A 57,671-nucleotide genomic window follows, 5' to 3' on the forward strand; every position below is an offset into this window, starting at 1 on the left:
GCGCGACGGATCGGCGGCGTATTGCTCCAGGCAGGAAATGCCTGCTTCGCGCCAGCCACCGCTGCGTCTACATCGCTCGCATCACCGAGATGCAACGTTCGCGCGATAGCACCGGTAGCAGGGTTGTACACCGGCTGGGTACGCGTGCTCTCGCTTGGCACGACGCGACCATTAATGAAGTGCCCGACAGCCGCCTTGTCAGTAAAGCTTTGCATGATGTACCCTTGAGAATTTGATGAAGGAAACCTAAGTTTAGAAACCTTCCTCCATCATGTAAAGACGTAATCACTGAAATGATTGTTTTACTTTGTGAACAATAGAGAGCATGGAATCTAAAAACATCGAATCATTATGGACACATCTCCATTGGCTCACGATACTCGCCCAGCAAGGCAGCTATACCGGTGCCGCGACGCGGTTGGGTGTCAGCAAGGCGGCTGTGAGCCAACGCATTGCTGAACTGGAGCGTGCAGCGGGCGTCTCGCTAGTGCAGCGGACCACACGCAGTATGCGGCTGACAGAGGCCGGGCAACGGCTTGTAGATGAAACCCAGGCACAGTACGAACATATCGCCCGAAGCTTCTCCAGTGCAAAAGACTCGGCTGGCGTTGCGCGTGGAATTGTGCGGGTAACAGCGCCAGTCGCCTTTGCACGACAGCAACTTACTCCGCACATTTCACCATTTTTGCGCGCCCACCCAGAAGTGCGACTACAGCTAGAACTATCTGACCATCTGAGTTCGCTTTCAACGGAAGGTTTTGATCTTGCAATCCGTCACAGCGCGACCGCGCCAGACACCCATGTTGCGTGGAAATTATGCGATACAGCGACGGTTATCGTGGCAACCCGTGCATACTTGAAACGCGCAGGTACCCCACTCTCTCCGGAAGAATTGACCGGGCACAACTGCCTGTTTTATCCACGGGCGCAGGAAGTGCCTGCATGGGCGTTCGAACGCATTGACACTTGCAAGTCCAGCGTAAACCGCGTAACCGTTCCGATTAGCGGGTCATTCGCTGCAAACAATAGTGAATCCTTACGGGACGCGGTGCTTGACGATTTGGGGATTGCCCTACTTCCGGACTTCACAGCCCAGCAAGGCCTGCGTTCAGGAAAGCTGGTAAAAATTATGCCCGATTGGTTGCCCGTCGGCGCGTTCGCCAACCACCTCTATGTGCTGCGACCCTACTCTTCGCATGTCCCGCGCGCGGTATCAGAATTTGTCGCCCATCTGCGGAAAGTGTTCCAGAGCGGATTCGACAGCTAAATTATTTTGGAATTGCCCAGCCTTAATATTCGGTGCGCAAAAGGCGTGCACCGAAAATAAAGTTGCCCAACACATTGGCAGCCATGAAGGGCATACAGGCAACTTTCAAAGTAGGGAGCAGATGCGGTTCCACCTTTCGTTACTAGTAGGCCGTAATGTGTCGTAGGCTGCCACCAAAGACATTCAAAGAATGTTAAGAAATGCTAATCCAAGAACAGCACCTACCGATAGAAAGCTTCAACCGTGCCTTTTACTTTAGTCATTAAGGGGTTGCCATTACGATCTAGCGCCTTGCCGGCCGCGACTTTAATCCATCCCTCGCTGATGCAATATTCCTCAACATCAAAGCGTTCTTTATCGTTAAGTTTAATACCAACATGGTGTTCAAAGATGGCAGCATTATGGTAAGGGCTACGAGGATCGACTGAGAGCCGATCAGGAAGTGGGGGGAGGTTTTGGGTATCGTTCATGCCTGCAATTATCAACTATAAGATTCATAAAAACAATTTTTTTGCATCTAAAACTCGTGCCTCGATGATCATTCGCCTGTTATTTTCTATATTGCTCAAATGATAATAAATTTTCATGACGCTTTATCAACAGGTTGCTGCCAGTTTTGCCCGTTATCGTGCAATAATTGTCACAGTTTTAACTTTTTCGCCGTTGTTAACCGTATATCTTAAAGCCGGTCGAAAACGTAGGCGCCCTTGAGCTACTGACTAAATCGATGAAATTGGGGTAACAAGACCAAGACGCCACAACCACCCTGGCCCTTGCATCTGACTTTTTCTTTTACGCATCTTGGAGATCGGTGACAGCCGGGTGGAATAGAAAGCTTCTTAACGCATTCGTATAGCCAAATGCCAGACAAGCGAAGAACCTTTGGTATATCGGGCGGGCTTTAATTCCACGCTTCATTTATGTGTCGACAAAGGAATGTTGAAGATGGGGATTAACTGGCGCTGGATAAAAGTGCTGTGGCCATTAATGGTGGCGACGGCATTAATGCTTGGATGCGGATATCTCAGTACGAACATCATGTCATCAGTACGCGCTTATATAGGTGGGGAGGGGCTGTATTCAAAAAACCAGAAAGAGGCGGTGTTATTTTTGAATCAATATGCCGTATCACATAACGAGAGCGACTATCGAAAATTTCTTGGGGCCATCGCAGTGCCATTGGGTAATCAAGATGCCAGGTTAGCGTTGGAACAGCCGAATGGGAACCTAGATGCGGCACGTTCAGGATTTCTTGCAGGGGGCAACCATCCGGACGACATTGACGGCATGATTTCTCTTTTTCGCATTTTTCGAAAGGTCCCTTACGTCAGCGAGATAATCGCGATTTGGGCGGAAGGTGATCGCTACATCAATGCACTCAATCTTGAGGCCAAACGGCTTCATGTCAGCATCACGTCCGGTAATGATGACGAAGAATTCTTGCGCTCCAGTCTCGCGCGCATTATGCACATCAACACCCTTCTGAATCCATTGGAGCAGGAATTCTCCGCTAAAGTTGGTGACGCCTCTCGTAAAACCCAACATCTTTTGTTATTCGTAAGACTGATTATTGCAGCGCTTTTAATGACCTGTGGCTGCGTTATTTCCATTTCCATTTTAAGAAAAAACGATGAATTCCAGAAGGAGCTTTTATTCAATGAGGAGCGTCTCTGGCTTGCCATGCGTGGGACCAGCGATGGGCTGTGGGACTGGGATATTTTGCGTAAGTGTGCCTATTACTCGCCTCGTTTGATGGAAATATTAGAATTAGGAAGTGAAGAAGCAGTACACACCGAAAACTATTTTTCACAATTTATTGACCCAAAGTATCGAGACCACGTACGTACAGAGATGGCAAAAGCTTTGCATGCTAACTCGGTTTACGAAATAGAGTTTCGTCTCATCACGCGTTCTGGTAACTTGCGGTGGGTCAGGTCCAGGGGACAATCGGCGCTTGATGCAGCCGGAAGACCGGTACGCATGGTGGGGGCCCTTACTGATATCACCGAGCGCAAGGACGCAGAGTTAGCACTGCATGATTCACGGACGGAGCTACGTAACCTGGTTGAACACCAGGCAAGAGCGAAGGAAGATGAGCGCAAGCGCATCGCCCGTGAAATCCACGATGAACTGGGCAGTATGTTGACCGGTATTAAAGCGTATGTATCTGTGTCGATTGAGCGCGCCGTCAGTGCTGGTCACGCTCCCGAGCCGCTGCTGGTTCATGCCACCTGCCTGGCGGATGAAGCAATGGAAACGGTGCGCCGGGTCATCGCCGAACTGCGGCCAAGCGTTCTGGACGACCTCGGTATTTGGGTGGCGTTGGAGTGGTATGCAGGCCAAATTCAGGATCGCTCCGGACTGCAATGTAAATTTTCCATCAGCAACCGTGCAGCGATGGTCGCACTTGATGCCGAGCGCAGCATCATGTTATTTCGGATAGTGCAGGAAGCACTAACCAACGTAGTGCGCCATGCGGAGGCGTCGCAGATGACTATTATTGTCTTGCATTACAAAAATATTATCTTGGTCGAAATCAGGGATAACGGCAATGGTATTGAAACGGGACAACTACTGAACGGTGCGGCATGGGGCATACTTGGCATGCATGAGCGCGCCCGCCATTTCGGGGCACACCTGCACGTCAGCGGCGTATCTGGTCTGGGTACGACTGTAAGATTGCGTCTGCCACTTGATGGGGTAACGACAGAATAAAATCTATGGCATTCTTGCAGAGTCAGCAGTTACCGGTGTAGCTAACCTGCTTTGTGCAAAAAAGCGCGGAATGCATTGGACTAATTAGAGGCGTAGATTTTGTGATGCAGGTCCCTGTAGTACCGGCTTGACCGGTAATGCGGTAAAGCGTGAATGCGTTAATGCGTTAATGCTTGGCCGGAGTGAGGTGTACGACGACTCCGAAAGCGCCAGCAGATAATCGGAAAAATCCAACGCGAGCCGAAAAAAACAGGAATTTCAATTTATCGTTCAATAATGCCATGCTAATATAAATCGCATGACGAACCCTGTAACCAAGCTTCCGAAAGCGACAAACGTCGTATCCCGTGGACCTCAGAAAGCCGCCGCAACGGTCGCTGAGGAATTGCGCCGCCAAATCGTCACCGGCAAGCTCAAGCCTGGCGACAAGCTGCATCCCGAGAATGTACTACAGATCGAATTCGCAATCTCGCGTCCAACGCTGCGCGAGGCATTGCGCTTGCTCGAATCCGAGTCGCTCATCACCATAGCCCGCGGCAGGCATGGCGGAGCGCGCGTGAGTGCCATCGATGTAGGTGCCGCAGCACGCCAGGTCGGCCTGTTTCTGCAAATCGAAGGCACTACTCTGGACGACATCTGGCTCGCCCGTATCATTATCGAACCGCCAGCGGCGGGATTGCTGGCTGCGCTGCGCAATCCCATCGTCTTTGCTGAACTCGATGCCAATATCGCCGCCGCGCGCGAGGCAGCGCAAAACGATTTGATACGCTACGCCGATCTCAGCGCCGAGTTCTCGATGCTTATCACAAGACATTGCGGCAACAAGACGATCCATCTCCTTGCTTCGCTCATCTACAATATCATCCGGCGACAGCACGAGCATGTCACGGAACGGACCATCGAGAAAGCAAGCGTTGACAAGCTGCGTCAGGACAGCATACGAAACCGCCAAAAAATGGTGAAGCTGATGCGCACCGGCACCTCCACGGCTGTCGAGAAATTTTGGCGACTACATCTGGAGCATACGCGCGACTTAGTTTTGAGCGCCTATAAAGCACCCATGACCATAGACGTGCTGAACGAGCGGATCGGCAAACCGCGCCCGGTCGGCATCGTTAAGCGACCCTCACGTCTGGCGCGGTGAGTTTAAGACGCGACTGCACTTATCTACTTATCACGGGATAGAAAGCAGATATCGACGGAGATGACGAGGCAGAAGAATGTGTGGGGTAAGTGACAAAAATAGTTCAACGACCAACTATACGGCGCTCCCGTAGTTCAGCCAGGGCCTGATCGGACAAATTCAATTCACCCTGCAAAACATCCACGTTTGACTCGCCCAGATGCTGACCAGCCCAGCGAATAGTTCCAGGCCTGCGGGAGAGCCTCGGAACCGGTGACGTAAGACAAACGACACCACGGTCATGATCCGGCACATTAACGAAGTTGCCGCGCGAGACAACTTGCGGGTGATTCATCAAATCGTCGATACTCTGAATTTTTACCGCAGGAACATCTGCCGCCTGAAAGGCCGCCAGTGCTTCTTCCGTTGTGCGCGTTTTCAACCACTTATTGATGGCGGCATCAAGCAAGGGGCGGTGCGTGACCCTATCTTTGTTGAGTTTAAACATCGCTTGTTCCGGCATTTCGGGGTGGCCGACAACGGTCATCAGGCGACCAAAGACGCGGTCACCGGTACCGCTGACGAAGATCCACTCATTATCTCCGGTCAAGTAGGCACCGCCCGGCGACACATAGTCGGGCGTATTTCCAGTCCGTTCGGTAACCTTTCCTTCATGCCGGTATTTCATCGGGATGTCTTTGAGGAAGGGAATCATGGTCTCGTAGAGCGCCAGATCCACCTCGTTGCCAACGTTATCTTTGTGCAGATGTTTACCTAGCATTGCCGTTACCGCGCCGAAAGCTGCCCATAAACCGGCCGTGAAATCACACACCGGTAATCCGGCTTGCTGCGGTGCGGTATCCTTTTCTCCCGTTACGTACACGAGGCCTGAAAAGGCTTGAGCGTTGCGGTCGAAACCAGGCGTATCGCGCCACGGTCCGTCCTGTCCATAGCCGCTAATGCGCACAATAGTAATATCGGGACGTTGCTCTTTCATCCAGGCCGAAGTAATACCCCATCGATCAAGCGTTCCAGGCCGAAAGTTTTCAATTAGAATTTCAGTCGTCTTGAGAAGTTGACCTAAGATAGCGCGACCTTCTGGCGTCCGCACATCAAGCGCAACCGACCGCTTGTTACGGCCAATTGTCGACCACCAGTAACCGCTATCGCTTTTACCATCGGAAGGAAAAGCACCTAGCGTACGCATAGGATCACCCACCTCCGGCAATTCTATCTTGATGACATCAGCGCCAAAGTCTGCCAATAACATGGCGGCAAAGGGAGCAGAAATGAAAGTGCCGAGCTCAATTACCCGCACTCCCTTGAGTGCGGGTGTCAGGGCAATATCGTTTTGGGATGTGGTAAAGGTCATGGCAGAAAGCGTGATTTCATTGGAAACCTTCGGGATGAGATAACGATAATAATGCTGTGCGGTGAGCGATGACAAATTTTGGTCATTTTGCAGTCCCAATTTTTTTAGTGAGCTGCTTCGCTTTCTCGGCTTCCATTTTTAGATCAGCACTGAACTGTGCGTTAGTGGGGTTGATCGCCTGAGCACCCATCGCGACAAGACGCTCTTTGACTTCGGGGTTTTGCATGGCGTCGTTAATAAGGTCGCTTAGCGTGGCCACCACGTCTCGTGGGGTTGCAGCCGGTGCCACAAAACCGTACCAGACAGGGCTGGGGAGATAGCCCGGTATGCCGAGTCCTTCAGCAATCGGCGGAATATCAGGAAAAAGTGCCGAGCGGTGGGTATCAAATACCGCAAGGCCACGAATCTTTCCTGCACGCAAATACTGCTGCACGAGCGGCACCACCACGGGAAACAATGCAATGTGACCCCCGAGCAAATCGGTCATGGCCTGGGAGGTGCTTTTATATGGAACTTCAACGATATCGACCCCGGTGACTTGTTTGAAAATTTCCATCTCTTGCTGACTGATGGTGCCGGGGCCAGAAGAAGCATAGGTCAGTTTACCGGGGTTTGCCTTTGCATAGGCCACCAGTTCTTTTATATTATTGATCGGTAAGGTAGGGGACAGAGCCAGCACCAATGGAATAGTAACAACTTTCGCGATGGGCACGAAGTCTTTAATAGGATCATAAGGCGGCGTAGATTTTTGGACCGGGGCGATCACGAATGGATTAGCGACAATAAGGACGGTATATCCGTCGGGTGCTGCTTGCAGCGCGGCCAGAGAGCCTATCACGCCCCCGCCACCATCGCGGTTCTCGACAATCACGGAGACATGGGATTTTCGGGAGATGCTCTGGCCGATCGTGCGCGCCATGACGTCGCTCCCGGTGCCTGGCGAGTACGGCACGATAATCTTGATTGTCTGATTGGGATAGGGGCTGGCGTGAGCGGCTATTGCGACGCTTGCCAACGATAGCGCCAGGCATAATACCTTTCCCAATTTGGTCTGACGATTTGTTCTACTGATAATCCATGAATACATTGCTGTCTCCTAAAAAATCAACCTAAACGTGAAAATTGTCGCGCCCTATACGGGTCTGTAACATTTTTTATTGTATAACTATTTAACTTCTGAATGCAACAATAAACGTTTTCTATAACAATCTCCCAACTTTTATAAATTTATTTTCATCATGCTAAAGACTTTTTTCACGCCGTCCCCGACGGACAAAATAGTAGATCTGATTGGGTCCGATTGTGCACACGCACACGCGGTCTTACGAACTATTTCAAACTTACTATTACGAGAAAATATCGTTATAAAAAAACCGTTTTCCATAAAATATGGAATCGCATAATACGTTATCGAAATCATTCGAATTGATCCCCACAGCGCATTTTTTCCATGCCGTTTGCAGTGCAATCTCCCTATACGCAAGTCTGATCTACCTTGTAGAAAAAATAAATATATGTAAATCCGATACCCCCGACTATTGCTGCTAAATGTACCTTTTCGGCTGCTCCCTATCATAAAATTAAATGAATAAAGGATTGCGCTGACGGTGCGACCGCATAGTGAAATGAGACAGAGAAAACTGTTCCATTTGAATAACCGGGAAAAAGCTGCGTTCAAAATTTTGAAGTATCGGAACCTGTGAAATACTGATTGGCGTATCTGATTAATGCCGCCCTCCTCTGTGGAAATAATCTAAAAATAAGAATCGCCGTTTTTACGCACAATAATCTTAAATAGTTATACAATTGAATTTGACGATTGATTATCCGCTTTCCGACCATTGCGCAATTTTGATCATATTGGTTCTCGGAATAAGTTGAACGACTGAAAAGAATAGGAGGACATCTGTGAATTGGCCGACCGTTATTTACAACGAAGAGGTGATGAGAGAAGGTTTCGGGATAGAAGACGTGGGCATCACTCTGGACGCCAAGGTAGCGTTTTTGGATGCCCTTTCCGAGACCGGCTTGAAACGGATTACGGTTGGCGCTTTTGTCAGCCCTCTCTTCGTTCCGCAGATGGGATGCTTCGAAGAAATGCTACGGAAATTCCGCCCAAAAGAGGGGGTGACGTATTTGACCTTTATACATAACCAGAAGGCTAAGAAGCTGGCTGAGCAGTACTCTCCTCCCCTGACAATTGAAGAAGAGTTCTGTACGCTATTTCTGGACATCTGTGACGTTCACCAGCGCAGGAACGTTAATCGTTCCGTCGAGCAGATGATGGATAGCTGGCCGGAGGTCATTCAGAACGCAAAAGAACGTGGGATCAGTAAAGCCCGTATTGGTATTGGTTCCGCTTGGGGATCTAACTTCATGGGAAAGTTTTCTCAGAGCTATCGCTTCTCTTTCCTTGAACGCCAGATGGGTTTATTAAATGCAGCCGGAATCACCGTATTTGAGATCGGATTGCATGACTCTCAGAGTTGGTGTTTGCCGCATGAGATGGAAGAGGATCTCAAACAAATCAAGCGTCTTTGGCCCGAAGTCAAACAGTTCAATCTTCATATGCATAACGCGCGCGGTATGGCGTTACCTGCAATTTATACCGCCTTGCGCACTCTGGACTCCGACGACACCGTGATCATCGAGGGAACGCTTGGAGGTATCGGAGGCGGACAGTTCGGCGGGAACGGTCGCGCCTCGGGAATGGCAGCGACGGAAGACGTCATTCATATGCTGGAAGGTATGGGCATTAGCACCGGGGTGGATCTGGACAAGGTCATCGACTGTGTATGGATGCTAGAGAAAATCATTGGTCGCGCGGGATTCGGCCACGTGGCCAAGGCCGGACCAAGGCCCATGAATCCGGATGCGTTCTACGATCCGAACATGCCGGGGGTGGAAAGTCTGGAAGCGGTCAAGCATTTCAAGCTGGGGCCGAAAGCGTACGAAAAAGAAGGTTACTCCCCATGGAAGCACCCCATCTCTGGTCCCTACTATCAAGGGCCGCGAGAATCTAAAAACGATTGACAAAAGGAGACGATGATGGACTTTAGTTATTCTGATAATCAACAGATGATCCGCGATTCCGTAAGACGATACGCCGAGGCGGAGCTTCTCCCCCAATACAAACGATGGGACACAACCGGCGAGTGGTTGACCAAGGATTTCATGGATAAGCTGATCGACATGGGATTATTACGGTTGCGGCTTCCAGAAAAGTACGGCGGGCAGGGTTACTCGTTCGTCGACTGTGGGATCGTGTGTGAAGAGATCGGCCGGTGTGACCATAACATCAGATACATTATCAGCAATGCCATTCACCTCGGCGAGATGGCCTCGTCCATGGCACCGGAGTTGCAGGAGGAATGGATTCCGCGTATCGCAAACGGCGAGATGATGTCGCTGGCGTTCACCGAACCACGCGGTGGCGCCGATGCAGGCAACATCACGACCAAAGCCGTCAAAGATGGCGACCATTACATCATCACAGGTGAAAAAACCAGTATCACCTTTTGTGGCGTCTCGAAGGTGGTGTTCGTCTCGGCACGAACCGGTGGGCCGGGACCAAAAGGACTTTCATTCTTTCTTGTTCCGACCGATCTTCCTGGCGTTACAGCCGCACCTTTCGAGCGCATGGGACAACGGATTGATCGGGCGGGCAGCTTCTTCTTTGATAATGTGCGGGTGCCCGCACGAAATATGATTGGCGCGGAGAATCAGGGGTTCATCTGGGCAATGACGATCATCGGTTACAACCGAAATTTTGTCCCATTGGCCTGTATTGGCGCAGCCCAGAAATCCCTCGACGAAACAATTGAGTACGTCAAGATCAGACAAGTCATGGGTCGTTCGCTTTCAAAATGGCAGGGCGTCGCCAATGAGCTCGCGATGGAGGCGACCAAACTGGAAGCGGCACGCATGTTGTGTTATAGCGCCCTATCATTGAAGGACAAAGGCCTGCGTCATGACAAGGAATCGTCGATGGCCAAATGGTGGGGCGTGAAGGCGGCCAATGAAGTTCTGTATACGTGCATGCGTTTGCACGGCCATTATGGATGGGCGAAGGAATTCCCATTCGAACAACGCCTGCGGGATTGTCTGGGGATGGAGTCTGCGGACGGGCCGCGTGAGGTGCATCTGGGCATCATCGCGCGTGACTTGCTCGGGAAAGAATTCGCCCCGTTTTGAAACATAACCGAACGAAACCCCGCCTGATGATGGGATCAAGTGCAGCAACGACGGCGGGCGCTTTAAGAAAGGGGAAGTACGCATGAAGCTAGACGGACTCCGTGTTATCGATCTTTCGCGCTTTTTGCCCGGGCCGATGTTGACGCAATTCATGGCCGACCATGGAGCTGAGGTCATCAAAATCGAGTCAGTTGATGAGGGTGAGCCGACCCGCGCCGTCGGCGAAATACGCGACGGTATCAGCGTATTTTTTGCCAATACAAGTCGCGGCAAGAAAAGTCTCGCGTTAGATCTGAAGCAGCCCGCCGGACGCGAGGCGTTGATGCGACTGGCCGAGGTCTCGGACGTTGTCATTGAGGCGTTCCGCCCCGGCGTAGCCGATCGCCTCGGCGTCGGGTATCAGCACATCAGCGTGCGGGCGCCACACATAGTATATGCATCGATCTCTGCCTTCGGACAGAGCGGCCCGTATCGTGACCTCGCTACGCATGACCTCGCGATTGAAGCGATGGCAGGTGTGCTGTCGCTGAATCGGGGCCGCGACGGCGCGCCTGCAATTCCAGGGCTACCGGCGGCAGATATGCTTGCGTCTATGGTCACACTCTCAGGCGTGATGATGGCGCTGCTTCGCCGGAAAGAAACCGGTCGGGGGGATTTTATAGACATGGCGATGGCCGATTGCCTGCTCGCTGCTATTCCGAATAATCTCGATACAGCCATGGCAAGGAGGCAACAACCTGACGTCCGCGAGGCGCGCTCGCTTGGCGGGAACGCGCTCTATGCAATTTACGACACCAAGGATGGCGACTGGATCGCGCTTGGCGGGCAGGAGATGAAGTTCGCTGTCAATCTTCTTACCGCGCTGGGCCGTCCTGACCTGATCGATCTGTGCAGACTTCCGCCAGGAAAGGGGCAGGCTCCCGTAAGCGACTTTCTCAGCGCAAGCTTTCGTACGAAAACCAAGAACGAGTGGGTCGCGTATTTTAAGGGCCGCGATATCCCCTTCGCGCCCGTGCAGACACTGCCTGAAATGCTCGACGATCCGCACTTTAGGCAGCGTGGAGCGGTGATAACCGATGCCCGCGGCTGGGACCATATCGGCAATCCGATTCGATTCACGGACGAACCCGGACGCATGCGATTCGAGCCGCCAGCGCTGGGACAGCATTCGCAGGCGATTTTGCAAATGCTGCACTATTCGGAACTTGAGATCGCGCAGCTCAAAAAGGATGGCACCGTTAAAGAAGCGACACCGGAAGATATCTTGCGCCATAGCGGTTTGGCCGAAATGGCACCCGTAACGTGCGGTCAAAAGGAACCACTTGCTTAAACGCATTTCAGTAAACTTCTCAGCAAATGTGACTTAATAAACGTGTATTAAATACCGTTCAATGCCGCCAATGCCTCCGCATCAAGTTGCAACGCCCCCGCCGCAATATTCTCGCGCAGATGTGCAAGCGATTTGGTGCCAGGAATAACCAGTATATTGGGAGACCGTTGCAGCAACCATGCCAACGCGACTTGCATAGGATTGACTTGCATTGAGGCGGCCACACGGGTCAACGTATCGGACTGCAGCGGCGTGAAACCACCGAGTGGAAAAAATGGCACGTAGGCGATCTGTTGCGCAGCCAGCATGTCGATCAACGCGTCGTCTTCACGCTGGGCCAGGTTGTATTGATTCTGCACACAGACGATCTCGGTCATTCGCTGCGCCTCGGCGACCTGCTCTGCATTAACGTTGCTAAGCCCGATGTGCCGTATCAGCCCTTCTTGCTTCAATTGCACCAATGTGTCCAGCGAAGCCGCCAGCGACGATCCATCGGGACGGGCGACGCCGGGTGCGCGCAGATTGACGACATCAAGCGCGTCGCATTGCAGGTTACGCAAATTGTCGTGCACGGCGTCGCGCAATTCCTGCGCGCTCGCGGCCGGTATCCATGACGCATCTTCGCCGCGGCGAAAGCCAGTCTTAGTGACGAGGGTCAATCCATCACGATAAGGATGTAAGGCTTCGCGGATGATTTGATTGGTAACGTGCGGCCCATAAAAGTCCGAGGTATCGATGTGGTTGATGCCCCGTTCAATCGCTTCGCGCAGAACGGCCACCGCACCAGCACGATCCCCAGGCGGCCCCCAGACATGGGGGCCAGCCAGTTGCATTGCGCCATAACCCATGCGGTTAAATGAAAGAGTGCAATTTGCTGGCGTAAAGCGGTCGTCGGAAGGTTGGTAAGCATGCATAAAAGCTCCTTTGGTTGTGATTCGGTTAGTTGGGCCTTCGCGGCCGACCTTTCTATGGCGCGGCATTGCCCCTCTTACGACATTGTAGCGACGTCTTGGTTGTGTGATAATCCGCTCAACGCCGAACAGGCTGTTCGGCATTTCGCACAATCAATGTAAGAGTCCGTTCACTATCTGCAACTAGCCGACCTCGATGGTGAAACAGGACGCGGTAAACCCAGAATGGTCTTGAGATCATGAGGATTATCACCACCCCACGTCAAATTACGTTCGCGCAGTCAGTTCGTGGGAGGGTGCAAAGGAAAATGATGCGTTCAGAAACCTATTCAATGGCTGATTTATCAACCTTTGCCCTTGTGGCCCACCACAAAGGCTTCCGTCAAGCCGCGCGCGCCAGCGGACAATCGGCCTCGACTTTGAGCGAGGCAGTACGGCGCCTGGAAAACCACCTCGGCATACGCTTGCTGCTTAGAACCACCCGTAGCGTCACGCCGACAGAAGCCGGCACGCTGTTATTGCGGCATCTGACGCCCGCATTGAACAATGTTCACAGTGCGCTCGACGTCCTCAACGATTTGCGCGACAGCCCGCGCGGCACATTGCGGTTGAATGTGCCGGTAATCGCTGCCCGCTTTTTCCTGCTACCCGTTCTCAACGCCTTCATGGCCCTCTACCCAGACATTACGCTGGACGTCGTAGTGGATAACAACTTTGTGGATGTCATCGCCAGCGGTTGCGATGCTGGTATCCGCTATGGCGAACGATTAGAGCAGGACATGATCGCAGTCCCGATCGGCCCGCGTACGCAACGCTTCGCGGTGGCTGCGGCGCCGACCTATCTGGCGCGACGTGGTATGCCCGCTCACCCGCGTGATCTGCTAGAGCATGCCTGCCTGCGTGGCAGGTTCCTTAGCGGCGCGATGCATCCGTGGGAATTCGAGCGCGACGGCCAGAAGTTATGCGTCGAGCCTACCGGCCCGTTAATCATCACGCCGACCGTCGCCGACATTGCGGTCAGCGCCGCCGTGGCCGGGCACGGCATCATCTACCTGTTCGAAGAATGGCTGGCGCCCTACTTTGCATCAGGTGAACTGGTTCCGGTATTGGAGGAATGGTGGCAAACCTTCCCCGGCCCGTACTTGTACTTTTCGGGGCGACGCCACCTGCCAGCGCCGCTAAGGGTCTTTGTTGATTTTATTCAGGCATCGGTCTAGCACGACGCAGCAGCAGTATGCTATTGCCTGACGCTAAATGCTCTGAGTGCCTAACCGTACCAAAGGCTAGCGATTATTGCTTGCTCGCCTTACGATTACGTGCGGAGGACGCATCGCTTCGCGCCAATGGGATGGCCTTAGCAGCCTTACCCGCCTTACTTGTCTGGAGCACAACCGGTCCTGGTGATAGCGGGACATGCAAAACGACCTCCGGTTCCGCGGCGATGAATCCTTCAAAAGCATTTAACAGATCAGCCATCACCGGCTTGCCGAAAGCCTGCTCGATAAATTTGTATTGCAGGTCAATTAAAGGAGCGATCTCGCGGATAAGCTGATCCCCGCTGGGGGCCAGCTGCACCAGCACACGTCGCCGATCATCGACAATCCGGTTGCGGCAGATCAAATCAACTTCTTCCATGCGGGCCAGAACGCCCGCCATGCTGGAACTGAGTATCTGAGTCATTTCGCATAACTCGCGCGGTTCAAGCTGTCCGTACTCATCTAGCAAACGCAGTATTCGCCACTGCTGCTCAGTCACGCCAAAGTGATTAAGAATTGGCCGAAAGTGAGACATCAGCCGTTCCCGCGCTTTCAGAAATAGTTGCGGCAGATTGCTGTAGGCGATGCGATGCTTCAAATCGTACTCCGTTTTATTTGGTCAGAAGGTTGAAAATAGATGCTTCACTTTAGTTAGGAGCAGGAACCGACTTTTGTTCAACGTCGCTTAGGTCAGACAATAATCGACCACCTCAAGCGGCTTCGGAACATGTTCGTCATCGAGTGATTCCCGCAGGTTAATTTCGATCGTGCGGCAAATTGTATTTAATGGCAGGTCGTTCGCTTCCGTCCCGAATGGTTCTTCAAGCTCGTCACCCAATGCATCCAGACCGAAAAAAGTATAAGCAACAATGACGACTACAAACGGCGTCATGAATCCAATTGAATCGACCAGCCCAAACGGCAGCAGAAAGCAATAGATATACGCGGTGCGGTGTAATAACAATGTGTAGGAAAAGGGAATCGGCGTGCCTTTTATGCGCTCGCAAGCGGCTGCCGCAGAGGCCATGGAAGATAAGGTGGCATCAATCTGGCCGACCAGACAGGGGTCAATGCGCCCCTCGTTTAAACAAAGCCGCAAATCCAGCCCCATTCTTCGCATTAGAAAATCGGGCTTGTTTGATGACTTGCCGATTTGTTGCCACTCGGGCTGCACAAGCAAATCTTTCAACTCATTATCTGCTTTTGAATCCCGCAGATGGTGGCGCAAAGCATGCGCGAAAGCGATCGCGCGGTAAATCATGCGTACCCGGATATCCGCTAAACCAAGGTTCGCCGCGGCAGGCTCCGGGTAGGCAATGAGGCTTTGACATTGTCGCGAAAGGCTTCGACTTCTATGGACCAATTCACCCCATAATTTACGCCCCTCCCAAAAACGGTCATAGGCGGCATTATTACGAAATCCCAAAAAGATCGCTATCGGCAGCCCGATCAAAGTGAACGGTATCGTCGTCAGTGTAATCTTCAGATCAAACAGATCGCCATGTGTCAGCGTTACCAAAGTAGCGATCAGGGTATTGACGATCAACGATGGCAGAATCCGTGGCATGACTGAGCCACGCAGTAGTAAGAACAGTCTGAATCCGGATGGCCGATCTCTGATAATCATTAGAAGTCTTTATTTTATAATTTCACTAATATGTTAGTGATTATAGGCGATTTAAGCGCTGAAGAGCGGACCAAACAGAGGCTGAATTCTTAATCATTACCACTGTTTTTGGTGCAAGCGTTGAGCGCTTTTCATTCAGCGGTGCGAGCGACTGCCATGACAGTTAGCGGGCTTAATATTGCGCTTGGCAACATTTACTTTGAGTTTCTGCGCAAGTTCTTCCTACTCGATCGGAGTCTTTCGGGGGAGTGTTCGCATTCGCAAATTTGATGGGTCAGACCTAAGCAGAAGTCGAGAAAAATCGGTAGCCGTTCTTTCCGTCTTGCTTGACGCAGTACATAGCGCTATCAGCATTCCTTGCAAGACTGTCAATGTCTGTGCCATCCTTTGGATAGACACTAATGCCGATGCTCGCCGTCACGCAGCCTTCCTCCTCACCGAAGCGAAATGGCTTTCCAGTATTCGCCAATATTCTCTGCGCTATAACCTCCAACTGCGAGAGCTCGGTAAAGTCGTCAATCAACACCACGAACTCGTCGCCACCGAGACGCGCAGGAGTACCCAATGCGTTGAGGCGCACGCCGACGTCTGACTTGCGCAGGCACTCGCGTAAGCGTTGCGCGAAAGTCTCCAATAGGCGATCACCCGCGATATGGCCCAAGCGATCATTGACTTGCTTGAAACCATCAAGGTCGATGAACAGTAACGCGAGGGGCGTTACTGTGCGTTGTGCCTTCGTCAGGGCATGGCCCAGGAGCTGATTGAATAAATTGCGATTAGCCAGTCCTGTCAGGCCATCGAAGTGAGCGAGATGATGTATCTGCTCTTCCGCGGCCCGGCGCTCAGTGATGTCCATTACCGTGCCGCGCAAGAGCGTAGTGTGTCCAGCTGCGCTGACGACCGGCTGTCCAAGGGCGTGCACCCATCTGACCTCGCCAAGGGGGAGCACAATGCGGAACTGATCATCAAAATTGTGGCCTTTTCGCAACGCTGTTTGTATGAGTTCTTTGTAATACCGACGGTCTTCCGGATGCACAAGTCGCAGGAACCGCTCGCCGGTCGGTACGGATTCCGCCGGATCAATGCCAAATAGGCGGTAGGTCTCCAAAGACCAGGTGGAGGAGCGCCTCACCGGATCGAGCGCCCATCCACCGAGCCCAGCGATGCGTTGAGCCTGCACTAAACTCGTCTCGCTGGCCTGAACCTTCTCCAACACGCGCTGCAGTTCCTTGTTACTCTGGCGCAATTTTTGGCGCAATCCGCTGATAAAACTGCCTATCAGCGCAAACCAGGGTAGCGTGAGCGCAAGCACCATCCACTGCAGCAACTCCAGTCGCAGGTCCAATGACAGCGGCTTGAAGCGCCACAGCAGGCCGATTACACACCCATAGGCACCTAAAATACCCACAGCGTAAATCAGCAACGCCCGCGTCGTAAGTTGCAGCACGCTGAATAAATAAGACATCAGCAGAAGTACTAAGAACACAGATCGTGCACCATCAGCCTCGTACATCGCGTACAGAGTAATGAGGGAAGAAACCAAAATTTGTGGAAGGGCAAGGTTCGGATCGTTGAACCGAAGATTGAGGCCCAAGCGAAAAAGAATATAGAAAGCGATGACTGCAAGCAATACCAGCGTGGCACTGCGATAAAATGCGGTGCTCGAAAGAACATCTTGCCAATAACAGGCAAACAGCAGGCCGATCGCCAAGAAGGACGTCCCGGCCGCCAGGAAATAGCGACGCATGCGTAGCGCTTGTTTGGGGTCGTCGTAATAACCTAAAAAAATATTCAGCCATTCCAGCGACCATGCGAATGATTTGGCGTCTTCTTTAAGTACTTCCGAGACGCAATCGCCGAGGATTTCTTGGTTGTAGTTGCACATATCCGAGCGGTACCGGCGATTTTGGGACAGGATTGCAATTCTGCAACATGAATTCACAACATGAGGGAAAGACGATTAAACAATGCTTTTCTCGCGCTAAGTCGGCATAGTTTCTTATTTTCAAATGTTGCATGTTGCTTAATAGTACCGTTTTATCTAGACCTCGTCATCAGAATATCTTATACACCCGCAATTTTGTCCAACTTTTTCATCCTACTTATTCGTGAAAAACCTGTGAACTCGCTCCAATCAGCACCAGAAGACTCTTCGGTAATCCCCGCAATACTGCACCACACATTGCCCGGCAATAACTTTCCATTTTTCACCTATGGTGAACAATGTATTTAGTGCACATTCTTTAAGTGGTAAACCTTGGCAGCGTTAGTAGGGATTCTCGAATACAGCACGAAAATATCAAAGACTGCCTGATTCGGCAAGCGGTGCAAATAAATAAAGCCTTGCATTGCTGCAAGGCTTTCGTATTTTTGACTTTGTTGTAAGGCCTTTGCACTTTATTAAATTTGTGGTGCGTTACAAGACGCGGTTAACTCTTATTTAATTAACGTCTCGCAGCGTACATTCCCTGCACCTCAACACTGACCATTTCCAGCGCTAACCGGGAACCCGGCCGTCTTTGAATGCATGCCTGGATCCTTTCGCGCCCCTATACAGCATCAAGGTTGCTAGCAGGCCACAAACAGCAGCGAAGCTCATCCAATAAGCGGGTGCGGCCTTGTCACCTGTGATTTGAATGAGGAAAGTCGAGACTGCAGGCGTGGAGCCGCCAAAAATAGCGGTAGCCAAACTGAAAGCGAGCGAAAAGCCTGCAACACGCACATTGACCGGCATCACTTCCGTTAACGCTGCGACCATCGCGCCGTTATAGACACCAAAGAAAAATGAATACCACAACAGCACAATGAGCATACGCCCGAAGCTAGGAGCGCTGACGAGCCAGGATAAGGTGGGATAAGCAGTAAAAATGGCCAATAGGGTAATGCCAATCAAAATCGGCCGGCGGCCAATGCGGTCCGACAACGCCCCGCCAATCGGCAGCCAGATAAAATTCGAAATTCCGACACAAAAAGTCACTATGAGACTATCTGCAGTGCTTAGCTTGAGCACTGTCCGACCAAACGTCGGCGTGTAAACGGTGATCAGATAAAACGTGGTCGTGGTCATTGCCACCAATAATGTCCCGGCAACTACCGTGCGCCAGTTATGGATCATCGAGCGAAAGACTTCACGCGTACTGGGATGATGGGTGCGAGCATTGAATTCTGCAGTTTCCTGTAAAGACTGACGCAGAAAAAAGATGAAGGGCACAATGGCGCAACCGATAAAGAACGGAATGCGCCAGCCCCAGTCGGCAATCGCCGAGGCGGACATAAAGGCGTTCAATCCATAACCCAGTGCGGCAGCCACCACGATAGCGACTTGCTGACTGGCAGATTGCCAGCTGGTATAAAAACCCTTATTTCCGGGAGTCGCCATTTCGGACAGATAAACCGAGACGCCACCAAGTTCTGCGCCAGCTGAAAATCCTTGCAACAAACGCCCTATCAAGACTAACAGCGGCGCTATCAGACCGATGGTCGCGTAACCGGGCATACAGGCGATCAGGATAGTTCCGCTGGCCATAATCGACAACGTGACAATCAATCCCTTGCGCCGCCCCACCTTGTCGATATAGGAACCCAGCACAACTGCCCCCACCGGGCGCATCAGAAATCCTGCACCGAAGACTGCAAAAGTCAGCATCAAAGAAGCAAACTGACTCCCCGCCGGGAAAAATGTTTTGGCAATTTGTGTAGCGTAAAAGCCAAATAAGAAAAAATCGAATTGTTCGAGAAAATTTCCACTAGTGACGCGTAAAATTGCGCCCCATTTTGAGGATGATTTACCCGTTACATCGGGGGATGGCACGGTCATGACTAGTCTCCTGAAAAAGGAAGTTAATAATTATTATATTTTTGGTGCAAAAAAACAGAAATCTTTGCGGTACAAAAGCGCCACACTGCGCCCCGCCGCATCATTCGTCGGCTGTTCGCAGTTTGGTTGGCTGGCGTTTTTCGATTGCCCATTTAAGTAGCGCGGCACTGCGATAAATCCCATGTGCGAATTTACCATAGGGCAGTGTCAGAAAAAGTGCCATGACCACGCCAAGGTGCACTGCCAGCAGCAGCGTCATGGCGCCGGTATCGCGCCACAACAGCAAAGCCAGCCCGGTCACGCTGGTGACCAAAAGCAGTACGATGAAGCCACGATCCATCGGCTTTTGCGCTTGATCACCATGCATCGGATGGCGCCGCAAATTTAGCCATAATAATCCGGTGGGTCCGATCAGTAATCCGATCCCGCCAGCGACACCCAGCAAAACCGGTAAGCTGAAGAATGGATAAGGCACTTCCAGCACGCCAAAAAAATGATACAGCGTCGCCACGCTGGTGGCCGCAAAACAGAGCATGAAACCGTAAAAAGTAAAGTGATGGAAACGTCGCCGCCACAGCGTAAATGCATCGTCGGCGTTGTTGCAACCCTCTCCATGGCCACCTCCGAGATAGGTCAGTTGCAACACATTGCCGCTCGCCTCTGCCATCGCACCAGCGGAAGCCGGGCCGGGTGATTCGGTGCGCCAAAAGCGCCGCACGCCAATCCCCAGAGCCAACATCGCAAATAGAAACACGGTGCCAAACATTAATGCCAGCGTGTTATGCGGAAAAATTGCATAAAAATTTCCGTGCAGCGGCGTAAATAAAAGTGTTCCGCGCATAATCATCACCAGCGCAAGAAATAACGAAAGCGCGCCCGCGGTAGCAAGGGCAAGCGTCAATCCATTGCGCTGATACAGTGTCCCCAATGCAGCTGGCCATGCATAATCCGTGTAAGTCTGCAAACGTACTGTAGCCATAGCCTTCGGTACGTTGACCGCAAACTCATGCGGTAACGCGTACTGGCATGCATGGAGGCATGCACCACAGTTGTGGCACAAATTGGCGAGATAGTGAATGTCGGACTTACCGAATTCAAGCCGTCGCGCCATGGCCGGAAACACTGCACAGAATCCTTCGCAATAACGACAAGAATTACAAATGGTCATTACGCGGCTCACTTCGAGTTCATTAGCAGCCAGGCCTCGCGCCTCATTGATCAAACCTTCAAGCGTCTCCATTGCGCACTTTCTCTTGGTTATTTTTTTTCTGCCTTGAAAATCCGGCGGCGTTGGCGGCTTCCGTGCCGGCGATCCGACCAAAAGCAGTACCGATCGCCATTCCCACGCCCGCCGTGTATCCCTTACCCAGCACGTTGCCAGCCATCATTTCCCCGGCAACGAACAAATTGGCACTTGGCTTGCCATCAAAATGGACCGTCGCACGTTCGTCGACTTTGAGGCCAAGATAAGTAAATGTAATACCAGGCCTCAGCGCGTAAGCGTAAAACGGCGCCTGATCAATGGGCTGCGCCCAATGCGTTTTGGCGGGAGTCAAACCCTCGGTGTGGCAATCATCCAATATGCCATGATCGAAAGTGCCCACCCTGCAAGCGGCGTTGTACTCTTCTATGGTGTGCACGAAGGCAACCGGATCCAGACCCAGCAATAGCCCCAACTCGTGTAAGGTATTGGCTTTCGTCCCCGGGAAAACCGGCGGCATAAAGCGTCCTATGGCTTTTGAATCAATGACCGAGTAGCCAATCTGGCCCGGCTGCAGCGCCACCAGCCGGCCCCAGATGGCGTATCGCTTCGGCCAGAAATCTTCGCCTTCGTCATAAAAACGTTGCGCATTTTTGTTCAGCATGACGCCCAGTGAAACGCAATCGATGCGGGTACAGATCCCACCGTCGTAAAGTGGTGCCCGTGCATCGATAGCAACGCAGTGCGACTGTGATGGATCGCCGATCATGTCTGCCCCGGCATCGCGCATGAACTTTAACAATACGCCCATGTTGAATCGTGTGCCACGAATCAGAAAATTGTCAGCAACCCATTCGCCGTTGATTTGTCCCCACGCTTCCCGTAACCATTCACGGTTTGACTCGAACCCTCCGGAGGCCAGCACACAGCTGCGCGCTTCGATACGCTCGGTGCCGATTCGCGCTGCAAGAAACCGGCCATCATTATCGATATCGAGCGCATCAACGGCAGCGTTATAACGGATCGAGATACCTAATTTTTCGGCGCTGCGATAATAAGCATTGACCAGTGCCTTGCCGCCACCCATAAAAAAAGCATTGGTGCGGGCAACGTGGAGCGTGCCCGAAATAGGCGCCTGAAAATGGACCCCGTGACTACGCATCCAGTCGCGACATGTCGCGGAGGCACGTATGGTCAGTCGTGCGAGCTTTTCGTCGGTCAGACCGCCGGTGACCTTTAACAGATCCTGCCAGTACTCCTCCTCCGGATAAGTCTCGATCAACACATCTTGCGGCGCATCGTGCATGCAGCGTAGATTACGCGTATGTTGAGAATTGCCACCGCGCCATTCGCGCGGTGCCGATTCCAGCAGTAACACCGATGCCCCTTGTTCGCGCGCCATCAGCGCTGCGCATAAAGCAGCATTTCCACCCCCGATTATCAGTACATCGAACATTACTATTGTCTCCCGGCCATTTGACGCACTATAACCGCCCGGGTCTTCACGCACTAGCGGACAATCAGACAACAGGTCTTCACTATTTGTGAAGAGTGGCGCCCGGCCAGCGACCTTCAGATACCAGGGTGCGCGTCACATCTGCCAGTACCACCCGTGCAGCTAATCCTGACGGCGACAACTCATTGTCCGACAAGCTCACCAGCAGATTGGATCGACGCGCATGTTTGTCGGATATATGCACTGCTGTAAGCAATTCTGCGTCCCCCCGGGCAAGCGCCGCTCCGGGTTGGATCGTCGCACCGAAACCGGCGCGTACGGCATCCATTAACATTGCCAGACCGTCAATTTCCGCCACGACACACGGTGTACATGTCGCGCGCGCAAACGCAGCGCTGAGCAAAGAACGCAAGCCATGCGGTCCACTGGGAAGAATTAAAGGCACGTTGGCGAGCTGGGACAAGCGCACCGACTTTCCCGATGGCATGGTGATAACATCGCTTGCGCCGATGACAAACAAGCGTTCTTCCAGCAAGGGCATGACACTCCAGCGTTGCGCCGGGTCGGCATGAAACAGAATCGCCAGATCGATTTGTCGGGCCGTCAGCATGGCCGTGAGATGACCCGATAAACTTTCTACCATATGGAGACGGACATCTGGATAGCGCTCGCGCATCGCGCGCATAAAGGGCAGTCCGAGCACACCGCTGGTACTGGGTGCCATTCCCACGCTGACATGGCCCGACAATCGCGCCTGCTGTGCGGCGCGCGCCGCATCATCAACGTGCCGCAATGCTAGTTGTGCCTGATGCATGAAGGCAAGCCCGGCGTCGGTAGGCGTGACCCCACTTGACGTACGCTGCAATAAGCGCGTCGATAATTCGCTTTCAAGTCGACTTATTTGCTGGCTCAGGGCGGATGTAACAACCCCAAGTTCGCGGGCAGCGCGTCCCATGCTACCCTGCTCCACTACGCGCACAAAATAGCGCAACTGCCGTAGTTCCATAGCGGTTCCAATGTATAACGGGGATGGTGAAATTAGTACTTTTACGTCGAGCGGATACCCACGCTGCGTTTAACAAAAACAAAAGTGAGGCTATTCTGCGCGCTTTTTAGGTCCATGCGGATAATGCCAGAAAAAGGGAGTCCCGAATTGCGTTGGTTGTGCAACAGATCGTAATCCAGCACAGCTTAAAATAAATTTATCACGCATACGGTTCTTCCCGAGCACCCTTCTGCTCAAATCGATCTGATAAAATTACTACAGGTGGTGCACGCAGGCGTATTTTTAGCGCTGGCATGGGTTGTCCGGTGGAGATCAATGACTTCAAGGCGCGTAATAAACCGCAGCAGGCATGATCTACATACCGCTTAACCGATGTTTGCCTATACTTTTCTGCCCGTTCTAACGCTGTGCGCAGTCCCTCACAACCTCACAACCCGATCATCATTCCGTATCCTACCCAGTTGCTTCGAGAGTGCTTATGAAAATGCAAAAAAAATCTAACCTCCCGAGTAAGGTTTGTCTCAGTTGCGGCTTGCCGTTTGCGTGGCGCAAAAAATGGGCGACGGTGTGGGATCAGGTCAAATATTGCTCAGCGCGATGCCGCAAGGCTAAACGTAGCGGAACATAAATACCATTGACAACGTCAGCCCCTCCCCTCACTATCTCGCCGCATAAATCGTAACGACGGAGATTACATGACCAACAAGTCCACCATCCGATTAGTCCTCGGTGACCAACTTAATCCATTGCATAGCTGGTTCAATTTGCCGCGGGATGACGTGCATATCCTCATGATGGAGGTGCGACAAGAAACCGATTACGTCCTGCATCACGCCCAGAAAATTATCGCCATTTTCGCAGGTATGCGCGACTTCGCCCAGCGCCTGACTAAGGCGGGGCATCACGTGCATTATCTGGCGATTGACGATCCGGACAATCTACAATCGTTACCCGCAAATATAGACCGGATAATTACGCATTTTGATGCTGGCACCTTTGAATATCTGGCGCCAGACGAGTGGCGACTTGACCGGCAAATGGACGACTATGTGCAGCAGTTATCCATACCGTCGCAGATGGTGGATAGCGAACACTTTTACACGAAACGTGAGGAGGTCGGCACCCTGTTTAAGGGGCGAAAAAAGTGGATGATGGAGACTTTTTATCGCCATATGCGGGTCAGACACCGTGTATTGATGGAAGCCGGTAACAAGCCCGTGGGTGGGCAGTGGAATTATGATCACGATAACCGTAAGTCCTGGCCGGGCTTGCCTGCCGAGCCACCCGATGGTCGCATCCGGCATGATCATTCCGCACTCTGGAGGACGATCGAAGCGGCAGGCGTTGAAAGCTTCGGTCAGCCAAATGCAGCACAATTTGCATGGCCATTGAATCGCGCCGAGGCGTTGCAACAACTTGACGATTTTTTGGTCAGCGCGCTTCCGTATTTCGGCCAGTTTCAGGATGCCATGAGTAGTAAAGCGTGGCGCTTATTTCACTCCCTGCTGTCGTTCGCGCTCAATACCAAGATGCTCGGTCCGGGCGAGGTGGTGACGAAGGTTGAGACCGCGTGGCGTACCGGAAGCGTACCCCTGGAAGCAGCCGAAGGTTTTATCCGGCAAATCCTGGGGTGGCGTGAATACGTGCGGGGCATGTATTGGCATCATATGCCCGATTATGCAGCGCAAAATGTATTCGCTCACGAGCGCCCGTTACCAAAATGGTTTTGGACCGGAGAGACCAAAATGCGCTGCCTTTCAATGTCCATTACGCATTCTTTAAAAGAAGCGCACGCGCATCATATTCAACGTCTGATGGTAATCGGCAACTTTGCCTTGCTGGCTGGGCTGGACCCCGGCGAGGTGCATCGTTGGTACCTCGGCGTCTACATTGACGCATTTGAATGGGTGGAGTTGCCCAATACCATAGGAATGAGCCAGTTTGCCGATGGTGGCTTAATGGCGACCAAACCCTATGTGTCGAGCGCAGCCTATATTGACCGGATGAGTGATTATTGCAAAGGGTGTCACTACGATAAAAAGCTACGTTTAGGCGAGCGCGCCTGTCCTTATAACGCCCTCTACTGGAATTTTTTTTCTCGCAACCAAAAGCACTTAGGGACCAATCCACGCCTTGGCATGGTGTATCAACAATTGCGCAAAATGGACATTACCGCATACACCGCCATGCAAGCGCAGGCTGAGGGGTTACTGGGCCAGCTGGACGACCTTTGATGACAAATCAATGTATCTGTATCCGTCATCAGACTTTAGTCGCACAACACGGCATCGGTTATGGGGAGCAGCGCACGCTGGCACAGCGCTAGCGCGGCACCTGCAAAAAGCACCAGTGCCGAAAACACGAATCCCGTCGCTAGTCCCCCAGGGCCATCGGCAATCCAGCCGGTGACCGTCGGACCTGCGATTTGCCCCAGCGCAAATGCGATCGTGAAGACGCTGATGCCTGCTGACCATGCGGCACTGGGCAAGTTATGACGTACCAATGCGGTGGCTGAGCTGACTACAGACAAAAAGACGCCACCAAATAATATTCCCGATATGAAGAGCACCGGCGTCGATACCGTCAAGACCGGCAAAAGGGTCGCCACACCAAGCAAGCCATTCAAAATCGCCAGCGTTTGACCACCTTTGAAGTAGTCCAGCATGCGCGCCCAGATAAACGACGACGCCATCACCGCTATCCCCAAGGCGGTATAAAACAGCGTAATCATCGAAGGCCGCATACCCTGTTCCTTGAGGAGTGCCACGATGAAAGTCATGTATCCAATATAGCCCACGCCAAACAGAAAATACGATGTCAGACCGAAGCCGAACAAACGTACCTTAAAGTGATCATGCCCACCCTTAAGTTGCGATGTCTGAGGGATGCTGCTAGTTGCAAAGCGCATGAGGAGTGTGGCGAGAAAACAAATCGCTCCCAGTGCATACCATGCCCATTGCCATGCATGAGAAGCGCCATGTATCTGCGCCGCGGTTAAGGTGATCGGGACGACGATTGCGGACAGCACGATACCAACGCCGGTGCCGCCATAGTACAGGCCGAGCAGCAAACCCACCTGCTTGCCACGCAATGCGCCCAGATGTGCGGCCAGTACACCGCCGGCGATAAAGATGAAGGCACTGGAAATACCCGCCAAAACACGCTGAAATAACAGCACGCCAGCGTGCGTCACAAAACCGGACAGCAACATGAACGCGCCTGTTAACACTGCGCCGATGATCATTAATCGTTGCGGTCCGACCCGTCGTATGATGCTTGGGGTGACCAGCGCACCCAGAAAGTAACCGAACGCATTACCGGTATTCATCGCTCCCGCGAGCAAATAAGACCATCCCAAATCGGCCCGCATAGGCAGCAGTAGCAAGCCGTATGAGAAGCGTGATAAGCCTAAAGCAACCGCGGCACCAAAGGACAAAAAGACTGCTATTAAAATGGGATGGCGCATTTCGCTGTCGGCTAACCGACTCCTTCGTTTGATGTACTGGAGGCGCAGGCCGCAGAGGTGATGGTCGAATAGTCTGATTAATTTTTTTAAGTTGCCATTTTAGCAGGAACAACGTCTAAGCTGTTTGTCACCCATTCAGCGGGATTTTACATTTCGGGCCGCCGATGTAATACCGCTGAAATAAATCCTCTATATGCTCCGCCTAATCAAAAAATTATAATTTTAGCACCTCTTTTTTTAAAAAATCGTTAATCGGAGTAACACCATGCGTAGTTGGGATGAACCAAAAAAACGGAAAGCACGCGTGGAAATTATTCCAATGATCGACGTGATGATGTTTTTGTTGGTATTTTTTGTACTGATAAGTTTGAACGTGATCCCGGCGCTAGGCCTCAAAACACATTTACCAAGTTCCAACAGTTCACAAGAACTAAAGCCGCAGAATAAGGCTGTAATAACGCTCGGTTTACACGATGCGTTACAAGTTGATGGTATCGCTATCCAGATGGGTGAACTGGTCGCGCGCCTGAACAGTAGCAAGAAGTCCGGCGAACAACTGAACGTCATTGTTAATAGTGATCGCGGGGTTGAAGTACAACGGTTGGTAGATGTCATGGATATCTTAAAGCAGAACGGCTTTGAATCGATTTCTATCGCCACCCGCAAGCGTTAGCGTGCCATGATGACGATGCCATTTTTGTTCCGTTTTCGAAATGCTGCAGCAAGCCTTCCGGCAATTTTTTTGCTTGTCATTCTGGTGGTTACAGGCCTGCAAAAGGCGATCAGCATCGCACCGCATCAGGATGATACGCTCGTAAAGATTACCTTGATGGAACCTGCCGCGGTGCTGGTGCCAAATCTTCCATCGCCCCCGCCCCCCAAGTCGACGCCGCCGATGAAGGCTAGCGTGGTGCAACCTCCCCCGCAGAATCGTCCGATTCTTCAAGCGGCTGCGCCAACTTCAATCGCCGAGGTGAGCCCGAGCCACGTGCCGGGTAACCCCACCGCGACGCAAGTCGCCGTGCCCGTGCCGACTCCTGTAGCGCCTGCGCTTACGCCGATACCCGCTACCAGGCCCAGCGTTGATTTCTCTATTGAGAAAAGTTATTACGCCAAACTGAAGGCAGATGTAGAGCGCCAAAAAACTTATCCACATTCGCGGGAGGCCACCATGGAGCAGCCGCAAGGCAAGGTGGTGGTATGGCTTGAGGTCAATCGTAATGGAGAGGTCACCGGATCGGGAATTGACACGCCAGCGTCAAGCATGCTGTTGAACAGGGCTGCAGAAGGCAGTTTAAGACGGCTAAAACAGGTCGAAAAATTTCCATCGGACGCGTTTAAGGGCATAGACCAAAAACGCTTTATCGTCACATTTCTTTACAGCACTGATACACACAGGGAACCAAATGATTTACAAGGGGAAACGCATGAATAACAAGGGGCTAAGCGAGAGCAACGGCAAACATAGTAGTCCTAAAAAACTGCAATATCGCCCTTTATACCTAGCTATGATCGTCGCCGGGCTGGCGGGTTGCACGACCATGGCATTTGCTGCTGATGGCGTAAATCTGGGTAATATCGATGTCCAAAGCGATGTGCGCAGCGGTGGCCTGATGGTGGATGAAGAAGCGCCTAAGTCGCGTTCGACCATCACTGGTGAAGCTTTAAAACAGAGGCCCGCAACAAATAATGCGGTACAACTGCTTTCCTCGGTGCCCGGCGTGCATGTAACCTCTAGCGACGCCGCCGGTTTGGCCGACGCCAACTTCACCATGCGCGGCTTTAACTCGGATCAGATAGGTTTTACCGTCGATGGTGCGCCAGTTAACGACTCAGGCAACTTCGCTATTTATCCAACCGAGCTGGGCGACATAGAAAACTTGCAGCAAATTTTTGTTACGCAGGGTTCGACTGATACCGATGCACCGCATATCGGCGCCAGCGGCGGCAATATCGGTTTAGTGACGATGCTGCCGACCAGGGAATTTGGCGCGTATATTGAGCAGATAGTGGGCAACAACCGACTGAATAAAGAATTTGTCCGTATTAATACCGGTGAGCACGATGTGGGCATTGGGAAAATGCGCACCTGGTTTTCAGCGTCGCATACTGGCGAAAATAAATGGCGTGAACCTGGCAGCTTACGCACAAATCGCTTTGAGATGAAATCGGTACTGGATATCAATCCGGATAACAGCCTGGATTTCACCTTTAAGTACAACCATCAGGACAATGATCAGTTCAGTAGCTTGACCAAGGCGCAGTATCAGGCCGGTAATGCCCTTTACACCAATTCACTGCTGGGTAGCAATGGCAAGGTCAATACCAATTACTACCAGTTTCATCAAAATCCTTTCGAGAACTATCTTGCCGTCCTCAATGGGAAATTTAAACTAGCCGATAATCTGCAACTGATCATTAATCCGTATTTTTGGTATGGCAATGGTGGCGGCTCTAGTGGACAGATCGGCTTCCCTGCGGGCGCACTAACCACCCAAACTTTACCAAGCGGTTCGCGCACTGACGCTTTTTATAAGATTTCCAATACTGTCACTTATCGTCCTGGCATAACGACCATCCTTAAAACCAGTCTGGGTGCAAATGACCTGAGCCTGGGTTACTGGATGGAGCGGTCGCGCCAAATGCAGACTGGTCCCTTCATTCCTATCGATCAAAGCGGTAGCCCCTCTGATTCCTGGGGACAATCGAACGGGCTGATGGACAAGAACGGCAACATCGTTCAAGCCAGTGGCCGCAATCGCTACACTACGACAATTTCACAGAAGCTTTTCTTGCAAGACTCGGTCATTTTCAACGACCAGTTCAGCGTCTTAGCCGGCGTTGCCTACGATCACGTCCGCCGCAGCGGAGATGATTACGGTACCTTGGCAAATACCAAAGGTCAGGATGTCAAAGCCAGCAAAGACTATCAGGAGTTTTTGCCGAGTATTGGGCTGAAGTACCAGATGGACCAACGTAATAGTACGTTTTATAACCTGACCCACACGTTCCGCGCGCCGCAAAATTATACGTTGTACGATTTCACCGTACTGCCTAACGGTAACGTCACGCGCAAGGCCGATCAAATGCCGGAGACGTCATGGTCGCAAGAACTTGGCTGGCGTTATACAGCAGAACGGGCAGCTTTTGGCGCGACTCTGTTCTACATCAGTTTCAGCAATCGCATGGCACAGGTGGTTGATACCGACGGTACCAGCTTTAACTTCAACGTCGGTAACGTCGTGAATAAAGGCTTTGAACTCGAAGCCAGCTACGCATTGAGCAAGACTCTTAATGTGCACAGTGCATATAGTTTTACCAGCGCGATTCAACAGGATAACTTCGTTACCAACGGCGTCTCGCTGCCGACACAAGGTAAGCAGTTCACCAATACGCCACGGCAGATGTTGAGTGCCAGCCTGGGCTATGACGACAAGCGGTTCTTTTCAACTTTGACTGGTAAATACACCAGCAGTGTCTATGGCGACATGACGAACAACGAGAGGATCGGTGGCTTTACGTTGTTTGATGTGAGCGCTGGTTACCGCTTTGAAAAAATCGGATTCATGAAGGGCGCAACGATCACGCTGTCCGGTTTGAATTTATTTAACAAACAGTATCTTGCCGCAGTCAATAGCGTCGCCACCAATGCGATAGCCTACGGCAAAGTTGCCGCGGGTGTGCCTAATTACGTTGTCGGTGGCGCACGCGCCGCAACGATAACATTGGCGGGTTCGTTCTAAACAGGAGCCATAGTAAATCGTCCTTGCCGCTATACGCCTTTGGGCAGCAAGGACGATCCGACCAAACACACAACTGTCTTCATCTGCAAGTTTTATCAAGCTTTCGCTTTTACTCCCTTGTATAACCTCACTTCATTTATGTAAAAAGGTTCACGCATGAACATGCAATTATTTCACCAGCTGGCGTTCTATGTGATGTACGCGTGCGCTGCCTTGGCAATCTTCGTGATTATCGAGCGCGGATTGTTTTTCAATTACACGCTGCGTCAGGCAATTGGATTAGAAAAAGCGATGACGCATGCGGTACAGCATGTACAAGAATTGCCACCGGAACTGACCGCGCAGCCTAGTTTACCGCTCACGTTAGTGTCCGATATTTTGGCCGAAAAACATCAATTAACTACCGAAAAAGACCTCGAAGATTTTAGTGAGTCGGTATACATTGCCAACCGCGGTGCAATCCAGCACCGGCTATGGATTCTCGATACGATCGTCACCGCCGCGCCTCTGCTGGGCCTGCTTGGTACGATCTTAGGTATCATCGATACCTTTAAAGCGCTGGCCGTGTCCGGCGTGTCAGATCCAGGTCAGGTGTCACAAGGGATCGGTACGGCGCTCTACGCCACAGCGCTGGGTATCGGCATCGCCGTAGTGGGGATGTTTTTCTTCAATATGTTTCAGGAGCGTATCGAACGTATTAACGATCATTTGAAAGTGTTGATGCTACGCGCCTGTGTCGGCGGCATCACCGACAAACGTACCCAGATACAGGCTGCGGTGGAGTCCAACAAATTGCATATCGCTTGATGAAAGATTTAAATACTATGCGTAAAAAACCTTTGCCTTGGAAAGTAATTTTTTGTGGCACTGTTTTAATTGCAATCACAGCCTGTAGCGCGTTGCAAAACGCTTCGTCGGGAGCGCCGATTGAAGTCAATCTGGTCGCTATAAACGATTTACATGGTCATCTTGAATCAGAAACGAAAAGCTTTATCGGTGTTGGCGAACCGGCTGCACGTAAGATAAAAGTTGGCGGCATCGATACCATCGGCGGTGCCCTGAATGCCTGGCGTGCCGAAGATCGACAATTATTATTCGTGGGTGCTGGCGATATGATTGGCGCCACTCCGGCACTATCGTCACTATGGGCCGATGAGCCGACTATCTTGGCGCTCAACCAGCTAAAACTACGCGTAAGCTCAGTTGGAAATCACGAATTTGATCAAGGAAGCGCAGAGTTAATGCGCTATCAACATGGCGGTTGTAAATCAACCCGTCCAGACAAAGCTTGTCGTTTTGAGAGTAATTTTCCAGGCGCACACTTTCCCTATCTTGCCGCTAACGTTATCGACAACACCAGCAACCAACCCATACTGGCGGCGTATCACATCGAACAGGCACATGGCATCAAGATCGCTTTCATCGGCGCGGTTCTGCAAGGTACCGCAGGGATTGTATCCGGTAGCGGTATCGCTAACGTGCATTTTACGGATGAAGCGAATGCTATCAATCGGTGGGTGCCTGAGATTAAAGCGCAAGGTGTCAGCGCTATCGTAGTCTTGATTCATCAGGGTGGCGAGACGGAGGAGCCATTCGACCAGACCGGTTGTTCGCAGTTGCGCGGTCCGATAGTCGAGATCGTCAAACATCTGGACCCGGCAATCAAACTGATCATCAGTGCGCATACCCACCATGGCTACACTTGCCAGGTCGATGGACGCACCGTGACACAGGGAGAATCCTACGGTCACATGTTGACCCGCATTACATTAACAATCGATCCCAAAATTTCTGATGTATCAAAAAAAATTACTGCTATCACTGCGCACAACGTCTTGATGGAAACTAATAAATACGTGCCGGACCCTGCTCTTTCCCTATTTCTACAAAAACTAAAGGCACGCAGCGAAGCGGTATTGGCAAAACCGATTGCCCACCTTGCGTTGCCACGTATCGAACGCGCGATGAACGATGCTGGAGAGTCGCCATTGGGTGATGTGATCGCCGATTCACAACTGGCGGCGACCCGCGAATTTGGCGCAAAAATCGCAATGCTTAACCAAAGCAGCATCCGCGAGGATTTGGAAAGCGGTGCCAATGGCAGTAACTATGCGCAGCTTGCGATCACTATGCCATTTGGTAACACGCTGATCGTGGAATCGCTCAGCGGCGCTCAGCTAATAGCCTTGCTTGAGCAACAAGGCTGGGGTCACAATATGCTGCAAATTTCGGATGGTCTGCAGTATCGCTGGGACCTGAAACGACCCGTCGGACACCGTGTACTACCAGGCAGCGTGACGCTCAATGGGATTGCTATAGACACGCATCAGCAATACCGGGTCAGCCTCAATAGCTTCATTGCCCAGGGCGGCGACGGGTTTAGTGTGCTAACCCAAGGCACCGAACGTCTGGATACCGGCATCAATGATCTGGATGCGCTCAGCAGGTATTTGATTGCACGCGAACGCGATGGACATCCGGCAGGACTGCCACAAGCAGCCAAGCGGATTGTGCGCGTGCACTGATGCTTTCCAATAAACTCGAGAAATCCAGCATGTTTAAGATGATCCTTACGCTCCAAATCTTGCTGGGATGCGCCGTGCAGGCACATGCTGAATTCGGCATTCCCGGCTATGAACTGGTGCATACGGTACCGCTCGAAACCACACTGACTACCCCTGATTTACGTGAACCGCTACAAGTCTGGCGTGAGATGTTTGATGCAGCCCGGGAGGAGATTGACCTGGGTCAGTTTTATGTTGCAGGTAAATCTGGCGAGGCGTTTGATCAAGTCATCGAACGGCTGGATGCTGCCGGTCGGCGCGGGGTAAAAATTCGGTTTTTAATGGAGGAAAAGGGGAAATTTGCGTCAGATATCGCAACGATAGAACAACTCCAACGCATCCCTAACCTGACATTTCGGTATCTTAACTATTCCAAACTGACTGGCAACGGCATCATCCATGCCAAATATATGTTGGTCGATGGCACCGCTGCATACGTCGGAAGTCAAAACTTTGACTGGCGCGCTTTTGCGCACATTCATGAAACAGGATTACGGATCACCGACAGCGTCGTCGTCAAGCAATTACAACAAATTTTTGAATTTGACTGGCATGCGCAAGCGCTGATTGCGCAAGGCCTGCCCGTATTGCCCAGCAATCAGGCCCTGGTACTCGCAAACGAGGACCAGGCAGCTTATCTGGTCGCCAGTCCCAATGCCTTCAACCCGGCCGGCGTGGGAGACTCAGAAACAGAATTACCTAAACTACTGGCAGCGGCGACATCCGAAGTAAAAGTCCAGCTGCTCGATTATGCACCGCTTAGTTATGGCCCTAATCATACACATTCTTACTACGCGGTGATAGATAACGCGATACGCGCTGCACTAGCGCGCGGAGTCAAGATTCAGTTGATGGTTTCTCACTGGAATACCGGTAAACCGGCGATAGATTATTTGAAAAGTCTGGCCTTGCTGCCCGGCATGGAAATAAAAATCGTGACGTTACCGCAAGCCAGCACCGGATTTATTCCATTTGCCCGCGTCATTCATAGCAAGATAATGTCGATCGATGGACAGGTCGCCTGGATCGGCACAAGTAACTGGAGCGGCGGCTACATGGATAAGTCACGCAACCTTGAAATCATTTTACGAAATAAAAAAATGGCAAAAAGGATTGCCGATTTGCATCAGCAAACGTGGGACTCGATTTACGCCCAGCCGATTGATGTAATGAAGAATTATCCGCCGCCAAAAAAAGGAACAAATTAAGCCTGTTCAACACCTGTGGCGCCGTTTTCAACACCGTCTGAGAAGGATCACTGCTGGCTTATTTCAAGTACGACCGGCATGAAAGGTTAAGGCTTTATATTATCGGCATTGGCTTTGTTGCTGCACTTCAACCAGCAAGTGTCGGATGACTGTTCTGCCACGCAACAAAGGTTTGCCATTGCTGCTGCGTTGTATGCGTCATTTCTACCGACGCATCCAGCATCTCTTCCATCCAGTCATCCCCTTGTGCGAAGGCGATCAGCGCATCTGCATTAGCTGCGCCTGATCGCCCGGATGCGCGAAGTTGATCCCATGCCAGATTGCGGCCCATCGTGGATACGACCTCCTTCAGGCGGTCGAGCTTTTTGCCCCAGTCGCCGATCGCCACCCGATCTTCTGAGGGTTGTAAGCCTTTAAGGATGCACGACAATCCAGCCAGTTTTACCGGCTGTAAAAATGCGTGATCAACCGCTTGCATCCGTTTTTGAATCGCCACTACACGGCTCGCTTCATCCGCCCAAACCGGCTGTTTGATCCCTAGACGGACGAGATGAGGTGCCAGCGCGGACGGCTTGGCCTCTTTAATGTCGAGCAGATAGTTGCCGTCCGGAGAGCCCTTTCCATTGACCAGCACGACAAAACGTTCCACCCCAAGGCTACCGGTACCCGCAATACGGCGTGCCACATCGAGTACCTGAAAAAAATTCGGGTTCTGTTGGGTGGAGGCATAACGATCCATAAACTTGATGACCGTCTTTTTTTGGGTATCAGAGGCAGGCAGCGCCTTTACGCCGTCTATTTTCAAGCTACGTCGCTGGCCCTTGGAAATTGTCCTCTTATTCAAGAACGCAGCACGCTCACGACCCTGCAAGGCGGTTAACAGCGTATTGACAAGCCCACTGGAGGTTTCCCGTTCGACCCAGAGCGGCTTGCCGGTAATGAGGGCACTACGGTAAGCATCCAGACAGCACTGGCTAACCGCCAACGCTTCGGCACGGGTCGCACGCAGCGCATCAGCCCCGCACTGGATGCTGGTCAGCAGTCTTACCATATCCCACGTAGCGGGAGCCAAAGCTGCCTCGTCGTAGTCATTGATATCGAAATAAACCAGCCGGTTGTCGCCCTTGTAGCTGCCGAAGTTCTCAAAGTGCAAATCGCCGCAACTCCATGCCAGAGGCGCGTCCCGAAATTGTGGCGTATCCGGCAATGCATCGTAGAACAAATGGCAAGTACCGCGCAGGAAGATGAACGCGTTCTGGGCCATCTTGGTGTACTTCATCGCTAGTCGCTCCGGCTCACGGCCTGCATTGTTGCGCTGGATGGCGTCAATAATGATGGAAGAAGACTTGGCATTCTGCTTGGGCATTGGGCATCCGATCAATGGCTGGGAACAGCCATCGTATCGAAATTACGGTTGTTTTGCTAGTTCGCACTGAGCGGAGGGGGTTGAACTGACTGCCTGGATCAAAACACCATCGAAGCCGGGCTGCCACGATTTAGAGCAGACACCGACACATAATTTAATCGATCAAGCTATCACCATCGTAAAACGGATATGGCCCGTCAAATTCACCGATATAGGCGGTGTGACTTATCAGGCCGGCATCTGCATCCAATACATGCAACTGAAACGCCGGTGGCTCCATAACAAAGCAAGATTCAGCCTGCGGACTTAGATCCAGCGCCACCTGATGCGCAACCCCGGGGCAAGTTGAGGCGATGCTTCCGCCAAAGCGTACCTGAATAGCGCGGTGCAAGTGTCCGCACAGAATACGCTCTACCTGTGGATGCCGTTGCACCACGGCGGCCAACACCTGCGGTTCTGCTAAGCCAATTTTGTCCATATGGCCGATGCCGGTATGAAACGGCGGATGATGCATGATGATGACGGTCGGCTTGTGCAGCTGCGCTGCCAGCACCTGATCAAGCCACACCAGGCTGTCGGCGGCCAAAGCGCCGCAGCTGGATTGCGGAATGACAGTGTCCAGCGCCACTATGCGCAGCGGATAATCATCAATCACGTACTCTATCCGCTCTTTGCTTTGCTGAAGATATGTGTGTTCGGGAAAGGCGTCTCTTAAATTACTGCGATCATCATGATTACCCGGAATCAGGTAAAACGGCATCTCCAGCGATTGCAGCAAATGGCGTAGGAATACGTATTCTTCCGCCAGACCAAAATCTACAAGATCGCCAGTAATCACCATCGCATCGGGTCGCGGCCTGAGGGCGTTTACCTGCGCGACACAGCGCCGCAAACTTTCTGCGGTATCGACGATGCGATACGATTTTTTGCCATGCGCCTTGATATGCAAATCGGAAATTTGACACAGTATCATGCCGCCACCTCATCCTGAAAATGCAACAATGCGTGTTCCGGGACGCGCAGCGCGATACGTTGTCCCACTTGCCAGGATGCGCTGCGGCCAGTATCAACGACCACCGCTTGCCCCGCACCAACGTTGACGTGCAGGCGGGTGCGGTCACCCAAAAAGAAGGTTGAGAGAATCTCTCCGTGCATGTTCGCAGTGCCCATGCCATCGGCCACGACTTCAACGTCTTCCGGCCGGAACATCAGCGTGGCCTGACTGCCGGCGGCCGAGACGGCGTACGGTAGTTGTCCTCCGGAAAATCGTACCTGACCCCCCCCTGCGACGCCCGTCACGCGATTCATGGTGCCGATGAAATCGGCGACAAAATGGCTGACGGGACGATAGTAAATATCTTGCGGCGTGCCAATCTGCGCGATCTTGCCACGCTCCATGACCACCACGCGGTCACCCAATGCCATCGCCTCGCTCTGATCATGCGTCACATAAATCGTCGTAATGCCGAGCGTTCGCAGCAATTGATTAAGATCGGCGCGCAGCGTTTCACGCAGCTTGGCATCCAGCGCCGTTAACGGCTCGTCCAACAATAATACCCGCGGCTCAACCGCCAGCGCACGCGCCAGAGCGACACGCTGCTTCTGACCGCCCGATAGCTGGTCGATACGGCGCTGGCCTAGTCCTTGCAGGTGCACCATCTCCAGCAAAGCATCGATTTTTTTGAGGCGCTGGGCGGCTGGAATTTTGCGGATCTTCAGGCCATAGGCAATGTTTTCTCCCACCGTCATGTTGGGAAACAACGCGTAATTTTGAAACACCATTCCAACGCCACGCTTTTCTATCGGCAATCCGGTAACGTCTTCACCGTCGAACAAAACCTGCCCGCCAGCATCAGGAAATTCGAGACCGGCAATCAGGCGCAGAGTCGTCGTTTTTCCGCAGCCGGAGGGGCCCAGCAGCACCACGGTTTCACCGGGACGGATCGCCAACTCTATCGGCTGCAGCGCCTGCGCGCCGTTGGCGAAAGTTTTTCCGCACTGAATCAATTGGATGGAAACAGCATTCTTCATAAACGGACTCTTGAGCGTGTGGTGTGCGTGACCCATTGCATGGCGATCAGCAACGGGATGATCATCAGAAAGAAAATCAGCGTGTAAGCAGACCCGACTTCCAGCCGCATTGAGGCATAGCTATCGGCCAGTCCAACCGGCAGAGTCATAGTCAGCGGCGTGTGCAGCATCCAGGTGATGTTGAACTCGCCTATCGACAAGGTCACTACCATCAATGCGCCAGCAAGGATGCCAGAAAACACGTTGGGAATCACGATGCCAAAAAACCGCTGTAGTGGACCTGCACCAAGGCTGGCAGCGGCCTCCTCCAACACAGGCAGTTGCGCCGACTGCATGACCGCCAGCACCGGACGCACCATAAACGGTAGCGTGAACATCACATGGCCGACCAGGATAAACAGCAAACTGCTGCGAAATTCACGATACTGGCCATAAGCCATGATCAACGCCAGTGCCGTCGCCAGTCCTGGCACCGCCACAGGCATCATCAGCAATTCTTCGATTGCCCGCGCCAGACGGCTGTTACCGCCCTTGTGACGTGCCAACATATAGGCCAGCGGCACGCCCACCAGCGTGGTGACTACCAGACAAGCTAATGCGATAGCTATCGAGCGCCAGATGGTCACCTGATAGGTATCCCAAACCTGCACTATCCAGCGCGTAGTAAAACCGCTGGACCAGCCGATGAAAAAATTATCAGTAATCCCCGCCAGCATCGACAGGATGATCGGAATGATCAGGAAGGCGCATACCAGCAGTGTCAATCCAAGCTGGACATAAAAACGGAATGATTTATGCATATTCTCGCCTGTCCTAAGCCGCTGCAGCGGCTGTATTACCCGACCATGAACGGGCTAATGCAAGGACCAGCCAGGTCATCGCTCCCAGTACGATTGATAGTGCTGCGGCCATCGCAAAATTCGCGTAACTGGTAAATTCGTTATAGATCACCATCGGTAAAACATCAATATTGGTGGCTAATGTGAAAGCCGTGCCGAAAGCGCCGACACTGGTGGCAAAGCAGATGGCTCCGGATGATATCAATGCCGGCGTCAAGGCGGGCAACACAACATTAGAAAATACCTGCAACGGATTTGCGCCTAGAGAGCGGGCTGCTTCTTCCAGGGCAGGGTCAAGTTTCTCTGCGGCGGCCATAACAGTGAGGATCACGCGGGGAATCGAAAAATACAGATATCCGAGGAATAAGCCGCCGAGAGAATAAGCAAAAACCCAGGCATCGCCGAACAACCAGTTGCTTACACCACCAATCAAGCCTTGACGCCCTGCCAGCATAATCACCATAAAACCGACCACCACGCCGGGAAAAGCCAACGGGAAGGTCAGCATGGCAAGCAACAGCGACTTTCCGGCAAAGCGGTTACGTTGCAAGAACAGGCCGACCAATACCGAAATCAACAACGTCGTTAAGGTCACCAATGCCGACAGCAGCAATGTTGCGATCAGACTCATCAAATAACGGTGATTGGTGACCACTGCCAAATAGGCGGCTGCCCCGGTGGGACCGCTGGCACCAACTGCCAGCAGACGGAGCATCGGTAGCAACCAGAAGGCCAGGAATAACGTCATACCGGGCAACGCAAACCAGAGGTAGCGCTGGCGCTGAGACCGTGGTTTTGGTAGTTTAGGCAGCAAATTTGTCACCGAACTTCGGCCTGATAGCGTTCACTGAATGCCCGCTGCCCCTCAGCCATCTTGCTGTAATCGATCGATTTGGCACGCGCGTATTCTGCCGCGGGCAAAAAGTGCGCCTGCGCTTCTTTCGACATGGCGGAAGCACGTACCGGCCGCAGATAGGCATTGGCCCAGATAGCCTGTCCTTCATTAGACAGCAAAAAGTCCAGCACCTTCTTCGCGTTTGCCGGATTCGGGCCATTTTTTACGAGACTGACGACGTAGGGCACGCTCAACGTTCCTTCGCTTGGGATTACGAAAGCGACATTGGCTTTATCCTTGTATTTGGCCCGGTAAGCATCAAAATCGTAGCCAAACAAAATTGGGATTTCGCCCGATAGCAGACGCGCATACGAGGTCTGCTTAGGAACGATGGGCTGGTTCTTTTGCAGGGCCTTCAAGAAGTTGATGCCCGGATTAAAGTTCTCTAGCGTACCGCCAAGAGCCTGGTTAATTGCCACCGCACCGACATAACCAACAAAGGCGCTGGCCGGATCAAGGTAACCGATCAGGCCTTTATATTCAGGCTTCAGCAAATCCTGCCAGGAACGTGGCACTGGCTTACCCTTGAGCGCATCGACGTTTACCATCAAACCCATGGTGCCGGAATGGATAGTGAACCAGTAACCGTCCGGGTCTTTCAGTTCATTTGGAATTTCGTTCCAGCCGACTGGCTTATAAGGCGTAGTCACCTCTCTCTTTTTCGCTTCAATGCCGAAGGTCACGCCGACGTAGGTAAAATCGGCAACAGGGCTGGCCTTTTCAGCGATGATCTGGGACAGCGACTGGCCACTGTTCTTGTTATCAGGCGGCACCGTAATGCCGGTCTTGTCCTTGATGGCCTTAATTTGCGTTGCCCAGTCTGCCCACTCGGGCGGACAGTTGTAACAAATCGCATTTTGCGCGACGGCATGAGTGGATACGGCGAGAGCAAGGGCGGCGACCATCGCCTGGAAAACACGTGCTAAACGCATGCTGCTTCCTTTCTAGGTTGGCTGAATCAAGGGAGAGTAGTAAAGAGTTGGATAACCGGCTGAACAAACGGCTTAACAAACGGCTGAACAAATGGTTTGACCGACCCGCCAAGGCGGACGGTGTGGGGCAAAATGTGTGTGGCTACAGAGGTCGGATGCCCTTCTTGTTGTTCTTCAATCGCGGTCACCAGCGTGCGCAGTGCAAGTGCGCCGATCTGCTCGGATGGTTGTTCGACGCTGCTTAACATCGGATCCATCAATTCGCCGAGCGGAATGCCGTCGAAGCCCATGACCGAGACATCATCCGGCACGCGTAAGCCTAGTACGCGCAAATCGCGCATCACGCTTAAAGCCAGCAGATCATTGGAACAAAACAGGGCGCTCGGCCGTTGCGACGGATCACGGAAAGTTTGCAGGTAGTCAAAGTCGAGTGATGTGTAGGTATGGCGCGCCACTTCAATCGGTGCCAGCGGCTCCAGACCGTGCTGTTGCATGGCCTGGAGATAACCGTGATAGCGCTGCAAGGCACGATCGGATGCATGAAAGTGTCCTGCCAGCATCTGAATTTGGCGGTGGCCAAGCTCGATCAACTTTGACACTGCATCATAGGCAGCCAGTTGATTGTCGACCGACACCGACGGCCGCACACTTTGTTGCGGCTGGTTGTACACCAGCACGTAGGGAATTTTTTCATGGTCAAGTAAATCCAGCGTAGTGCTGGCTTCGGCATCGGCGACCGTAAGAATGACGCCATCGACACGATGCGCTAATAGTAGTTCGACTGCCGCGGCTTCATCTTGCTGGCGGTATTCCGTTGCAGTGACCATGACCGAATATTCGCGCTCGCGTGCAACGGTTTCCAGACCCTGCAGGCACTGCGCAAATACCGTATTGGAAAACGTCGGCAATACCACTCCCACCGTGCGCGAGCGCCCGGCACGTAGGTTACGCCCGCTAAAATTCGGTCGAAACGCGAGCGTCTTCATCGCCTGATAGACCTTGCTGGCAGTATCGATGCCGACCGAATCCGGCTGGTTCATCAGACGCGATACGGTGGCGATCGACACGCCTGCTTGTAGAGCAACTTGCTTGATGGATGGACGCACAATACAACCCAAGATGTAAACGTTTACATCTTGCCGAGACATTGTTACCTGCTCATGACTGAACGATTAAAATAGAACTAATCGGCATCTCTATAAGGATCGTGGGACGGCAGCGGCGTCTACAGTTTACATTCCCGGTTTTAAAACCACCTTAGTCCATCCATCCTTGCGTGCGTCAAAATTTTTATAGGCCTTTGCGGCTTCCTCTAACGGCAATTCATGCGAAATGAGAAAGGACGGCGTCGCTTTACCCGCCGCAATTAACTTACATAGCTTGCGGTTGTAAGCCTTTACGTTGGCCTGACCAGTCGCTATATGTTGCCCCTTAAACCAGAACTGCCCCATATCGAAGGCAATTTTTCCTTCCCTGGCGAGCTTGTCGGCTGCGCCCGGGTCTTCCGGAATAAAAACGCCGACCACGCCAATGCCACCTGTAGCGCGCACGGTCTGCACCAGACTATTCATCGTCAGATTCGGCACCTCATGCCGTTTATGGTCGCAACATTGATAACCGACACATTCGCACCCGCGGTCAGCACCCATCCCGTCCGTCAACGCCAATACCTGCTCTATACCGGACCCGTCACTATCATCGATTGGAATCGCCCCAATTTTTTCAGCAAGATCTAGTCGGTCCTTATGGATATCAACAACCATCACCTTGCTTGCGCCTTTAATGATTGATGAGTAGGCCGCCATCAGACCGACAGGTCCGGCGCCATACACAACCACTGAATCGCCCACCTGCACGCCGGCGAGTTCCGTGGCGTGATAGCCGGTGGGAAATATATCTGACAGCATGACGTAATCATTTTCTTTTTCTTCGGCATCGGGCGGCAAAACAAGACAATTGAAATCGGCATAAGGAACGCGCAACAGTTCTGCCTGCCCTCCTTTATACGGCCCCATCCCTGCGAAGCCATACGCTGCCCCGGCAGAGCCAGGATTTGCGATCAAGCAATATCCGGTCAGTCCACGTTCACAGTTTTCGCAAAAACCACATCCAATGTTAAAGGGCATGCAGACGTGATCGCCCACTTTGATGCGCTCTACGGCACTACCGATTTCAATCACCACACCCAGGTTTTCATGCCCAAAAATATTTCCCGGTTCGAAATTGGTCCTCCCTTCATACATATGAAGATCCGATCCGCAAATATTGGTGGTGGTAATTTTCACCAGCACATCGGTAGCTTTCTCAATCGTGGCATCAGGAACTTCTTTCACCTCGACATCGCGTGGACCTTTATAGATGACTGCTTTCATAACGACTCCTTCTGTATGGTGGTCACATCGGGGTTGCGGTTACTCCAGACACAAAAAAAGACGCCGCTCGCAAAAAACGTCTCTTGAGCTTACGCAACTAATACGTTTATCTTGCTACAGACAACAGGTTAAATAACACGATAAACATTCAAAATTCGGCGCATTTACTGAGAATTTTTCAAAAAATGATTCTCTAAAACATTGCTAATATTTGCAGTAATAAAAAATATTTCTCAAGATTTGGTAGATAAAGTTATGAAAAAATAGTTCCGCACCAATTGCGGTCTTATTGCCGCGAACTCACCCAAAATTTAGCGTAACGGAAGGTAGACAGTCGTTTTACATCAACATCAAATGCGACAGACCGATTCGGTAATGCAGCCTTGAAGTAAACCGTTACAACTGCATCAATCAGAAGTGCGTACCGACAATAAACTTCAGTACCCAGCGGTCCGCATCGTTGGTGAGACCTCGGCCTATACCGGCGTTAACATCAAATCCACCAACTTCCTGATCCAGCACCGCATACAATGTTTTGCTGTTTTTGTTGAGTGCCTGAGGATTACTCACAGGACCTAGTTCGTTGTATATTTCGAAGCCAATCTGCGTCTTTTCTGCCAAGCTATACGCTACTTTTCCATCAAGCGACCCTACCACCGGGCCACCACCTTTTGATGGGCTCCAATCCAGATTTGGATTGATGGCCAATGTCCACGGACCTGTCCGATAACCCAAAATACCTTTTAACTGAGCATTCCAAGCCATTTCCGATACACGTAAATTAGTTTTCCCTGCTTCCAGATTAACGCCCCAAAAAAACCCCGTTGTTGCATCGTGAGGAGCGATGTACTTGATTCGGACCTTGCCACCTTCGTTGTGAGTCCCTCCCTGCGCATCACGCGTGGTCAGGACGTACAGGCCTAATTCAATTGTTTTGGTCAGCCCATAATAAAATTCAGGCGTCAGACGGTACACATGGCGAGGAGGCAGCTCCCCCTTATAACCAGGTGTATCAGCCCCAGAAATCACATAGTTGTTATGCACATCCAGACCGAACTGACCGGGACCACTCAAATCGTCCATGTAGACTTGAATTTCTTCTGGTGCAGCTTGGACCGGTAATGAACAACCCGCGCTCAACGCGAAGGTGCAACCTAGCAAACTACGCACAAACCGTGCGCGGGGACGACTTTTGGAAGTGCTTGGTTGAAACCCTGCAATTGACCCTTGACGGTTTTTTTTGAAAGTTAACATTTTTTTCCCTTTTTAACGTCATGTTCTTTGGTTATGCCGAACTGAATGTGGCGGTGATGATAGTGCTGATAGTGGTAAAAGTAACGCGAGTTACTTCAACACCATTGCCCATTACCCAGGTGCTCTGATGCAACAGAAAATAGCACTCACGCTTGAGACGGTGGCGCGCCAGTATATGCATAGGAATGGCGATAGCTTCCATTAAATTAATAAAAATAGCTGATAGTCCGGATCAATGAGAATGTGCGACTGAAAGTTGAAATTGCGTTTTTACAAAATGTTGTTCGAGGATTTTTCTGCGGTCAGGAATGCCGTAAAAACTTCCCTTTTTACCAGCATAAATAAGCGAGGGCGCGTGATCTTAGTACTGAATACTTATCCAATACTTAGCCAGCGATGATCGTGTTTGATTGCAACGGAATGTATAGCATTGTAATGCTCTGGTAACAAAACGCGTAGATATTGAGCACTCTTTGCAATCCCCCACGTCCGGCGGGTTGCTGTAATAGTGATATCGAATTCGTTAAGGAATCTATAATGCTGCGTAAAAAACGAGCACAACGAGTATGCATCTTGTTGGGGCTTACCACCAACGTCATCGCACATGTTGCTATTGCCGCGACTTCAGGTGGTTTACAGGGTCATCTTCAATCTAATGGGGACATGCGCCCGGTAGCAAATGCTCGGCTGGAAATTCGCGAGACCGGTGCCAGCACGTCTAGTGCCAGCGACGGTGAATTTTTATTTAAAGACTTGCCGCCGGGCGACTACACGCTGGTGATTACGGTAGGAAAACAAACACCTGTGGAGCAGGCGGTCCATGTGGACACAGGTTCGGTAACGACCCGTGCTATCACTATCGGAATTGAGAGCAAAGGGGTAGCTGAGTCAGAAAAGTCAGAAAAGGCCGAAGGGGCCAAGGACGCCAATGTAGCTGCCCTCGCAAACGTCACCATCAACTCCCGCCGCAGCGCAGTCACCGTGTCACGTGCCAGGCAGGAAGTGGCACCCAATATGATTAACATATTGCCAGCTGAAGAAATTCGCAAGCTACCGGACGTCAACGCAGGCGAAGCAGTGCGCCGCATTCCCGGGGTATCGCTGGAAAGCGATACCGGCGAAGGCCGCTTTGTGAATATACGTGGCTTGGATGCGGATCTTACCGGCACCACTTTTGGCGGTGTGCGGTTACCGCCGACCAATACCGCCAGCCCGTTTGGCGGCGGTCGTGCAGTCGCCTTCGATTCCATTCCTGCGGGAATAATCGGATCGATAGTCGTCACCAAAACCAACAAACCCGAGCAGGATGCTGAAGCGTTGGGCGGCACGGTAGAAATCACGCCAAAGACTGTTCCGTTATCCGGCAAGCCCTTCCTGGAAGCCAAAATTGGCACTGGTATCGAGCCACTGCGCAACACCGGCATTAAAGACCTCGGCGTCACTTTCGGCGGCAGATTTGGTGCACGGGAGAATGCGCCGAAAGATGGGCAATTTGTCGCTTATTCAGACAGGCCATTTAGTTTTATCGGCACGCTGTCTTATTACGAAGACAGACGTGGCGTTGACGATCTGGAAGCGTCGTATGTCGACGGACAACCGGCGATTCCCGACAAAGCGTATGGATCATTAGAACAACGGTATTACAACTATCATCGTAAGCGCCATGGTTACGGCGGTGAGCTGGCGTATGAGCCTGATGCCGCCAACAAATGGTACGTGCGTTATTACGATGCCGGATATACCGAAACTGTCAGTCGCAATCGCTTGCTTCTGAATTTTCCGGGTAGTCCGACGACCAACGCAGATGGTAGTTTTACCGAGCAAGGGGTGACCTTCGATAAGACGCTGCGCGACGAAAAAGAAACCATCGACACCAAAATATTTACCATCGGCGGAAAGCACGATCTGGGTGGCGCAAAGCTTGATTATCAGCTCGCGCATACCATCGGCTCATACGACAAACAGCACGATTACAATTCTGATTTTTCTAATTCCGGCGCGTCGACAGTTACCTATAACAACACGGCAAGTCCAAATTTTCCGACCTACAATATTGTCGGTGGGACCAATCCGCTTGATACATCGGGTTATACGTTGACCGGCTTTAATAATGGCACACAGCAAAATACCACCCGTGAATGGTCTGCTGCAACCAACCTTGCGATAGCCACGCATTTCACCGCCGCAGAAGACGAGGAATTAAAGTTTGGCGCAAGTGTTCGGCTGCGTAAGAATACCCAGGCGATCGGTGCCTTTACTTATTCAGCCGTACCGGCGATCCCGTTATCTCAGGCGACTAGCGGATCGGGTGTCACGTACTACGACAATCACTATCAGAATGGTCCACAAGTCAATCAGGAACTAATGCGAAGCACCTACCAGAATGGCACCGGCTTCGTACAAAATACTGCTGCCGATGCCGCAACCGCTGCACGTGGTGCCGCTGACAACAAAGAAAACGTGTATGCCTTATACGGTCAATATCAATTTGGATTCGGCAGACTTGGCGTCCTGACCGGTTTGCGTGCCGAACTCACTCGGGCACAATTCAACGGCAATGCGGTATCGACACAAGTAGACTCCGCCAACAATACAACTTACCCTTCGCAGCGGATATCTGCCGACAGCAAATATACAAATTATTTTCCATCGCTGCAGGCGCGCTATGAGTTTGCGCCATCTTTAATCGGCCGGGCTATCTACTCCAGTACCATCTCTCGCCCGGGCTTTAACCAAACCAGTGCTGCCATGAACATTAATCCGGGCGGCGATTTTGTGTCGCAAGGGAATCCAGGTTTAAAGGCCACCACGTCCAACAACATCGATCTTTCGATAGAGCATTATTTGGCCCAAGGCGGCATTGCATCGTTTGGGATATTTAATAAGGCACTGTCGAATTACATCGTCAGTAAAGTGAGTACACAAACTTTTCCTAATAATGGATTGTTTGCTGGATTTACCGGACCCGCTAAAGTGTTTACGTATGACAACGTATCCTCAGCGCGAGTATTCGGATACGAACTGAATTACGAACAACGTTACCGGTCGTTGCCGGGATTGCTGAGCGGGTTCGGCACTTCATTCAACTGGACGTGGGTCCATTCGCGCCTTGAAATTCGTCCCGGTGAATTTGCGGCACTGCCTTCGACCTCTAAAAATACCGGCAATGCCGCGCTATTTTATGAGCGCAATGGTCTGGACATGCGCCTGGCGGCGTACTACGTCAGTAGAAATCTATTTGGTGTGGGAAGCTCTGCGGCAACCGATATCTATTCCGAGCCACGCTTCTCGCTAGATTTTGGTGCGAGTTACGCCCTCAAAAGCAACATCAGTATTTATCTGAATGTAAAAAATCTAACCAATACAGCGATGAAGTTTACTGAAGGAACCGATAATCGCCCTATCCAGCGCGAGACCTACGGTAAGACGATTCAGGTCGGTCTGATGGCTAATTACTAAACTCTATCCTCCGACTATTTACACATTTGAATTGGCACAATAATGAAGAACTTCACACTTAAAACGATGATCACGGTGACGCTATTGCCGATCGCACTGCTATCAACTGTTCACGCATCAACCCAGCATCAGTACGAGATAGCCTCTAAATATCCGCTTAGTGGTGTCGAAGGGTGGGACTATATCGCCCTCGATAGCAAGCGCGGCCATCTGTTTATCAGCCGCTCGGATCATGTCCAGGTTATGGATACAGCAACGGGAAAAATGGTCGGCAGTATCGTTGATACTGCGGGCGTTCACGGTGTTGCGTTTGCGCAGGATCTCAATCTTGGCTTTACCAGCAATGGCAAGTCCGACACCGTCACCGTGTTTGAACTCGATAGCTTGAAGGTAGTTGACACCATCAAGACCACCGGTCATGGTCCCGATGCCATTTTGTACAATCCGGCACTCAAACGAATCTACACTTTTAACGGTCATGGTCAAAACGTGACGGTGATCGATGCAATGACACGCAAGGTGATTGCCACCATCGCCGTTGCTGGCCGTCCGGAATTTGCAGTGAATGATAGTCAGGGCCATATCTTTTTTAATATCGAAGATAAGAACGAGATGGCGATGATCGATACGCAATCCTCAACCATCGTCAAGCGCTGGTCTTTGGCACCGTGCGAAGAGCCAAGCGGCTTAGCGATAGATGAAGCACAGCATCGCCTGTTTGCTGTATGTAGTAACAAGAAAATGATGGTAGTGGACGCAGTCTCGGGAAAAATCGTTACGACCGTAGCAGTCGGCGATGGTCCGGACGCCGTCGCGTTTGATCCACATTCAAAACTGATATTTGTTTCTAACGGCAGCGGAGCGCTGACTGTGGTGCATCAGGAAACGCCAGATCGTTACACCGTGAAGACAAATCTGCCAACCCAAAAAGGGGCGAAAACATTAGCGCTTAACCCAGATACGCATACGGTGTATCTGGTCGGCGCCCAATTCAGCCCGGCACCAGCAGTCACCGCAAATGCGCCGCACCCGCGTCCTTCCGTGATCGCTGACACAGTCAACGTCATGGTGGTCTCACCCAAATAATTCGGAAAATGTGAATGTGACAGCATCTACATTCACCAAACGTACACCGTTAGAATGAGGAATATAAAATGTTAAACAGTATCATTAGCTTCTCCGCCCAGTCCTACGGCTTGCTGCCGCTGATGGCTTTTATTTTGCTTATAGCGCTCATCGTCATTGCAGATCGGGTTATTTTCTTTGCGGTGTCGGTAAAAAAAGGGACGCACCTGGACGACGATCTGGAGTTGGTCAATCCGGGAAATCTTGCCGATCTCCATAAACTTTCAGCGCACTATACGGGTTCGGTGCAAGGTGCATTAGTAAGCCATGCCATCAGATATCAAGCCAGTGGAGAGGTCGAACTTGAACGCAAGATAGAAGAAGCGATTATGCGTCAGATGCCAAAACTGGATCGTAATCTTTGGGTGTTGGATACGGCCGTCACGTTGGGGCCTCTGCTGGGTTTGTTTGGCACTATCGCAGGCATGATCGGTTCGTTTAATGTACTGGGCGCATCCGGCACTGGCAATCCGATGGCTGTATCGGGCGGGATCGCCCACGCATTAATCGCAACAGGTTTTGGTCTCACCATCGCCATTATCGGCATGGTAATGCTGAATTATCTTAATAAGCGCGTGCGCATGGTGATTCTGCAAATGGACCTAATCAAATCGATGCTTATTTCACGCCTGACGCATACGGCGCAGGTTGAAAAGCGCCTGACCGCTGTAGCGCACTAAACGGAGAATCAACGATTTTATGAGAAATCATCGCGCCCACTATTTTGGCAGTGAAGAAAAAGCCCGTATCGAGATCATCCCGATGATCGACATCATGATGTTTTTACTGGTTTTCTTTATGTTAGTCACACTCAAAATGATTGAAAACAACGGAATGAAACTCGAACTTCCGCAATCATCGACATCCGCGCCCATCGAAACCACCAAAATTACTTTGGGCGTCACACGCGATGGCGCGCTGCATCTGAATGGTGTCGCTATTTCGGAAGTGAATTTAATTGCTCGCCTGAAAGAACTTCAGGCAACGAAAAAAGTTGACGTGGTCATCGCTGGCGATAAAGGCGTGGACTATCAACGGATCGTCAGGACCATGGACGTGGTGCGTATGGCCGGTATCAGCTCGGTTGCGCTTGCGACCAGCCAAAACTGATTGCCACATTGCTTGGTCATTACTTGATTAACCCGTTGGAATCGTTGGATAAGGTCAGTAAAATGAATGCAAGTGTTTTATCTCCTGGTGCGGGGGCTTTGTGGAGTCCCGGCGCGTCCCGTTCCGGGGAGCATCGGACCATGGCGATAGCGATTGTCATCGGCATTATGATTGAGGTTATTTTGCTGGTTGGCGCAGCCACCCTACATTTTTCAAACGCAGCTATTCCACCTGCCCCGACACCGACGCGAATTGTCATGCATGCGGAGTTGGTGAAGATCGACACACCACTTCCACCGCCACCGCCGATGCCTGAAATCAAGAAAATCGTCAAGCATCAGTCAATCGTGCCCCGCCCAACCGCCCAGCAAAGTCCACAAAAAAGTCTGCCGGTCGAAGCACCCATGATGCCGGTTGCGGCGGTCCCCGCTCCGAGCGCGCCGGCAGTGGCGACAACAACCAATAACGTGACACCGCAAGCGGCAGCCCCAGCGCCCGCGCGCGTAAATAGCGGGCCTGTCGCCATTGGTCTGGTCTGCCCGGTGCAATCCAAACCAGAGATGCCGAAACGCGCCGAAGCGGAAGGAATTTCAGGTAGCGTGATTGCGCGCGCAACGATCAGCGCGGGCAAAGTCGTGCATGTCGAGATTGTCCGGTCACGACCCCCGGGCGTTTTTGACGAAGTTGTGCGCCGGGCCATGTCGCAATATCAATGCGACAGCAATGCCGCGGGCACTGTTGTTGCAGAGCAAAGCTTTAATTTTACGTTATCTGATTAGCGCGGACGACAAGGTAAACGATAACTTAAACGATAACGCAGACCATAAAGCGGACCACGCGGACAAAAATGCTCTGCCTGTCTGGCGGGCTAAGGGTAACCCGCCACGACTAACGGGGCGCACCGGAAGTAACGCACCGGAAATATCAGTCCTTAAGATCAGCTGGCACCTTTCCGCCATTTTGCGCAACCTTATTCATGACTTGCCGGTGCAACCATATATTCATCGCAGCCGAATCGCTAGTGTCGCCAGAATAGTTTAATTCATGTGCTAACGATGTTCTTGACTGCAGGCTGCTATCAAGCCCCAACAGTTTCATCAAGTCCACTATCGACGTGCGCCAGTTCAACTGCTGGGCCGAAGGCATGGCATCAAGGACATTTTCAACGTCTACCTCCTGAATTGCCTGACTAGCTGCTGGTGCATCTGGCGCAATAGTTGACCCGCCAGCTGACGATGGCTGTGCAGGTGCTGCGGAAGACCCTGAGGTACTCCCGCTTGCAGCGCTCTGCGTCACCGCCGGATGTGATGGCGGGAAAATTTTTTGAAAAATGCTGGATAGAATGCCCATTATTAACTCCTGACGAGATTGGTAGGGTAGGCAAGCCTTATTGCCTTGGGTTGGTAGGGTCCGTGACAATTGAGGCGACGTGTTCTATTTTCGACGCTGCATCATCGCTTTTATCATACCATTTGGCAACAATCTTGGACGCTGTGTCTTTTCCACCCAGACCAAACGCCAGACCGAGGGCTAAAGCCAACGCACCAACGAATCCCATAAACAGCGTATTGATCAACGTGACCGCAATGCCAAGCTGATTGACGGCAATGACAATGGTAAAAATCCACACTGCTGTTTTCGCAACTTTTGCCAGAAGATCCGGTTTCGAAAAGTCCGCTTCCGATGCCGCGCCGCGTGCCATTGCCTCCAATGCCTGAGCAGCCAGTCCGCCTAATACAATAATCACAAGTGCAACGATCAAGTTCGGCAACCATAACAGGAACTGGGCAAGAACTGCAGAGATGGCTGGCAAGCCCAACGCATCAAAGGCGATAACCATTACAATCAGACGCAGAAACCATTTGATAATTTCGCCCAAAAAACCTGAAGCATCAGTCTGCATGCCCGTCCTGCGAATGAACTCGGAAATGCCGGCCCGATCCGCTAAGATATTGAATTTCACTGCGTGAAGAAGTGCCGCCACCGCTTTACCTATCAGGGTTGCAATAAACCAACCTATGATTAAGATCAGCACAAAACCAATGAGGCGAGGGATCGCTGAAAAAAACAACGCAATCGCACCAGACATAGAGGCCATCATCGTGTCGCCGAAATCCGTCACTGTATTCATAGATTCTCCTAATTAAGATAGCGTAAGGCAGCAATTTTGCAGATAGTGGTAGTTTATACAAGTTAGATTTCACCGCGCGTAGGGCAAATGCTGAACAGTACGTAGGAGGAGCTTCCCGCTGGCGGCGATTTGTAATTACCGTTAATCAACCTTGCACAGATTTTGCATGCAAATGCGCACCCAGCCCTGCGGGGTTTTGACAGGATAGCCCCGCCCACCGTTGCACTTTGGAGATTTGCAAATGACGACAACTAAACAAACTTTTTCATTCCCGCAAAGCCAGGGGGTACCGCCCCAGGTTGGCCCGTTTGCGCACGCTACACAATGGGGCAACTTGTTGTTTATTACCGGGCAAATGCCGACCGATCCGGCTACCGGTGCTGTGGTCGGTGACGATATCGTTACGCAAGCTACGCAAGTGCGCAAAAACCTTGAAGCCGTGCTGGCGCAGTTCGGCCTGACATTCGATGATGCGTTGATGGTGCGTATATACCTCACCTCTTTTGAGGATTACGCGGCGTTTAATACTGCCTACGCCAGCTGGTTCAAAGGTCCGTTGCCCAGCCGCACTTGCGTGGGCGTCACCGGGCTTGCTGTGGGAGCGATTGTTGAGATTGATTTGATTGCTGGAATTGCCAACGGGTAAACGATTGACATGTTGACGTCACGCAGTTAACGCAACAACATGCATCCGTATCAGATGCATGTGCAAACACACTTAGCCGCACTTAGCCACACTACACGCCCGCGCAAACGCCGTCTGCACGGGGATCGGTCGCGCCTTCAATCATGCCGCTGGGATGGACCGCAACTGCGCCAGCATGTCCCATCATGTCGGCGTAATCGGCAACGATTTCGACCGCATGCCCCGCGCGCCGCAAGGCTTCGATGGTCTGCAAATCAATGCGTCCTTCCACCTTGAGGTTAGTCGACACGTCACCCCACGTGCGACCGAGTAGCCAACGCGGGGCGCTGATGGCCTGTTGCATATTTTGACCAAACATTACGTGACGCGTAAACACTGCTGCCTGCGTCTGCGGTTGGCCTTCACCGCCCATGGTGCCGTAGGCAATCGTGCGACCATCGTTGAGCTTCGCCAAGGATGGGTTGAGGGTGTGGAAAGGCAGTTTACCCGGCAGGAGCTGATTCACGCTATCGTCCAGAGAAAAGCTGGCACCACGGTTTTGCCAGACTACGCCGGTGTCAGGGACCACAACCCCACTTCCGAACTCCCAAAAGATACTTTGAATATAGCTGACGACTCTGCCTTGGGCATCTGCCGCGCCCATCCAGATAGTGTCGCCCGGCTTGGCGGCATGCGGCCAAGGTGCTGCCAGATCGGGGCGAATAAAAGCGGCCTCGCTTTCGAGCAGCGCTTCTGTGAGCCAATCGCGGGCGTTGACCGACATGTGAGCGGGGTCGGTGACATGCGCATTGCGCAAGATGAAGGCACGCTTAGTCGCCTCTACCAGACTGTGGATATGCGCGAAACCATCGGCTTCCGTCACGCCTAAACGGTCAAACAGGCCAATGATCATCAGGGCTGAGACACCTTGCGTCGGTGGCGGCAAATTATAGACACTACCTGAACGCAATTGCACCTTTAAGGGAGTCACCATTTGCGCACGGTAGGCCGCAAGATCGGCTGCACGGAGGGGACTGCCTAGCTGTTGCAGCCCGCTACTCAAGGTGTTTGCCAGATCGCCGCGATAAAAATCGTCCAGTCCTGCGTGTGCCATTCGCTCCAGCGTCGCCGCCAGCGCGGGTTGTTTGAGAATATCCCCCTCGCTCGGCAAGCCAGCGGGAGCATAGGTGTCAACAAAGCCGGGCTGATCGTACAACTGATCCCATTTATCGCGTGTCAGTTGCACTTGGGAACGGGTAATCGGCACACCAGCTTTAGCGTGCCCGATTGCATCGGATAATAGTCGTGAAACCGGCAATGCCTTACCCCAACGGCTGGCATGCGCTAACGCCACTGACCAGCCGGAGACTGCACCTGCTACCGTCAAGGCTGCGCGGGGACCGCGGGTAGGGATACTAGCTTCACCAGCATAAAAATCACGATCAGCCAAACCTGCCGACGGACCGCATGCCTGAATTGCAACGGGTTCGTGACCGGGTTCGCTGATGACCCAAAAGCCGTCCCCGCCGATCCCGTTCATATGCGGATACACCACCGCAATGGCGGCTGCGGCGGCAACCATGGCCTCGACCGCATTACCGCCTTCGCGCAATACCGCAGCGCCAGCCTGGGCCGCGAGATGATGCGGTGCGGTAACCATACCGCCGATACACGTTTTACTATGCAACATGCTTGCTCCTGTTTATTTAAAGTGATGCCTTCCCTCCTACTTTATAGCCAGTGCCGGCGTCGTGGAGCGAATCTGTAAAAAAAAGTGGAATCTTGCTCCTCATCCAAAGGCCGCTGTCGCTGTATTACGCTGTATTATTCTATTCAATAAGCGTAGATATGCGATTTTTTGTCACCACAAAAAACGCCAGATCAAATTATTTGATCCGACGTTTTCAGTTGCTATCAGTTATTTATATTGGAGGCTGATTCCAGCCAGCGCCGCCTCTACCGCTAACCCAATCTTCAGAATCTTGCGATCATTGCCACCGGCAGCGGCCAGCATCAAACCTACCGGTGCTTCGCCCGCTGCATGACACGGTAGCGAAAGCGCACAGCCATTGAGAAAGTTGATCGCTGTTGGATTACGCAAAATCTTGGCATTGGCCGCGTAATACGCCTTGTCATTGGCTTCCAGCCCGGCAATGGTCGGTGCCACGATAGGAACGGTCGGCATCAACAATGCATCGTAACCGTACACCCTGCGTTCTACCGCTGCAATCCATTGCTTGCGTGCAGCGAACAGGTCTAGCAGGTCCGCTGCACTCATATCCTTGCCCCGCAATATGCGTGACACTACACGCGGGTCGTAGGACGCGGCGCGCTCGGCAATTAGCGTCCGATGCCAAGCGTAAGCCTCGGCACCGGTGAATCCGCTTTTGGCGTTAATTGCAGCAAGTGCAGCAAATTCAGGTATTTCGATTTCTACAACTAGCGCCCCCGCGTCTTGTAGTCTCTGGCGTGCAGTGGCAAATGCTGTGGCGACCTGGCTGTCCATGCCCTCCAGTACCATCGTAGTCGGCAGCCCCAGACGCAAACCGCGCAAGGCATAAGGCGTCAGCGGCAGGAGCGGTTCGCCAGCCATGATTGCATCAATTGTCGCGCAACAGCTAACGCTATTGGTAATAGCCCCGATTGAGTCAAGTTGGGCCGATAGCGGTAAAACACCTTCCAGCGATACCCTGTTTGCGGTCGGTTTAAAGCCTGTCAGACCACACAAAGCGGCGGGGATGCGAATAGAACCGCCGGTATCGGAACCAATTCCCGCAACCGCCATGCCATCGCTTACCGACACCGCAGCGCCTGACGAAGAACCGCCGGGAATGCGACCAACACTTCTGTCCCAAGGATTGCGTGGCGTGCCGTAATGGGGATTAATGCCCAGGCCGGAATAAGCGAACTCGGTCATGTTGGTGCGACCGATAATCACTGCACCGGCGGCGACCAGACGCTGCACCACCACCGCGCTAACCTGCGCCGGGGACGCATCGTTGAGCGCCACCGAACCGGCCCGGGTAACACTGCCGGCGACATCGAACAGGTCCTTGATGGAGATAGGCAAGCCGTCTATCGGCGAACGGGTCTGGCCGCTGGCGCGCAGCAAGTCGGAGGCTTGCGCCGCTGCCCTTGCTGCTGTTTCATAAAGCTCAGTGAACACACGGCTACCTTCGCCGGACGTTGCCAGGGCGCGTTGCAGCGCAGTCTCAGTGAGTGCTGCCGAGGTGATGGTCTTGTGATGCAATGCTTCGGACAAAGCTTGCAATGTTGGGTGCGTCGTCATCATATAGTCTCGGAAAGTGGAGTGAATTCCAACTCAGCGCAGGCGATGGCAAAATCTTATAAGCAAAAAAGCCAGCCAGACGAAAGTTTCGAGGAAACGGGTGTTCATTAGTCTATCGGCAATGTTTATTGATAAGGCTTCAGTGTAGCGCATTAAGAAACTTTGAAGAATGCCTTCAGACTGCTTTTACTTTGCAAGCATCCACGAATAGCGCTTATATTATTTAGAATAAATGATTCAGGTCACAGGTGCCGGATTAAACAAGGTCAGCGCATTGTGTAGCTTCCAATGCTCTGCCCATGTTTTGCGGCCGCTGGCAACCTCCAGCATCAACTTAAATAATTCCCAGCCGACATCTTCGATGGTGGCCTCGCCGGTGGCGATGCGGCCAGCGTTGACATCCATCAGGTCATGCCAGCGGCGCGCCAGATCGTCGCGTGTGGCGACCTTGATGACTGGCACTGCTGCGAGACCGTAGGGCGTTCCGCGTCCGGTGGTAAAGATGTGCAGGTTCATCCCGGCGGCCAGTTGCAGCGTACCGCAGATAAAATCACTGGCCGGCGTAGCAGCATAGATCAAACCCTTTTGTTTGAGCTTTTCACCCGGTGCCAGCACGCCAGAAATCGCGCTGGTGCCGGACTTAACGATGGAGCCCATGGCTTTTTCGACGATGTTGGCGAGACCGCCCTTTTTATTGCCTGGCGTAGTGTTGGCGCTGCGGTCAACGCCGCCTTTTTTGAGATAGTCATCGTACCAGGCCATCTCACGGATCATGTCATTGGCGACATCGGCATTGATAGCGCGTGAAGTCAGTTGATCGATTCCATCGCGCACCTCGGTGGTTTCCGAGAACATGACCGTGGCTCCGGCGCGGACCAGCAGATCGGTAGCATACCCGACCGCCGGGTTCGCCGTTACGCCAGAGAACGCGTCACTTCCACCGCATTGCACACCAACGACCAGATCCGCGGCGCTGCAAGTTTCCCGCGTGCGCAGGTTCAGTGCTTGAAGCCGCAACTTCGCCATATCCATGATCGCGGTAATCATTGATTCAAAACCAACGTGAACGTCGTCCTGCAAGGTGACGATGTAGGGACCGTTCTGAATCGGTATCGCGCCTTCTGGCAGCAAGCGCGACGGTTGCAGCTTTTCGCAGCCAAGGCTAACGACCATCGTCTGCCCGCCAAAATTCGGATTCAAGCTGATGTTACGTAGCGTCCGTATCGGGATGTTTGCGTTCGGCGCATCTATCGCCACGCCGCAACCATAGGTGTGCTCCAGCCCGATCACGTCATCCACGTTCGGGTACTGCGACAACAATTCATCTTTGATCCGTTTAACCGCGTGCTCAACTACGCCAGCGACACACTGCACAGTGGTAGTAATGGCAAGAATATTACGGGTCGCCACGCTGCCATCCGCGTTGCGGTAGCCTTGAAAAGTGTAACCCTCAAGCGCTGCTGCGGGTGGCAACACACGGGTCGAGATCGGCAAGCCATCCAGTTCACGCGCTGGCGGCATCCGCACCAGCGATTCCTCGATCCAGCTGCCTTGCTCGATGGCGCGGACCGCATAGCCAATGACAACATCGTAGCGAATAATCGGCGCGCCCTCGGACAGGGCAATCAAGGCAATTTTATGTCCTTGTGGAACCCGATTTTTCAGTACAAACTCACCGGGGAATTCAGTACCAGCCGGCAGGCCGCCATCATTGACCACAATCGCCACATTGTCGTTATCGTGCATTTTGATATACAACGGCCCGGTGCGTGCGACCGCTTGCACAACTGCGCTTGGTATTGTGTCGATTGTTAATGTGTCGATTGTTATTGTGTCGATTGTTATTGTGTCGATTGTTACTGTGTCGATTGTTACTGAGTTCATCGGGATCTCCTGGGTGTTACCTGTTAGTACGTGGTGTTAAACGGCGCCGCGTGTTTCCACGTATAAAGCATACAGCGAATGCGAGCTTGCCATCAGCAAACGA

At 52.1% G+C, this 57,671-nt stretch carries 49 protein-coding genes (2 of these 49 only partly in view); 21 read left to right on the top strand and 28 right to left on the bottom strand.

All coding sequences use genetic code 11. The features are described from left to right. Positions 1-215, bottom strand: partial view of a CoA-acylating methylmalonate-semialdehyde dehydrogenase gene (locus HAV38_RS18155; RefSeq protein WP_168056788.1) — the beginning only. The gene continues 1,297 nt to the left of window position 1, outside the view; only the first 215 of its 1,512 coding nucleotides appear in the window; its start codon is at positions 213-215; its stop codon lies beyond the left edge, outside the window. A 110-nt stretch (positions 216-325) separates the two neighbouring features. Here HAV38_RS18155 and HAV38_RS18160 point away from each other — a divergent pair, with 110 nt between their 5' ends. Continuing rightward, entirely contained in the window at positions 326-1,267 is a 942-nt protein-coding gene (locus HAV38_RS18160) for a LysR family transcriptional regulator (protein WP_168056789.1), read from the top strand. 221 nt (positions 1,268-1,488) lie between these two features. On the opposite strand, the gene HAV38_RS18165 is transcribed toward HAV38_RS18160, so the two are convergent. Next, on the bottom strand, positions 1,489-1,737 hold the full coding sequence (locus HAV38_RS18165) for a DUF3297 family protein (RefSeq protein ID WP_168056790.1): 249 nt from the start codon (positions 1,735-1,737) through the stop codon (positions 1,489-1,491). A gap of 475 nt (positions 1,738-2,212) precedes the next feature. Between HAV38_RS18165 and HAV38_RS18170 the strand changes: the two genes are divergently transcribed. Next, the gene (locus HAV38_RS18170) at positions 2,213-3,982 is read left to right on the top strand and encodes a PAS domain-containing sensor histidine kinase (protein ID WP_168056791.1); all 1,770 of its coding nucleotides are present in this window, start codon (positions 2,213-2,215) and stop codon (positions 3,980-3,982) included. A 298-nt stretch (positions 3,983-4,280) separates the two neighbouring features. Further along, on the top strand, positions 4,281-5,126 hold the full coding sequence (locus HAV38_RS18175) for a FadR/GntR family transcriptional regulator (RefSeq protein ID WP_168056792.1): 846 nt from the start codon (positions 4,281-4,283) through the stop codon (positions 5,124-5,126). Between the two features lie 103 nt (positions 5,127-5,229). On the opposite strand, the gene HAV38_RS18180 is transcribed toward HAV38_RS18175, so the two are convergent. Together HAV38_RS18180 and HAV38_RS18185 are read right to left on the bottom strand one after the other, a co-directional pair. Next, entirely contained in the window at positions 5,230-6,552 is a 1,323-nt protein-coding gene (locus HAV38_RS18180; RefSeq protein ID WP_168056793.1) for a CaiB/BaiF CoA transferase family protein, read from the bottom strand. A 7-nt stretch (positions 6,553-6,559) separates the two neighbouring features. Beyond that, the gene (locus tag HAV38_RS18185; protein ID WP_168056794.1) at positions 6,560-7,564 is read right to left on the bottom strand and encodes a Bug family tripartite tricarboxylate transporter substrate binding protein; all 1,005 of its coding nucleotides are present in this window, start codon (positions 7,562-7,564) and stop codon (positions 6,560-6,562) included. 821 nt (positions 7,565-8,385) lie between these two features. Between HAV38_RS18185 and HAV38_RS18190 the strand changes: the two genes are divergently transcribed. The 3 genes from HAV38_RS18190 to HAV38_RS18200 all read left to right on the top strand — a co-directional run bounded on the left by HAV38_RS18190 (position 8,386) and on the right by HAV38_RS18200 (position 12,001). Then, positions 8,386-9,510: a beta/alpha barrel domain-containing protein gene (locus tag HAV38_RS18190; RefSeq protein WP_168056795.1), complete on the top strand. Its 1,125-nt coding sequence runs from the start codon at positions 8,386-8,388 to the stop codon at positions 9,508-9,510. 12 nt (positions 9,511-9,522) lie between these two features. Next, positions 9,523-10,671, top strand: a complete 1,149-nt coding sequence (locus HAV38_RS18195) for an acyl-CoA dehydrogenase family protein (protein ID WP_168056796.1) — start codon at positions 9,523-9,525, stop codon at positions 10,669-10,671. An 82-nt stretch (positions 10,672-10,753) separates the two neighbouring features. Further along, on the top strand, positions 10,754-12,001 hold the full coding sequence (locus HAV38_RS18200; protein ID WP_168056797.1) for a CaiB/BaiF CoA transferase family protein: 1,248 nt from the start codon (positions 10,754-10,756) through the stop codon (positions 11,999-12,001). Positions 12,002-12,048: 47 nt separating this feature from the next. Here HAV38_RS18200 and HAV38_RS18205 read toward each other — a convergent pair whose 3' ends face one another. Beyond that, the gene (locus HAV38_RS18205; protein ID WP_168056798.1) at positions 12,049-12,915 is read right to left on the bottom strand and encodes an oxidoreductase; all 867 of its coding nucleotides are present in this window, start codon (positions 12,913-12,915) and stop codon (positions 12,049-12,051) included. A gap of 305 nt (positions 12,916-13,220) precedes the next feature. Here HAV38_RS18205 and HAV38_RS18210 point away from each other — a divergent pair, with 305 nt between their 5' ends. Beyond that, the gene (locus HAV38_RS18210) at positions 13,221-14,129 is read left to right on the top strand and encodes a LysR family transcriptional regulator (RefSeq protein WP_245182438.1); all 909 of its coding nucleotides are present in this window, start codon (positions 13,221-13,223) and stop codon (positions 14,127-14,129) included. Between the two features lie 73 nt (positions 14,130-14,202). On the opposite strand, the gene hpaR is transcribed toward HAV38_RS18210, so the two are convergent. From hpaR to HAV38_RS18245, 7 genes are all read right to left on the bottom strand, one after another. Further along, positions 14,203-14,766, bottom strand: a complete 564-nt coding sequence (hpaR, locus tag HAV38_RS18215; protein WP_168056799.1) for a homoprotocatechuate degradation operon regulator HpaR — start codon at positions 14,764-14,766, stop codon at positions 14,203-14,205. A gap of 87 nt (positions 14,767-14,853) precedes the next feature. Continuing rightward, entirely contained in the window at positions 14,854-15,795 is a 942-nt protein-coding gene (locus HAV38_RS18220) for a bestrophin family protein (protein WP_168056800.1), read from the bottom strand. Between the two features lie 280 nt (positions 15,796-16,075). Beyond that, complete coding sequence (locus HAV38_RS18225; RefSeq protein WP_168056801.1) at positions 16,076-17,680, bottom strand: sensor domain-containing diguanylate cyclase; 1,605 nt, start codon at positions 17,678-17,680, stop codon at positions 16,076-16,078. Positions 17,681-18,292: 612 nt separating this feature from the next. Then, on the bottom strand, positions 18,293-19,612 hold the full coding sequence (gene tcuC, locus HAV38_RS18230; protein WP_168056802.1) for an MFS transporter: 1,320 nt from the start codon (positions 19,610-19,612) through the stop codon (positions 18,293-18,295). 100 nt (positions 19,613-19,712) lie between these two features. Next, positions 19,713-20,852 (bottom strand): tricarballylate utilization 4Fe-4S protein TcuB, encoded by a 1,140-nt coding sequence (gene tcuB, locus HAV38_RS18235; RefSeq protein WP_168056803.1) that lies wholly within the window; start codon positions 20,850-20,852, stop codon positions 19,713-19,715. Next, complete coding sequence (tcuA, locus tag HAV38_RS18240; protein WP_168056804.1) at positions 20,839-22,269, bottom strand: FAD-dependent tricarballylate dehydrogenase TcuA; 1,431 nt, start codon at positions 22,267-22,269, stop codon at positions 20,839-20,841. The genes tcuB and tcuA overlap by 14 nt, the downstream gene beginning before the upstream one ends. Before the next feature lie 82 nt (positions 22,270-22,351). After that, the gene (locus HAV38_RS18245) at positions 22,352-23,275 is read right to left on the bottom strand and encodes a LysR family transcriptional regulator (RefSeq protein WP_168056805.1); all 924 of its coding nucleotides are present in this window, start codon (positions 23,273-23,275) and stop codon (positions 22,352-22,354) included. 484 nt (positions 23,276-23,759) lie between these two features. On the opposite strand from HAV38_RS18245, the gene HAV38_RS18250 reads away from it, so the two are divergent. Together HAV38_RS18250 and HAV38_RS18255 are read left to right on the top strand one after the other, a co-directional pair. Then, on the top strand, positions 23,760-23,903 hold the full coding sequence (locus HAV38_RS18250; RefSeq protein ID WP_425338703.1) for a DUF2256 domain-containing protein: 144 nt from the start codon (positions 23,760-23,762) through the stop codon (positions 23,901-23,903). 67 nt (positions 23,904-23,970) lie between these two features. After that, positions 23,971-25,509 carry a cryptochrome/photolyase family protein gene (locus HAV38_RS18255; RefSeq protein ID WP_168056807.1) on the top strand — a complete coding sequence of 513 codons (1,539 nt, stop codon included), beginning with the start codon at positions 23,971-23,973 and terminating at the stop codon, positions 25,507-25,509. A 35-nt stretch (positions 25,510-25,544) separates the two neighbouring features. Here HAV38_RS18255 and HAV38_RS18260 read toward each other — a convergent pair whose 3' ends face one another. After that, positions 25,545-26,741 carry a YbfB/YjiJ family MFS transporter gene (locus tag HAV38_RS18260; protein WP_168056808.1) on the bottom strand — a complete coding sequence of 399 codons (1,197 nt, stop codon included), beginning with the start codon at positions 26,739-26,741 and terminating at the stop codon, positions 25,545-25,547. A gap of 265 nt (positions 26,742-27,006) precedes the next feature. On the opposite strand from HAV38_RS18260, the gene HAV38_RS18265 reads away from it, so the two are divergent. The 6 genes from HAV38_RS18265 (at position 27,007) to HAV38_RS18290 (ending at position 34,256) form a co-directional block, all read left to right on the top strand. Further along, positions 27,007-27,414, top strand: coding sequence for an ExbD/TolR family protein (locus tag HAV38_RS18265; RefSeq protein WP_168056809.1), 408 nt, complete (start codon positions 27,007-27,009; stop codon positions 27,412-27,414). 6 nt (positions 27,415-27,420) lie between these two features. Further along, entirely contained in the window at positions 27,421-28,176 is a 756-nt protein-coding gene (locus tag HAV38_RS18270; protein WP_168056810.1) for an energy transducer TonB, read from the top strand. Next, entirely contained in the window at positions 28,169-30,484 is a 2,316-nt protein-coding gene (locus HAV38_RS18275; RefSeq protein ID WP_168056811.1) for a TonB-dependent receptor, read from the top strand. The genes HAV38_RS18270 and HAV38_RS18275 overlap by 8 nt, the downstream gene beginning before the upstream one ends. Before the next feature lie 156 nt (positions 30,485-30,640). Then, positions 30,641-31,291, top strand: coding sequence for a MotA/TolQ/ExbB proton channel family protein (locus HAV38_RS18280; protein WP_168056812.1), 651 nt, complete (start codon positions 30,641-30,643; stop codon positions 31,289-31,291). 17 nt (positions 31,292-31,308) lie between these two features. Then, the gene (locus tag HAV38_RS18285) at positions 31,309-33,009 is read left to right on the top strand and encodes a bifunctional metallophosphatase/5'-nucleotidase (RefSeq protein ID WP_245182439.1); all 1,701 of its coding nucleotides are present in this window, start codon (positions 31,309-31,311) and stop codon (positions 33,007-33,009) included. 29 nt (positions 33,010-33,038) lie between these two features. Further along, positions 33,039-34,256 (top strand): phospholipase D-like domain-containing protein, encoded by a 1,218-nt coding sequence (locus HAV38_RS18290; RefSeq protein WP_168056814.1) that lies wholly within the window; start codon positions 33,039-33,041, stop codon positions 34,254-34,256. 127 nt (positions 34,257-34,383) lie between these two features. Here HAV38_RS18290 and HAV38_RS18295 read toward each other — a convergent pair whose 3' ends face one another. The 9 genes from HAV38_RS18295 to HAV38_RS18335 form a co-directional block, all read right to left on the bottom strand. Next, complete coding sequence (locus tag HAV38_RS18295) at positions 34,384-35,622, bottom strand: DUF2252 domain-containing protein (protein WP_168056815.1); 1,239 nt, start codon at positions 35,620-35,622, stop codon at positions 34,384-34,386. 154 nt (positions 35,623-35,776) lie between these two features. Next, on the bottom strand, positions 35,777-36,595 hold the full coding sequence (locus tag HAV38_RS18300) for a phosphodiesterase (RefSeq protein WP_168056816.1): 819 nt from the start codon (positions 36,593-36,595) through the stop codon (positions 35,777-35,779). Next, complete coding sequence (locus HAV38_RS18305; RefSeq protein ID WP_245182440.1) at positions 36,592-37,653, bottom strand: ABC transporter ATP-binding protein; 1,062 nt, start codon at positions 37,651-37,653, stop codon at positions 36,592-36,594. The genes HAV38_RS18300 and HAV38_RS18305 overlap by 4 nt, the downstream gene beginning before the upstream one ends. Beyond that, positions 37,650-38,453 carry an ABC transporter permease gene (locus HAV38_RS18310; RefSeq protein WP_168056818.1) on the bottom strand — a complete coding sequence of 268 codons (804 nt, stop codon included), beginning with the start codon at positions 38,451-38,453 and terminating at the stop codon, positions 37,650-37,652. Before HAV38_RS18310 ends, HAV38_RS18305 begins: the two co-directional genes overlap by 4 nt. Before the next feature lie 13 nt (positions 38,454-38,466). Then, positions 38,467-39,315 (bottom strand): ABC transporter permease, encoded by an 849-nt coding sequence (locus HAV38_RS18315; RefSeq protein ID WP_375791685.1) that lies wholly within the window; start codon positions 39,313-39,315, stop codon positions 38,467-38,469. Beyond that, positions 39,312-40,319, bottom strand: a complete 1,008-nt coding sequence (locus tag HAV38_RS18320) for an ABC transporter substrate-binding protein (RefSeq protein WP_168056819.1) — start codon at positions 40,317-40,319, stop codon at positions 39,312-39,314. The genes HAV38_RS18315 and HAV38_RS18320 overlap by 4 nt, the downstream gene beginning before the upstream one ends. 26 nt (positions 40,320-40,345) lie before the next feature. Then, on the bottom strand, positions 40,346-41,425 hold the full coding sequence (locus HAV38_RS18325) for a LacI family DNA-binding transcriptional regulator (protein WP_168056958.1): 1,080 nt from the start codon (positions 41,423-41,425) through the stop codon (positions 40,346-40,348). 126 nt (positions 41,426-41,551) lie between these two features. Next, positions 41,552-42,691 (bottom strand): glutathione-independent formaldehyde dehydrogenase, encoded by a 1,140-nt coding sequence (locus HAV38_RS18330; protein ID WP_168056820.1) that lies wholly within the window; start codon positions 42,689-42,691, stop codon positions 41,552-41,554. 411 nt (positions 42,692-43,102) lie between these two features. Continuing rightward, entirely contained in the window at positions 43,103-43,945 is an 843-nt protein-coding gene (locus HAV38_RS18335) for a hypothetical protein (RefSeq protein ID WP_168056821.1), read from the bottom strand. Positions 43,946-44,482: 537 nt separating this feature from the next. On the opposite strand from HAV38_RS18335, the gene HAV38_RS18340 reads away from it, so the two are divergent. From HAV38_RS18340 to HAV38_RS18360, 5 genes are all read left to right on the top strand, one after another. Continuing rightward, positions 44,483-47,404 carry a TonB-dependent receptor gene (locus HAV38_RS18340; RefSeq protein WP_168056822.1) on the top strand — a complete coding sequence of 974 codons (2,922 nt, stop codon included), beginning with the start codon at positions 44,483-44,485 and terminating at the stop codon, positions 47,402-47,404. A gap of 42 nt (positions 47,405-47,446) precedes the next feature. Next, complete coding sequence (locus HAV38_RS18345) at positions 47,447-48,490, top strand: YncE family protein (protein WP_168056823.1); 1,044 nt, start codon at positions 47,447-47,449, stop codon at positions 48,488-48,490. Positions 48,491-48,558: 68 nt separating this feature from the next. Then, positions 48,559-49,209 (top strand): MotA/TolQ/ExbB proton channel family protein, encoded by a 651-nt coding sequence (locus tag HAV38_RS18350; protein ID WP_168056824.1) that lies wholly within the window; start codon positions 48,559-48,561, stop codon positions 49,207-49,209. A gap of 19 nt (positions 49,210-49,228) precedes the next feature. Beyond that, positions 49,229-49,639, top strand: coding sequence for an ExbD/TolR family protein (locus HAV38_RS18355; protein ID WP_168056825.1), 411 nt, complete (start codon positions 49,229-49,231; stop codon positions 49,637-49,639). A gap of 62 nt (positions 49,640-49,701) precedes the next feature. Continuing rightward, positions 49,702-50,418: an energy transducer TonB gene (locus tag HAV38_RS18360; protein ID WP_168056826.1), complete on the top strand. Its 717-nt coding sequence runs from the start codon at positions 49,702-49,704 to the stop codon at positions 50,416-50,418. 145 nt (positions 50,419-50,563) lie between these two features. Here HAV38_RS18360 and HAV38_RS18365 read toward each other — a convergent pair whose 3' ends face one another. Together HAV38_RS18365 and HAV38_RS18370 are read right to left on the bottom strand one after the other, a co-directional pair. Continuing rightward, positions 50,564-50,989, bottom strand: coding sequence for a DUF3597 domain-containing protein (locus tag HAV38_RS18365; protein ID WP_168056827.1), 426 nt, complete (start codon positions 50,987-50,989; stop codon positions 50,564-50,566). 37 nt (positions 50,990-51,026) lie between these two features. Beyond that, positions 51,027-51,770, bottom strand: coding sequence for a mechanosensitive ion channel family protein (locus HAV38_RS18370; RefSeq protein ID WP_168056828.1), 744 nt, complete (start codon positions 51,768-51,770; stop codon positions 51,027-51,029). 241 nt (positions 51,771-52,011) lie between these two features. Here HAV38_RS18370 and HAV38_RS18375 point away from each other — a divergent pair, with 241 nt between their 5' ends. After that, a complete protein-coding gene (locus tag HAV38_RS18375; protein WP_168056829.1) occupies positions 52,012-52,416 on the top strand; it encodes a RidA family protein in 405 nt (134 codons plus the stop codon). A gap of 91 nt (positions 52,417-52,507) precedes the next feature. On the opposite strand, the gene HAV38_RS18380 is transcribed toward HAV38_RS18375, so the two are convergent. The 4 genes from HAV38_RS18380 to HAV38_RS18395 form a co-directional block, all read right to left on the bottom strand. Continuing rightward, positions 52,508-54,085 (bottom strand): gamma-glutamyltransferase family protein, encoded by a 1,578-nt coding sequence (locus HAV38_RS18380; RefSeq protein ID WP_168056830.1) that lies wholly within the window; start codon positions 54,083-54,085, stop codon positions 52,508-52,510. 228 nt (positions 54,086-54,313) lie between these two features. Further along, positions 54,314-55,687 (bottom strand): amidase, encoded by a 1,374-nt coding sequence (locus HAV38_RS18385; RefSeq protein WP_245182441.1) that lies wholly within the window; start codon positions 55,685-55,687, stop codon positions 54,314-54,316. Between the two features lie 234 nt (positions 55,688-55,921). Further along, positions 55,922-57,430, bottom strand: coding sequence for a galactarate dehydratase (gene garD, locus HAV38_RS18390; RefSeq protein ID WP_168056960.1), 1,509 nt, complete (start codon positions 57,428-57,430; stop codon positions 55,922-55,924). Positions 57,431-57,604: 174 nt separating this feature from the next. After that, positions 57,605-57,671, bottom strand: partial view of an SMP-30/gluconolactonase/LRE family protein gene (locus HAV38_RS18395; protein ID WP_168056831.1) — the 3' portion only. It continues 998 nt past the right edge of the window; only the last 67 of its 1,065 coding nucleotides appear in the window; its start codon lies beyond the right edge, outside the window — the gene reads right to left on this strand; the stop codon is at positions 57,605-57,607.

This window comes from Glaciimonas immobilis, assembly GCF_011947285.1.
Classification (GTDB): domain Bacteria; phylum Pseudomonadota; class Gammaproteobacteria; order Burkholderiales; family Burkholderiaceae_D; genus Glaciimonas; species Glaciimonas immobilis.

Excerpts from the sequence above, each read along its gene's own strand:
- HAV38_RS18160 (WP_168056789.1), top strand. The coding sequence starts at position 326 with ATGGAATCTAAAAACATCGAATCATTATGGACACATCTCCATTGGCTC.
- HAV38_RS18165 (WP_168056790.1), bottom strand. The coding sequence starts at position 1,737 with ATGAACGATACCCAAAACCTCCCCCCACTTCCTGATCGGCTCTCAGTC.
- HAV38_RS18170 (WP_168056791.1), top strand. The coding sequence starts at position 2,213 with ATGGGGATTAACTGGCGCTGGATAAAAGTGCTGTGGCCATTAATGGTG.
- HAV38_RS18175 (WP_168056792.1), top strand. The coding sequence starts at position 4,281 with ATGACGAACCCTGTAACCAAGCTTCCGAAAGCGACAAACGTCGTATCC.
- HAV38_RS18185 (WP_168056794.1), bottom strand. The coding sequence starts at position 7,564 with ATGTATTCATGGATTATCAGTAGAACAAATCGTCAGACCAAATTGGGA.
- HAV38_RS18195 (WP_168056796.1), top strand. The coding sequence starts at position 9,523 with ATGATGGACTTTAGTTATTCTGATAATCAACAGATGATCCGCGATTCC.
- HAV38_RS18200 (WP_168056797.1), top strand. The coding sequence starts at position 10,754 with ATGAAGCTAGACGGACTCCGTGTTATCGATCTTTCGCGCTTTTTGCCC.
- HAV38_RS18205 (WP_168056798.1), bottom strand. The coding sequence starts at position 12,915 with ATGCATGCTTACCAACCTTCCGACGACCGCTTTACGCCAGCAAATTGC.
- HAV38_RS18210 (WP_245182438.1), top strand. The coding sequence starts at position 13,221 with ATGATGCGTTCAGAAACCTATTCAATGGCTGATTTATCAACCTTTGCC.
- HAV38_RS18220 (WP_168056800.1), bottom strand. The coding sequence starts at position 15,795 with ATGATTATCAGAGATCGGCCATCCGGATTCAGACTGTTCTTACTACTG.
- HAV38_RS18225 (WP_168056801.1), bottom strand. The coding sequence starts at position 17,680 with ATGTGCAACTACAACCAAGAAATCCTCGGCGATTGCGTCTCGGAAGTA.
- tcuC (WP_168056802.1), bottom strand. The coding sequence starts at position 19,612 with ATGACCGTGCCATCCCCCGATGTAACGGGTAAATCATCCTCAAAATGG.
- tcuB (WP_168056803.1), bottom strand. The coding sequence starts at position 20,852 with ATGGAGACGCTTGAAGGTTTGATCAATGAGGCGCGAGGCCTGGCTGCT.
- tcuA (WP_168056804.1), bottom strand. The coding sequence starts at position 22,269 with ATGTTCGATGTACTGATAATCGGGGGTGGAAATGCTGCTTTATGCGCA.
- HAV38_RS18245 (WP_168056805.1), bottom strand. The coding sequence starts at position 23,275 with ATGGAACTACGGCAGTTGCGCTATTTTGTGCGCGTAGTGGAGCAGGGT.
- HAV38_RS18250 (WP_425338703.1), top strand. The coding sequence starts at position 23,760 with ATGCAAAAAAAATCTAACCTCCCGAGTAAGGTTTGTCTCAGTTGCGGC.
- HAV38_RS18255 (WP_168056807.1), top strand. The coding sequence starts at position 23,971 with ATGACCAACAAGTCCACCATCCGATTAGTCCTCGGTGACCAACTTAAT.
- HAV38_RS18260 (WP_168056808.1), bottom strand. The coding sequence starts at position 26,741 with ATGCGCCATCCCATTTTAATAGCAGTCTTTTTGTCCTTTGGTGCCGCG.
- HAV38_RS18265 (WP_168056809.1), top strand. The coding sequence starts at position 27,007 with ATGCGTAGTTGGGATGAACCAAAAAAACGGAAAGCACGCGTGGAAATT.
- HAV38_RS18270 (WP_168056810.1), top strand. The coding sequence starts at position 27,421 with ATGATGACGATGCCATTTTTGTTCCGTTTTCGAAATGCTGCAGCAAGC.
- HAV38_RS18275 (WP_168056811.1), top strand. The coding sequence starts at position 28,169 with ATGAATAACAAGGGGCTAAGCGAGAGCAACGGCAAACATAGTAGTCCT.
- HAV38_RS18280 (WP_168056812.1), top strand. The coding sequence starts at position 30,641 with ATGAACATGCAATTATTTCACCAGCTGGCGTTCTATGTGATGTACGCG.
- HAV38_RS18285 (WP_245182439.1), top strand. The coding sequence starts at position 31,309 with ATGCGTAAAAAACCTTTGCCTTGGAAAGTAATTTTTTGTGGCACTGTT.
- HAV38_RS18290 (WP_168056814.1), top strand. The coding sequence starts at position 33,039 with ATGTTTAAGATGATCCTTACGCTCCAAATCTTGCTGGGATGCGCCGTG.
- HAV38_RS18295 (WP_168056815.1), bottom strand. The coding sequence starts at position 35,622 with ATGCCCAAGCAGAATGCCAAGTCTTCTTCCATCATTATTGACGCCATC.
- HAV38_RS18300 (WP_168056816.1), bottom strand. The coding sequence starts at position 36,595 with ATGATACTGTGTCAAATTTCCGATTTGCATATCAAGGCGCATGGCAAA.
- HAV38_RS18305 (WP_245182440.1), bottom strand. The coding sequence starts at position 37,653 with ATGAAGAATGCTGTTTCCATCCAATTGATTCAGTGCGGAAAAACTTTC.
- HAV38_RS18310 (WP_168056818.1), bottom strand. The coding sequence starts at position 38,453 with ATGCATAAATCATTCCGTTTTTATGTCCAGCTTGGATTGACACTGCTG.
- HAV38_RS18320 (WP_168056819.1), bottom strand. The coding sequence starts at position 40,319 with ATGCGTTTAGCACGTGTTTTCCAGGCGATGGTCGCCGCCCTTGCTCTC.
- HAV38_RS18330 (WP_168056820.1), bottom strand. The coding sequence starts at position 42,691 with ATGAAAGCAGTCATCTATAAAGGTCCACGCGATGTCGAGGTGAAAGAA.
- HAV38_RS18335 (WP_168056821.1), bottom strand. The coding sequence starts at position 43,945 with ATGTTAACTTTCAAAAAAAACCGTCAAGGGTCAATTGCAGGGTTTCAA.
- HAV38_RS18340 (WP_168056822.1), top strand. The coding sequence starts at position 44,483 with ATGCTGCGTAAAAAACGAGCACAACGAGTATGCATCTTGTTGGGGCTT.
- HAV38_RS18345 (WP_168056823.1), top strand. The coding sequence starts at position 47,447 with ATGAAGAACTTCACACTTAAAACGATGATCACGGTGACGCTATTGCCG.
- HAV38_RS18350 (WP_168056824.1), top strand. The coding sequence starts at position 48,559 with ATGTTAAACAGTATCATTAGCTTCTCCGCCCAGTCCTACGGCTTGCTG.
- HAV38_RS18355 (WP_168056825.1), top strand. The coding sequence starts at position 49,229 with ATGAGAAATCATCGCGCCCACTATTTTGGCAGTGAAGAAAAAGCCCGT.
- HAV38_RS18360 (WP_168056826.1), top strand. The coding sequence starts at position 49,702 with ATGAATGCAAGTGTTTTATCTCCTGGTGCGGGGGCTTTGTGGAGTCCC.
- HAV38_RS18365 (WP_168056827.1), bottom strand. The coding sequence starts at position 50,989 with ATGGGCATTCTATCCAGCATTTTTCAAAAAATTTTCCCGCCATCACAT.
- HAV38_RS18370 (WP_168056828.1), bottom strand. The coding sequence starts at position 51,770 with ATGAATACAGTGACGGATTTCGGCGACACGATGATGGCCTCTATGTCT.
- HAV38_RS18375 (WP_168056829.1), top strand. The coding sequence starts at position 52,012 with ATGACGACAACTAAACAAACTTTTTCATTCCCGCAAAGCCAGGGGGTA.
- HAV38_RS18380 (WP_168056830.1), bottom strand. The coding sequence starts at position 54,085 with ATGTTGCATAGTAAAACGTGTATCGGCGGTATGGTTACCGCACCGCAT.
- HAV38_RS18385 (WP_245182441.1), bottom strand. The coding sequence starts at position 55,687 with ATGATGACGACGCACCCAACATTGCAAGCTTTGTCCGAAGCATTGCAT.
- garD (WP_168056960.1), bottom strand. The coding sequence starts at position 57,430 with ATGCACGATAACGACAATGTGGCGATTGTGGTCAATGATGGCGGCCTG.